Origin of the sequence: Dactylosporangium sp. NPDC051485 (assembly GCF_040682015.1) — a bacterium.
In the GTDB taxonomy this organism is placed as follows: domain Bacteria; phylum Actinomycetota; class Actinomycetes; order Mycobacteriales; family Micromonosporaceae; genus Dactylosporangium.
This window is the reverse complement of record NZ_JBFAZW010000060.1, coordinates 1-56,163: the sequence shown is the minus strand read 5'-3', so window position 1 is coordinate 56,163 and position 56,163 is coordinate 1. Positions and strand designations below refer to the sequence as shown.

The following is a 56,163-nucleotide window of genomic DNA, read 5'->3' as shown; positions in this document are numbered from 1 at the left end:
ACTCCCCGGCGGCTCCCCGGAGTCGAGCCCATACCTGAGGCTCCGACCTCCATACCGCTCACAGTGCAGGTCAACCGGCCTGCCAGCGTCCCCCTCCGAAAGGTGACTGGTCTCCATGACCACAACCAACAGCCCGCACGGGCATCACCCCAACCCCACAGGGCGCCACCCCGGCACCTCCGTGCCCGACGTGGCCAGCGAACTACGGCGGCTCATGCCCCGCGACCGATGGCTCCTCGACCTCCTCCATCAACACCAGGTGTTCACCACCGAACAGGTCGCCGCGCTCGGCTTCGACAACGTCCACACCGCCCGCAACCGCCTCAACCTCCTCGCCAACCGGGCCGTGCTGGCCCGGTTCCGCGACGCGGTGCGGCCCGGCTCGCAGTCCTGGCGGTGGGCGCTCGGCTGGATCGGCGCCGCCTACATCGCCTACCGCGACGGCGGCCCGGTCCCGCGACCCGGCACGGTCGCCGATCGGGTCAACCGCCTCGCCGCCAGTCCGCGGCTGGCGCACCTGCTCGGCATCAACGGCTTCTTCGTAGACCTGGCCGCGCACGCCCGCCACACCCCCGGCGCCCGCCTCGGGGTGTGGTGGTCCGAACGACGCTGCCGCAACGTGTGCGGAGACCTGGCCCACCCGGACGGACACGGCAAGTGGACCGAAGACAGCCACACCGTGTCGTTCTGGCTGGAGTACGACCGCGCCAGCGAACCCGCCCGCCGCGTCGCCGAGAAACTCGACGGGTACCACGCCCTGCACCGCGCGGCCGGGCTCAACCACCCGGTACTCATCCGGATGCAGACCACCCGGCAGGAAACCGAACTCCACAAGCGGCTCCACGTCCACCCGGCCGTGGCCTCCGGCGGGCTGCTCGTCGCCACCATGGCCGGCGAGCACACCACCCACCCCGCCGGACCGGTCTGGCTGCCGGTCGGCCATCCGCACCGGCTCCGCCTCGCCCAACTCCCGGCGGCGCCCGCCGCAGCAACTCGGGCCGCGTGAGCGGCCCGGCAACCCGTGACCGCGCCCGGTCACCGCGTCCTGGAACAGGACGCTATAACTTGCTCCGGCAACCGGACGCTATAACTTGCTCTCGCGCTCACCGGGGGCGAGGCGTGGCGGGTAGGCCGTCCACGTGAGCCCGTAGCGCTGCCGTTGCGGGGCGACGCGTCCCGGACGCAGCCGCACGGGTCAGCATAGCCGTTCGTAGGTCCGGGGCAAGCCGGCGGCGGCCCTGTGCGATGGCCGCCTGGAGCTGGTCAAGTCCGGCATGCGCCCGGGTGAGGGCGGCATCGTCCGCCCCGCATGACGCCACGCACTGCAGAATTGCCCGGGACGCCTGGAGGTATCCCTCCGCCAAGTTCAGTACCGTGGCGATCTCCGCCTGCGTGGTTGCCGAGTCCACACCGTTCACGGTAGGCGGCGCCGCCGCCCCATCACGCCGATTTCCCGATTTGGGTTTCGGCAGCGGCCGGACGCCGTCAACGGTCACGCCAACGCAGCAACACCAAGCGCGGCCGGCGCCGTAGGCCAACCGGACGCAACGGCACGAACGTGCCAACCCTGAACCCCTGTGGTGCGGTCCGTGCGTCGTCGTACGGGCCGCTGCCAGCACGTCCAAATCCTGGCGCGACCCGTAGCGGGTCCGTCAACCGTTCCGACACACCGTCGATTTCCGCGAAGGAGTACCGCGATGGTCACAACCCTCCCGAACCCATTGAACGTCCACAGTGGAGGAACATGGCTACCAGCCACCCCGACACGCCCGGTCGTATCCCTGACCGGCGGCTGACCCGCCGCGGCGCCCGGCGCGCCACCCCGCCGACCGACCCGACCCGGCCGACCGGCAGCGACGGCACGGACCCGGACAACCCGTACCGTGACACCCCCGGCCACCCGGCAGCGCGAGGCACGCTGCCGATGGCGCGGCGCCTGCTCGATCTCGCCACCGAGGACGAGATCCAAGCCCTCGCCGCCGAGGCCGGACCGATGAGCGAAGACCAACGCGCCACCCTCGCCCGGCTCCTACGCCTGAACCGGCCGCGCGACCGTGCTGCGTAAGCCGCATCGCACGTTCCTTGCATCACCGAGGTGACAGGGTTACACCCATCGCCCCGGCGCGGCCACTGGGCGGGCTGCGCCGGGGCGTGACCGGTTGCCCGTGCTGACGGCTGTATCCAGCACGGGCAACCCGCTGCCAGCCCACCACGAGCGCCGCCGCGACCCCTTCACCCTTCAGGGTGAGAAGAGTGACTGGAGTGACAGGTCTACCAATCAATCACTCCACGCGCGGCCACGCGCGCGTAGAGCCAAACCGCAGAACCGTCTCTTGACATGCGCGTGCGCGCGTGCAACGCGCGTGGCAACGAAACCGGGAGAAGCCGCTCCATCTGTCACCCGTCACTGCCGGAGGGGCGGCGTTGGGGAGCGCGCCGGGCGATCCGCAGGGCGGAGCAGGGCGACGGCGGACCCTTCCACCCTACCCCACACCGGCGTACACGGACCCGCACGTTACGCAGATCACAGGCCCGTTTCGCGGTTGAACATCATTGAACATCAGCATTCGCGAACTTCGCGCACTTCGCGGCTTTCGTCGGCTACGCGGGCAGCGGCACTCATCGACGGCGGGTGATGCGTGGGGGTGTCGACATCGTACGCGGAGTGCGCAGTTCGGGGGCGGTTCGCGACTGCGGCAGCGGCGTTGCACGCGAGCGTGAGCGAGCGAAACGCACCGGACGACATTGGTAATGCAAGGTGGTGTGCCAGAAAAAGATGAGTACCGATGGATGCGAGAGGTGTTTTCGCAGGTAGAGCCCCATTTCGATATCCCAGGAGCCCCGCCTACCCAAGAGGGTGGGCCTTTGACCTGCTAGAACGCCTTGGCAGGGTGGGTGCACCTGCCGACCCATCCATTGACATGCGTGATGGCGTTGGAGCCCTGGACGACGCATCGATGAGCGTGATGGGAAGGACGGCACGGGTCGCGGTGTCGGCCGCCGCGACGGTCGGCGGCGCCGGTGTGGCGGTTCGGCCGGCGGCGGGCGGGCTGGCCAACCGGAGTTACGTCCTGGCACCTTCCGGGCGGCGTCACCCCGTGTCACGGTCGAGGCGATCGGCCCTGTCGCGGCGGGGGACGCCAGGGGCCGGTCACCAACCGTCCACGAACGACAGGAGGAGACCCGATGGGCCGGGCCCGACAGGTGCGAGCGCACCCGATCAACGTCACCGGTGAGGTCGAACGGCTGACCGAGCAGGACGAACGGATCGTGCGTCTCGTCGCCGAACACGACGTGTTCAGCACCGAACAACTCGCCGCGCTGTGCTTCGAGCGGGCCGACCGGCCCGCCGACGCGCTCCCGCGGTTGCGCTACCTTGCCACCCGGGCGTTGTTGATCAAGTACGAGCATCCCGGCACCCACCCCGCCGGGTTCCCCGGTGACGACCTGGACGACGCCCCGCCCGCCGGGCTGCCCGACCCGGCCCCGGACGCGTGGCCGGACGGAAAACGGTGGGTGTGGTCCCTCGGGCAGGGCGGCGCCTACTGGGCCGGCGTGGAACACATCCTCAACCGGCACGCCTGGTTCGAGGCGTGGACCCGCTCGTTCAACCCGCACCGCCGCCCGCACATCCGGCGGCGGCTCGCGTTCAACGGGTTCTTCGCCGCGCTGCACCAGCGCAGCCTGACCGTGCCGGACAGTGGCCTGGACCAGTGGTGGGGGCCGCAACGGTGCGCTGAGGTCAGCGGCGGGCAGCTCGCCCCGGACGCGCACGGCCGGTGGCGGCAACGCGGCGCTACCGTGCCGTTCTGGCTCTACAGCGACTACGTGCGCAACCCGATGCGGACCCTCGTCGGCACCGTGGAACAGCACGTGCGCGTGCACCGGGCGACCGCCGAGACCGACGTGATCCTGCTCGTCATGGTCAACGACAACCGCGAAGCGCTGCTCCACCAGCGCTGGGCCAGCTACGCCCCGACCGGCGCACCGGTGCCGCGGGTCGCCACCACCTCCTACAGCAAACTGCGCGCCTGGCCCACCGATGCAATCTGGTGGCCGATCAACCCACCCATCGACGCCCACCCCGGCAGCCCCGCCCGCGCCGAACGGCTGCACCACCTCGACTGGCCCGCCACCCTGCGCCCGCTCGGCGGCCGGACATGACCCCGCCCCGGCCGCGTCGACCCGCTAAGCGGCCCGCTGCCGCCGCTGACGATGCCGAGGCACACACGGACCCCGGACCGCCCGTCCCGGACGCCACCGACGCCGTGACGGGGCCGGACACCGCGCCCGGCACGATGCGGATGGCCCGGCGGCTGCTCGACCCCGCCACCGAGGCCGAGATCCAGGCCCTCGCCGCCGAGGCCGGACCGATGAGCGAAGACCAACGCGCCACCCTCGCCCGGCTGCTGCGCCTACGCCGGCCACGACCCCGCAACCCGACCAACCACCCCGCCGACCCGGGCGGGCAGTAGCGCACCGATCGGTCCCCACGACGGGCCGCAACACCGGGGAAGCCGAGGGCAAGGCGATCCGCGCCCGCAGGCCCGCCAGGGCCGAGGACGCGGATCGGTGCGGCAGCGCGGGGCGTGGGGCGGCGGAGCCCCACTTCGTTGCCGCAGGCGACGAACCGTCATCCAAAACCGGCACCGCACCCAACGGACGCCGGGTCGGCATCCCGCAGCCGACCCGGCGTCCCGACGTTCTGAGTGAACCCTCATCGCTTGGACGTTCGGCGGGCATGTCCAAGCAAGATCGAATGGACTACCACTTGCGGACACCAGGCAGCATTGATGCATGTCTTCATCTGCGTGGTTGACGCTCACCGCCACCGTGCTCAGCTCCATCGTGGCTTTGACGGCTGCGTGGCTTGGAGCACGCCTCCAGCGCGCGACGACTGAGCGCACATTGCGTGCTCAGTTCGAGGAGAACGAACGGGTGAGACACGCGCAGCAGGCCGAGACGGACAAGGCTAGAGAGTCGGCATGGCTGCAAGAGCGTCGCAAGCTGATGCATGACGAGAAGCGGCGAGCCTACGGCGAGTTCATCACACTCGCAGGCGAATACCCGGCCATTCGGGCTTGGGCAGACACCGCTGCCGCCAGGGCCGAACGACGTCAACGAAAGCTGATCGATGAGCGCCGGCGAATCGGATGGCATCGAGACGCCGGCGTATCAATGATGTATGACCTGGCCAGAAAGGATCATGACGCGGCTCAGGCCCGGCTGCGGGAAACGACAAGGAAGATAGAGCTCGTGCTTGCCGACCTCCGGCTCATCACGCCCTTTCATGTGGTGACCGCCGCCGAAGACGCCGCTGATCTGCTGTACGACCAGAAGCCCGCTGATGATCAAACTGCCACATTCATCATGGCGGCACGCCAAGATCTCGGCGCCGACTGACGCACCGCGAGGCGCGCAACCGATCCTTGCGAATCACGTATCCGGACAACACGAGGCGGAACCGCTCAACACCGTCACGACCCGAGTTGCATGCGGCCCGCAGCGCTACGCGGCGGCGGGCTCGCTCACCACGTCGGTCGACGTGCCGAACTTCCACATCCACTCCAGCCGGTGCCGCCCGAACGGCTTCCGCGAGCCCTTCCCGGCCCGCAACAGCCGGACGTCGGCCACCGTGTTGATGATGTCCCGCTTCACCGCCACCTCATCCCCGAGCGCGGCCCACGCGGTCACCGCGTCCTCGCCGATCCGGCCACGCAGCACCGGCGGGATACCCGCCTCCTTCGCCGCCGCCTCATGCGCCTCGATCTGCGCCAGCAACCCCCGCTCACTACGGGCGAAACTGATCGCGGTCACCTCACCTTGCTCGGCGAGCTTGCGCCACTCCTCCAACTCGGCCCGCAACCGCTGCGCCTCCGCACGGGCGTGGGCCACCTGCTCGTCGCTGGTCGCGTCGGCGGTCAGGTCGGCGAACACCTCCGGACGGGCCAGCCACGCCACCACGGCCCGCTGCACGAACTCGTCCAGGACGTCCGCGGTCACCGCCGCGCACCGCTTCTTCAAGCACGAGTACACCTGGCCCTGCCAGCCGTGCCGGTTGACCTTCGTCATCGACAGCGGCCCGTCACAGACCCCGCAGCGGACGACGTAGGACAGCAGATGGACGGCCCGTCCCGCCCGCGTCGTCGTCCGGGACGGGTCCTCCAGCAAGCGGACGGCCGCCCAATACGTCTCCTCGTCCACCAAGCCGTCCCACTGCCCGTCCCCGACCACCGCACCGCGCAGCACCCGCTTGCCGATGTAGGCGGGGTTGAGCGCCATCTTGCGGATCACGCCCCGCCGCCACGTCGAGCCCTCCGGGGACGGCACACCACGGGCGTTGAGCTGCTGCTCGATCGTGATCAACGGCACCCCGGAGGTGATCTTCTTGTAGATGTCCCGCACCACACCCACATGGGTGTACGTCGACTCCGCCTCCGTCTCCGGGGCGGTCGCCGTGCGGGGCTCGTCGTCGGCCTCCTGCCGCAGGAACGCCCGGGTCCGCTGGTCGTAGACCCGCCGGAACCCGTACGTCACCTTGCCGTGCGGGCGGCCGGCCTCGGCGGCGCCGACGATCCCGCGCAACACGTTGTCGCGGATCGAGTCGGCCAGCCACTCCGCCTGCACCGCCTGAAAGCCGAGCATCATCCGGTCGTTCTTGTCCCGCAGGTCGTACAGCACCCCGCCGACCAGCCAGAAGTACATCCCGACCTGCGTGCACAAGTCGCGGATCTGCACATACACGGCGAGGTCGCGCTGGTTGCGGGAGATCTCCCATACGACCAGCACGTCCAGCTTGCCCTCCCGGATCACGTCCATCAGCCGCTCGAAGTCCTCACGGGTCTTCGTCGCGTGCCGGGACGCGGACCGGTGGTTGTCCGTGAACGACATCGACGGCGGGCACGTCCACCCGTACCGCGTGATCTCGGCGGTGTTCAGTACGCCCTGATCGTGGACGCTCTTGCCCTGTTCCTTCTTGTCCTGGCTGGCCCGCTGGTACCGGGCCGCCCGCACGTCCGCGCCGCCCGTCAGCAGTTCGCCTTTCGTGGCGAACCGGGACCGCTGCCCTACCCGCTTGACCTGCCGTACCATCGGTAATGCCCTCCCCATTCATGCGCTGGCCTGCTAATATCGACCTTAGCAGCTAACGCTTCTTAGGAGTGCCGGGGGAGCAGCCCAGGACCGCGGCCGTCTCCTCGACGGACAGGTCGCAGAGGTAGCGCAGCACGACCACCGCCCGCTGCCGCCGCGGCACCTTCTCCAGGGCCGCCCGCAGCGCGAGCCGGTCGTCGATCGCCTCGTGCGGCGCGTGCGGTGGCGGCTCGGGCCCGGCGCTGCCGAACAGCCCGACCCGGCCCCACGGCCGCCGCCGCTCGTCGAGGAACGTCCGGACGAGCATCTGCCTGACGTACTGGTCGGGATGCTCGACCGCGCTGATCCGCGGCCACCGCCGGTAGAGCTTCTCGATCGTGAGCTGCACGATGTCGTCGCCGCGGTGCTCGTCCCCGCACAGCAGGAACGCGAGCTGGCGCAGGGACGCCAGCCGGCCGGTCACGTACTCGACGTACTCCTCTTGCGCCCGCTCGCGCATAGGGCCTCCCCCTCGCTTCGGACTGAAACGAGCCCCCGCCCCGGTGAGGTTGCACGCCGTCGCGAACTCGGGGAAAGCGCCGCCGCGCGGGCCCGTTACATCGAGGCGGGACTTCCACCCCGTCGCACCGCCCACTCGGTCAGCGGGGCCAGCGACGCCATGAGGCCGGCGCCCTCGGCCGACAGCGCGTACTCGACGCTGGGCGGCACGGTCGGGAACACCGTGCGCTCGACCAGCCCGTCGCCCTCCAGCCCGCGCAGCGTGCGGGTCAGCATCCGCTGGCTGATGCCCTCGATGGCCCGGTGCAGCTCGTTGAAGCGGTACGGCCGGCGGGCCAGCAGCGCCAGCACGAGCAGCGTCCAGCGTTCGCCCATGCGGTGCACGATCCCGGTGACCGGGCAGGCGTCGTACTCGGCGACGGGCACACGGGTGTGCGCATCCAACATCGAAGTGCCTCCTTACGCGCTTGCCGTGAGTCTATTTCGATACAAGGCATGAAGACTGTGGTCATCAGCGGGGGCACGGACGGGATGGGGCGGGCCACGGCGCTCGCGCGGCGCGAGCGCGGCGACGACGTGGTGGTGATCGGCAGCAACGCCGAGAAGGGGCGGGCGCTCGGGCCGGGCATCACGTTCGTCCAGGCCGACCTGAGCTCGACCGCGGAGGTCGGGCGGGTGGTCGCGACCCTGCGCGAGCGCCTCGAGTCGATCGACGCGCTCGTGCTGTGCGCCAACCGGCAGAGCCCGCGGCGGCGGGAGACGGCGGAGGGGCTGGAGCACACCTTCGCGTTGTACTTCCTGAGCCGGCACCTGCTCGCCGAGGGGCTGCGCCCGCTGCTGGAGGCCGCTCCCGCGCCCGTCGTCGTCAACGTGGCCGGGGTCGGGGTGACCAAGGGCGCGATCGCCTGGGACGACCTGCAGCTGCGCGAGGGCTACGGCATGGTGCGGGCCCAGCTGCAGGCCGGGCGGCTCAACGACCTGCTCGGCGCGGGGTACCGCGGGAAGGCGCGCTACGTGCTGTACCACCCCGGCTTCACGCGCAGCGGGGACCTGAGCCCGCTGCCGGCGCCGCTGCGCCTGACCCTGCGGCTGCTGGCCCGGGTCGCGGCCCGCCCGGTCGCCGCCTCGGCGGCCCCGATCGTGGAGCTCGTCGACCACCCGCCGGCGGCCCGGCTGACCGCGCTGGACCGCGGCAGGGTGCTCGACCCGTCGCTGCCGACGCTCGACCCGGCCGCCGCCGAGCGCCTGCGCGAGGTCATCGAGCGGGCGGGATGGCGGTGAGCTTCTCCGGGTTGGCGATGAGGTGGATGGTCTCGATCAGCCCGTCGCGCAGGAACAGCGTCATGGCCGACACGACCGCGCCGCCGGCCCGGGCCACGATGCCCGGGCCGCCGTTGAGCTCGACGATCTCGACCGTCATGCCGTCCGGCGTCCGGCCGGCGAAGGTGAGCAGGGCGCGGGCCACCAGCTCGGCACCGAGGATCGGCTTGCGCGGGGCCTGGGCCAGCCCGCCGCCGTCGCTGACCAGGGCCACCCCGGGGGCCAGCACCTCGACCAGCCCGCGCAGGTCGCCCCCGGCGCAGGCGGCCAGGAAGCGCTCGGTGACGGCGGCCCGGGTGGCCTGGTCGGTGTCGTAGCGCACCCGGTGGTCCTCGACGTGGGCCCGGGCGCGGGCGGCGGTCTGACGGACGGACGGCTCCGAGCGCTCGACGATGCCGGCGATCTCGGCGTAGGAGTAGCCGAAGGCCTCGCGCAGCACGAAGACGGCCCGCTCCAGCGGCGACAGCGACTCCAGCACCAGCAGCATGGCGGTCGACACGGACTCGGCCAGGGCCACGCGCTCGGCCACGTCGGGCCCGGTGAGCACCGGCTCGGGCAGCCAGGAGCCCACGTAGGCCTCCCGCCGGGACTGGGCGCTGCGCAGCCGGTCGACGGCCAGCCGGGTGGTCACCCGGACCAGGTAGGCCTCGGGGTCGTCCACCCCGGCCGGGTCGACGGCGCTCCAGCGCAGCCAGGCGTCCTGGACCACGTCCTCGGTGTCGGCGGCGCGCCCCAGCACCCGGTACGCCACGCCCCTCAGCCGCTCGCGATGCGCGTTGAAGACCTCGAGGCCGTTCGCCATGCGGTGATTCTAGGCTCGGCTATCCGCGGTCTGGGCCGGGCTGGGTTGCTTCGGGCTTCGCGTAGAGGACCTCGCGGGCCTGCTCCGCGGCGCGGATGATGCTCTCGGCGACGAAGTCGACGAAGCGGGCGATGTTCTCGAGCCGGACGGCGGCCGGGGACTCGGGGCCGAGGATGACGACGCCCTGCCGCGCGGTCTCGGCCAGCTGGGCGCTGGACCGGGCGCTGGCGATCATCGACTGGTACCAGACGTCGTTGTCGACGATGTAACGCTCGCGGCGGCGCTCGTCACGCTCCCGGCGGATGAGGCCCAGGCCCTCCAGGAGTGCGACCGCCTTGGAGACGGACCCGGGGCTGACCTGGAGGTGCTGGGCCAGTTCGGACGCGGTGAGGCTGCCCGCGTCGCTGATGTAGAGGCAGGTCAGCACCCGCGACACCATCTTGGGCAGGCCCTGCCCCATGAGGAGGGTGGTGAACACCTCCTCGTATTCGTGCACGGCTGCGGCGTCGCGCCCGTAAGCCGTCGAGGTCGCCTGCGGCCCCCGGGGCGCGGCCTGCCGGCGCCGGTGGGCGCGGTGCTCGGTGGCGCGGTGGGCCAGGTCGGCGCGGTAGCCGGTGGGGCCGCCGTTGCGCATCACCTCGCGCGTGACCGTCGAGGTGGGGCGGTCGAGGCCCCTGGCGATCTCCGCGTAGGCGAGCCCGTCGGCCAGCCCCAGCGCGATCTGCTGGCGCTCCTGCTGGGTGAGCCTGCCGCCCGGCATCGCGATCTCCCTTCCCGCTTCCGATGCCCCACCATAGCGTTCGCTCTCGCGCCAATGCAACGACTGGGGTCGCGCATGTTGCATTGAAAGTCGACTCGTTGCAACGAAATGTGTGCTATGAGCTGCATAAACATATGTATGACGCAACGAGTATGTTGCTCAATCCTTGAACGCAACGTAGCTTTTCCGGCATCGGAAACAACGCACGCAAGGAGAGCGCGATGCAGAAGTTCGACACCCCGGCCCCGATCGCCGCCGTCCTCGACATCCCCGCGGGGCGTGTGCAGCTCATCGCCGCCGACCGGGCCGACACCACGGTCGAGGTCCGGCCGGCGGACGCCTCGAAGGGCCGCGACGCGAAGGCGGCGGAGCAGGCCAAGGTCGAGTACGTCGACGGAGTCCTGCGGATCGAGGTCGAGGCGAAGCACCAGATCCTCGGCCCCTCCGGATCCGTCGAGGTGACGGTCCAGCTGCCGGCCGGTTCCCGGGTCGAGGCGAAGGCGGCCAGTGCCGAGTTCCGGGCCGTCGGCCGGTTCGGCGAGGTGGTCTTCGACGGCGCACAGGGCGCGATCAAGGTCGACGAGGCCGAGAGCGCCCGCCTCACCGTCCAGGCCGGCGACGTCTCGGTCGGCCGCCTCAACGGCCCCGCGGAGATCAGCACCGCCAAGGACGACATCCGGATCGCCGAGGCCGTGCGCGGCGCGGTCGTGCTGCGCACCCAGGCCGGCGACGTGCAGGTCGGCGCCGCCCGCGGCGTCTCGGCCGCCCTGGACGCCGGCACGGCACACGGCCGGATCCACAACTCGCTCAAGAATGCCGACGGCGCCCCCGGCCTGCACATCCACGCGACCACCGGCCACGGCGACATCGTCGCCCGCAGCATCTGAGGAGCATCTTCAACAAGGCCTGAAACGTACGGCGGGCCGCCCCCGAGATGGGGGCGGCCCGAAACCCGTCGCGCCGGCGGTCAGTGGTCGAACGCGTCGCGCACGTCGCGCCCGGCGTCCTTCACGTGGTCACCGGCCTGCTTCGCCTTCGCGGCGGTGCGCTCGGCTGCGCCTTCGGCTTCGAGTCGCTCGTTGTCCGTGGCGTCGCCCCACTTCTCCTTGGCGGCGCCCTTGAGCTCCTCGCCCTTGTGCTCGACCTTGTCCGTGAAGCTCATCGCACATCCCTTCCACGTTTCGGGCCTCTCGCCTTGCTACATCAGGGGTGCCCGGCCTTGCGGGTTCGCAAACGCATCCGCTGGGCCGCGGTCGTCACGCCGGTCACGAGCAGGGAGAGGACCACGCCGAGGGCGGCGGCGGCCAGCGGGTTGCCGGTGAAGACGTTGCCGCCGAGGTAGCCGAGGCCCACCGTGTAGAGGCTCCACAGCAGCGCGCCGACGGCGATGGCGGGCAGGAAGCGGCGGCGGGGGAACTGGGCGTACCCGCTGACCAGGGCCACCGTCGTGCGACCCAGCGGGACGAACCGCCCGGCGGCGACGATCGCGCCGCCGCGCCGGTCGAGCAGGCGGGCCACCCACGCGACCGCCCGCCACGAGCGCTCGCCGCGCACGAAGCGCTCCACCAGCCGGCGCCCGCCGCGGCGGGCCGCCTCGTGCATGAGCAGGTCGCCGGCGACCACCGCGGTCGCCGCCGCCGCCAGCACGACGGCCACGTGCAGGTGCCCGCTCGCGGCCAGCGCGCCCCCGGCGATGACGCTGGTCTCCGCGGGCACCGCCGGGATCAGGCAGTCCACCACCAGCAGCACGAAGATCACCAGGTACGCCCATCCGGCCATCGCCTCCATGCCTTCCACGGTGCCGTCGCGGGCCGCTCGGCGCAGCGGGGCCACCATGCCGATCTCCGGTAGGGCTTCCCCTACCCCGCCGCCTCGAACAGCCCGAAGAGCCGCGGGTCGTGGAACGCGACCATGTCCCTGATCAGGCCGCCCTCGATGCGCAGCACGCTGATGGCGAACGGCCGCTCGGCCGTGGTCCCGGGCGGCGTGTGGTAGGCCATCAGCGCCGGGGAGCGGTTGGCCCGCGCCGGCACCGCGCGGACCCGCCCGACGTGGGCGGGGGAGCCGGGCGGGACGCTGCGCGAGAGCGCGCCGACGATGGCGGTCTTGCCGAGGTACCACATGGGCAGCGGCGGCATCGCGGCGCGCGCCTCGTCGGCGATCAGCCGCGCCATCCCGGCCACGTCGGCGCGCTCGAAGGCCTCGACGTAGCGGCGCAGTACCTCCCGCTCGCCGGGCTCCGGCCCCCGCTCCGGCCGCCAGTCCTCGCCCCGCTCGGGCAGCCGCTTGCGCAGCGTGGCGCGGGCCCGCTGCAGCGCGCTGTTGACCGAGGGCTCGCTCGCCCCGACCAGGTCCGCGGTCTGCGCCGCCGACCAGCCGAGCACGTCGCGGGCGATGAGCACGGCCCGCTGCCGCGGCGGCAGGTGCTGCAGCGCGGCCAGGAACGCCAGCTCCACCGTCTCCCGGGCGACCAGGCGGGTCTCCGGGTCCTCGTCGAGCACCCGGTCGGGCAGCGGCTCCAGCCAGGGCACGTCGGCCCGCGGCGGCAGGTCCACGCCGGGCGCCGACGGCGGGGCCAGATCCATCGGCAGCACCCGGCGCTGGGCGCTCTTGAGCGCGTCGAGGCAGGCGTTTGTGGCGATGCGGTACAGCCACGCCCGGACCGACGAGCGCCCCTGGAACTGGTCCCAGCCGCGCCAGGCGCGCAGGAACGTCTCCTGCACCAGGTCCTCGGCCTCGTGGAAGGAGCCCACCATGCGGTAGCAGTGCACCTCGAGCTCCCGCCGGTGCGGCTCCAGCTGTCGGGTCAGGTCCATGGAAGCCCCTTCATCGCGGCGTGCGATGTTAGGACGATGTGGGCGGAGTTTCGTGAGCGCGTGATCCTGGAGGACGACGCGGTCCTGGTGCTGGACAAGCCGGTCGGCGTCTCGGTGATGGGCGAGCGGCACGAGTCGGACCTGGTGCGGATGGCGGCCGAGGCCGGCGAGCAGCTGTATCCCGTGCACCGCATCGACAAGGTCACCTCCGGCATCATCCTCTTCGCCAAGGACCTGGCCGCGCACGGCGGGCTGACCAGGCAGTTCAACAAGCGCACGGTCGACAAGGCGTACCTCGCGCTCACCATCCCGGGCGGCCTGCCCCCGACCGGCCGCATCGACCTGCCGCTGAGCGTCGGGCGCAAGAGCCGGGTGCGGATCGCGGCCCCCCGGGAGAGCATCGTCCACCAGGATGACAGCTGGACGGTCCCGGCCGCGGAGGTCTTCGACACCGTGCCGACGTACCCGTCGGTGACCACCTTCGCGGTGCGCGCCCAGACCGCCGAGCGGGCCCTGCTGGAGGCCGTGCCGCAGACCGGCCGCCGGCACCAGATCCGCGTGCACCTGGCCTGGATCGGGCACCCGATCGTGGGCGACCCGCTCTTCGAGAAGGCCCCGGCCGGGCGCACCTACCTGCACTCCTGGCGGCTGTCCTTCGACCACCGCGGCAAGCGCGTCACGGTGGAGGCCCCCGCCCCGCCGGACTTCACGGTGTAGCCGGCCGCGCGGATCGCCGGCTGACCACCTGATCCGTCCGGCGGTACCCGAACCGGATACGCGATTTCGGTCGGACCCATCTCTCGCCTAGACTCGGGGATCGGAGCAGGGCCTCGTAGCTCAGGGGATAGAGCACCGCTCTCCTAAAGCGGGTGTCGCGCGTTCGATTCGCGCCGGGGCCACCACACACAAGTGGCCCCCGCCTTCCCGGCGGGGGCCGCTCGCTCTGGACTCGATGGGCGTCCGCCTGGGCCTGGCGTTTCGGGCGGTCGGCCGGCGGAGGCCGGTTTCAGTCCCGCTCGGCCGGGCCGAGGGCCGCGCACACCAGGATCAGCAGTCCGACGATGATGTCGTTGGTGGTCGAGGTCGACCAGCCGTACTGCAGCACCAGCGGCGCCACCAGCAGCCACCCCGCCAGCCCGCCGGTCACCCAGCCGAAGGCCGCGGAGCGGGGCACGATCAGGCGGATGGTGGTCACGATCGCGATGGTGATCCCGGTGACCGCGTCGCTCCAGAAGACGTCGTAGCGGCCCGCGCCGATGTAGCCGAACGGCACCGCCGAGACCACGAGCCATACCGCGGCGAGGAAGGTGACGGCGAGCAGGGCCCGCGATCCGGTGCTCTTCAGCTCGGTGTCGGACGGGCGGCGGGGGTCGTCGGGCGGAGCGGCCCGGATGTGCGCGGGCGTGGTGAAGTCCTGGTCGGACAGGAAGCTCGTCGTCACTCCCGAAGCCTCGGCAAGGGCGGGATGAGCGAGGATCACCCGGCGGGAGGGCTTTCGTTCCAGGAGCGGTCGAGCTCGGTGACGCAGTAGGTGCCCTTCGGCCCGGTGTAGTCGCCGTCGCCGCCCCGGCGGGTGGCGACCAGGCGGGCCGTGGTGCCCTCCACGCGGTACACGGCGGAGGAGACGCCCTTGCCGGTCCAGCTCAGCCTGACGTTGTCCCCGTCGGCGGCCGACTTCAGCGCGGGCGCGGCCGGGGCGGTGCCGGGCAGCCACTTCATTACCGGCGGGAGTGCGGGGGTGGAGTAGAAGTGCTTGGCGTACTGCGACACCGAGCCCAGCGCGTCGGCCCGCATGCTCTTGGCGCTGAAGTGGACGCTGCCGGTGACCTGCGGATACGTGCGGTTGAGGGCCAGCTCGCGGTCGAGTTCGCCGGGGTCGGAGAACGGGCCGGACTGCCCGGCGCGATAGTCGGCCTGGCCGATGTACAGCTGGACCCTGGTCGTCTTGACGACGTCGACCCACCAGGGCAGGAGCTTGGCGTAGTCCGCAACGTCGAAGCCGATGTTCCAGTACAGCTGCGGCACGATGTAGTCGAGCCACTGCGCGCGCACCCACAGGCGGGTGTCGGCGTAGATGTCGTCGTAGCTCTGCAGCCCGCGGGTGGGGGAGCCGGCGGGGTCGGTGGAGGAGTTGCGCCAGATGCCGAACGGGCTGATGCCGAACTTCACCCAGGGCTTGAGCTGCTTGATCCGCTGGCTCATCTCCTGGACGAGCTTGTTGACGTTGTCGCGGCGCCAGTCGGCCTTGCCCATGCCGCTGCCGTACTGCCGGTAGGCGGCCTCGTCCGGGTAGTCCTGCTTGCCCACCGGGTACTGGTAGAAGAAGTCGTCGAAGTGGACCCCGTCGACGTCGTACTTCTGCACCGCCTCCAGCATCGAGTCCTCGACGAACTTGCGCGCCTCGGGGATGCCCGGGTTGAAGTGCAGGCGGCTGCCCGTGGTGCCCGCCGACGGGTAGACGATCGCCCACTCCGGGTGCTTGCGCAGCGGGTGGTCGGGGGCGAGCGCGTTGATGTCCGGTCCGGAGCCGGACGGGGCGGGCTGGCTGCCGCGGTACGGGTTGAACCAGGCGTGGAACTCGAGGTTGCGCTTGTGCGTCTCGTCGATCATCCACTGCATCAGGTCGAAGCCGGGGCCCTGGCCGCGCACTCCGGTGATCCACTCGGACCAGGGCGCGTACTGCGAGGGCCACAGCGCGTCGCCGCTGGGCCGGACGTGGACGAAGACCGCGTTGAGGTTGCGCTGGAGCGCGAGGTCGAGCCAGCCGAGGTACTCGGCCTTGATCTGCTCGGCGGGCAGCCCCGGCCGGCTGGGCCAGTCGATGTTGTCGACCGTGGTGATCCAGATCCCGCGCAGCTCGCGGGGGGCGCTCAGGGCCGCGCCGCCGCAGCGCTGGGCCCGCGGGTCGGCCGCGCGGTCGGCCCGGTCGTCGAGCCCGACCCGCTCGACCCGGGTCGGGTCCTCGGCCGATGCGGACAGGGCGTCGGACCACACCGCCCGGACGGCCCCGACGCCCGCCACCAGGGCAAGGACGATGCCGGCGACGATGGACAACGTTGGTGCGCGGCGGGGGAGACGGTGGCGCACCGGGCCAGTCTGCCGAGCCCACCGGCGCAAACGCCAGCGATTCGGGAAACTTCTGTCCTAACGGACCAGTCGGGACTGGTCGTCCAGTTCCGCCATGAGCCGCTCGGTCGCCTTGGCCACCGCGGCGTCCATCAGCCGCCGCTCGGCGACCACCGTGTCCAGGCCGTCGCCGGCGAGTTCCCGGGCCGACTGGGCCATCCGCAGCTCCTGCTCGTGCCGCTTGGTCGCGGACAGCTCCCGGCGGCGGGCCTCGCGGGCCTCGGTGCGCTCGTAGCCGTTGCCGTAGGAGACCAGCTTGAGCCAGACGGCGGCGCAGTCCAGGCAGATCAGCAGCGCGGCCACGCCGAGGTAGAAGAAGCCGAAGCCCCAGAAGTCGCTGGTCACCAGGTGCCACATGGCGGTGGTGCGGGCCCCGAAGCCGGCGCCCGCCTCGACCGCGACCCGGTTGGTGGAGCGCTGCTCGGCGATCTGGCCCATGAGCTCGGCGACCTGGGCGGTGCGGGCCTGCCGCCCGGGCTCCTGCGAGGTGCGCAGGGCGGCCGCCTCGGCGTCGAGCCGGGTGGCCTCGTCCATGAGCGAGCGGGACTGCCGCACGAGCGTGTCGCAGTAGCCGCCGGACGGGCAGCCGGCCCGCTGGGTCACGCCGTTGGCCCGCGAGTCGGCCAGGGCCTGGTCGTACGCCGACGCCGACTCCTTGCGCTTGTCGGCGGCCAGCCTGTGCAGGTCGGCCACGGCCGCGTCGTCGGCGCCGTCCTGGGCCCGCAGCGCGTCGATCTGGCGCTGGAAGGTGGCGATCGCGCCGTCGTGCTCGAGCTGGGTCAGCTGCCGGTTGTGCACGGTGCCGAGGTACGCGTCGACCTCGCCCTTGTAGCGGGCCAGCATCAGCGGCTCGGTGATGACGACGGCGAAGAGCAGGGCGAGCAGCATCCGGCCGGCGTAGAGGCCGAAGGTGCGCCGGCGCAGGAGGTGGTGCGGGTCGGTGGAGTCCAGCCGCTCGTAGTTCACCGCCACCCGGCCGACCACGGCCCGGTCGTAGGCGATCACGGCCGCGGCGACCGGCGGGCCGACCAGCCACTGCCACCAGGGGTGGCGGTAGTTGGAGGAGGCATCGACGAAGCTCGCCGCGCCGATGATCGCGTATACGCCGTACAACAGGATGAAGATCCCGACCGAGCTGTAGAGCGCCCGATCGGTGTGGGTGCGCACGCTCGCGGGGTTGACGTTGGCGACCTTGAGGAGCGCGTCGCGTGCGGCCATGCGCACGACGTTACGCGAGGATAAGTCGCATTTCCGGCTTTCCGGATTGTGAGCGCCAGGTAACTCGCGCGTCATCGAAGCATTGGGATTCGTGAAACGGTCCGTCCATACGGTTCGGTCTCCCATCACCGACTGGACAGGACTGAATATGGCCCCACTGGCTCGACGCGGTCTCTTCGCGCTGGCAACCCTTACGCTCCTGGCCCTGGCGGGCTGCTCCGAGCCCGCCAAGGGCGACAGCGGTTCCTCGAGCGGCGACACGATCAAGGTCGGCATCCTGCACTCGCTGAGCGGCACGATGTCGATCTCCGAGGTCACCGTGCAGAAGTCGGAACTCATGGCCATCGACGAGATCAACGCCGCCGGTGGTGTGCTGGGCAAGAAGCTGGAGCCCGTCGTCGAGGACGGGGCCTCGGACTGGCCGACCTTCGCGGAGAAGGCGCAGAAGCTCATCTCCAAGGACAAGGTGGCCACCGTCTTCGGCGGTTGGACCTCGGCCAGCCGCAAGGCGATGCTGCCGGTGTTCGAGCGCAACAAGGCCCTGCTGTGGTACCCGGTGCAGTACGAGGGGCTGGAGAGCTCGCCGTACATCTTCTACACCGGTGCCACCACGAACCAGCAGATCATCCCGGGCCTGGACTACCTCAAGCAGCAGGGCAAGAAGAAGATCTTCCTGGTCGGCTCCGACTACGTGTTCCCGCGCACCGCCAACAAGGAGATCAAGGCGTACGCGGCGGCCAACGGGATGGAGATCATCGGCGAGGAGTACACGCCGCTGGGCCACACCGAGTACAGCACCCTGGTGAACAAGCTCGCCGCGGCCAAGCCCGACGCGGTCTTCAACACCCTCAACGGCGACTCCAACGTGGCCTTCTTCAAGGAGCTCAAGAACAAGGGCATCAGCGCGGACACCATGCCGACCGTCTCCGTCAGCGTGGCGGAGGAGGAGGTCGTCGGCATCGGCAAGGAGAACATCGCCGGGCACCTGGTCGCGTGGAACTACTACCAGACCACGTCGGGCGCGGCCAACGACAAGTTCGTCGCCGCGTTCAAGGCGAAGTACGGCGCCGACAAGGTCACCTCCGACCCGATGGAGGCCGGCTACAACGCCGTGTACCTCTGGGCCGAGGCGGTCAAGAAGGCCGGCAGCACCGACGTGGAGAAGGTCAAGGCGGCGGCCAAGGGCATCTCGCTCGACCTGCCGGAGGGCAAGGTCACGATCGACGGCGACAACCAGCACGTCTACAAGACCGCCCGGATCGGCATCATCCGGCCCGACGGGCAGATCAAGGAGGTCTGGAACTCCGGCCAGCCGATCAAGCCGGACCCGTACCTCAAGGGCTACGACTGGGCCAAGGGCCTGAGCTGAGGAAGGGGCGTCGGCCATGATCGCCAATCAGTTCGTCACCGGCCTGAGCATCGGCGCCGTGCTGCTGCTCATCGCCCTCGGCCTGACCTTCACGTTCGGTCAGATGGGGGTCATCAACATGGCGCACGGCGAGTTCATCATGGCCGGCGCCTACACCACCTACCTCGTGCAGAGCTTCGCCGGCACCCAGGCGGTCGCCGTGGCGCTGCCCATCGCCTTCGTCGTCGGCGGGGTCATGGGCCTCGTCCTGGAGCGCCTGCTGGTCCGGCGCTTCTACGGCCGTCCGCTGGACACGCTGCTGCTCACCTGGGGCGTCAGCCTCATCCTGCAGCAGGCCGCCATAGACCTCTTCGGCGCGCCGAACGTGCAGGTCAGCGCGCCCGGGTGGCTCCGCGGCGGGTTCCACGCCGCCGGCGTGGACATCGCCTACAACCGGCTGTTCATCATGGCGCTGGCGGCCGCCGGCGTGGCCGGGATCTGGCTGTACCTGACCCGCCTGTCCGCCGGGCGCCGGATGCGCGCGGTGATGCAGAACCGGCAGCTCGCCGCGATCAGCGGGGTGGCCACCGACCGGGTCGACCAGCTCACCTTCTTCATCGGCTCCGGCCTGGCCGGGCTGGCGGGCGTGGCGCTCACGCTCATCGGCCCGGTCGGCCCCCAGATCGGCACGTACTACATCGTCGACGCCTTCCTGGTCGTCGTGGCCGGCGGGCTGGGGCAGCTCAAGGGGGCGGTGGTCGCCGCCGTCGCCCTCGGGCTGCTCAACAGCTACGTCGAGCTGTGGACCAACGCCAGCCTCGCCAAGGTGGTGGCGTTCGCCGTGATCGTCGCCTTCCTGCAGGTTCGCCCCCAGGGCCTGTTCGTCCTGCGCTCCCGGGCGCTGTCGTGAGGCGCTTCGGCGGCCCCGCGCTGTTCGTCGCCGCGCTGCTGGTGATGACGCTGGTCGTGCCCAACGTGCTCGGGCCGTTCCGGCTGCAGCTGCTGGGGAAGTACCTCTGCTTCGCCATCGTCGCCGTGGGCATCGCGATCGCGTGGGGCCGCGGCGGCATGCTGACCCTCGGCCAGGGCGTCTTCTTCGGCCTCGGCGGCTACGCCATGGGGATGTACCTCAAGCTCGCCGACGCCGGCGGCGGCCTGCCCGACTTCATGGTCTGGAGCGGCGTGGACAGCCTGCCGCTGGTGTGGAAGCCCTTCGCCAACCCGGCGTTCGCGCTCGCCATGGTGGTCCTGCTGCCGACCGCGGTGGCCGTGCTCCTGGGCCTGCTGGTGTTCCGCCAGCGGGTGCGCGGAGCGTACTTCGCGGTGCTGTCCCAGGCCCTGGCCGCCGCGTTCGTCATCCTGCTGGTCGGCCAGCAGGGCCTCACCGGCGGGACCAACGGCCTGACCAACATCCAGTTCTTCTTCGGGCTGGACCTCTACGAGGAGTCCGGCCAGCGCCTGGTCTACCTCGTCACGGTCGGCGTGCTGGCCGTCGTGTTCGTGCTCGCCTGGCAGCTCAAGGAGAGCCGCTTCGGCAAGCTGCTGGTGGCCATCCGGGACGGGGAGGACCGGGTGCGGTACCTCGGCTACGACCCCGCCGTCGTGAAGACCGTCGCGTTCGCCTTCTCCGCCGCCCTGGCCGGCATCGCGGGTGCGCTCTTCGTGCCGGTCGTCGGCATCATGTCCCCGGCCGAGCTCGGCATCGTCCCGTCCCTGGCCATGCTCATCGGCGTGGCCATCGGCGGCCGCTACTCCCTCGTCGGCGCGGTGGTGGGCGCGGTCCTCTACAACTACGCCGAGACGTCCCTGTCCGAGGCCTGGCCGTCGGGCTGGAAGTACCTGGTCGGCGCCCTGTTCATCGCCGTCATGGTGTGGGCACCCCGCGGCCTGGCCGGACTCGATCTCAAGAAGATCGAGATCAAGAAGATCGACATCAGGAAGCTCGATCTCAAGAAGGTGGCGCGCCGATGAGCCTCCTGCAAGTGCGCGGCCTCAACGTGGTCTTCGACGGCTTCAAGGCCGTCACCGACCTCGACTTCGACGTGGCCGAGGGCGAGCTGCGCTTCGTGATCGGCCCGAACGGCGCCGGCAAGACCACGCTCGTCGACTGCATCACCGGCCGCACCCGCCCGGCGTCGGGCAGCATCGCCTTCGACGGGCACGAGATCCTCGGCCGCAAGGAGCACCGGATCGTGCGGCTGGGCATCGGCCGTACCTTCCAGACCTCCGTCGTCTTCGAGGAGCTCACGGTCGGCGAGAACCTCGACCTGGCGGCCTCCTTCCGCCGGCCGCTGCCCGCCTTGCTGCGCCGCCGCCGCGCCTACCCCGAGGACGTCGTCCGAGTCCTGGAGACCACCGGCCTGGCCGGCCTCGTCGAGCGCAAGGCCGGCGTGCTGTCCCACGGCCAGCGCCAGTGGCTGGAGATCGGCATGCTGCTGGTCCAGCAGCCCCGCCTCCTGCTGCTCGACGAGCCGGTGGCCGGCATGAGCCGCGACGAGCGCGAGCGCACCGGCCAGCTCCTGGTCGAGGTGGCCAAGACCCACACGGTCGTGGTCATCGAGCACGACATGGAGTTCCTGCGCCGCTTCGCCACCGTCGTGACGGTCCTGCACGAGGGCCGACTGCTGCGCCAGGGCAGCGTGGCCGACGTGCAGGCCGACCCGAGGGTCCAGGAGGTCTATTTGGGACGGGCGCGAAAGGAGCCGGTCGATGCTGGCAATTGAGTCGATCGACGTGGCCTACGGCCGGGCGCAGGTCCTCTTCGGCCTGTCGATGACCGTGCCGCCGGGCTCCCTGACCTGCGTGATGGGGCGCAACGGGGTCGGCAAGACCACCCTGCTCAAGGCCATCATGGGCGTCCTGCCGGTCCGCAAGGGCCGGATCACCTTCGACGGCCACGACGTCACCCGGCTGAGGACCTACGACCGGGTGCGCCTGGGCCTGGGTTACGCCCCGCAGGGCCACGAGACGTTCCCCCAGCTGACCGTGTGGGAGAACCTACAGGTGGTCCTGGAGGCATCGCCGAAGGCCACGAAGTCCTCGCTCGACGAGGCCCTGGACGTGTTCCCGGCCCTGCGCCCCTTCCTGCGCAACAAGGCCGGCTTCCTGTCGGGCGGCCAGCAACAGCAGCTGTCGATGGCCCGGACCCTGATCACCCGCCCGTCGATGCTGCTGCTGGACGAGCCGACCGAGGGCATCCAGCCCTCGGTGATCCTGGAGATCGAGGACTCGATCGAGCGCCTGCACAAGGAGACCGGGGTGGCCGTGCTGCTGGTCGAGCAGTACCTCGACCTGGCCCTTCGCCTGGCGGACAACTTCGTCATCATCGACGCCGGCGAGGTGGTGCGGGCTGGCGACCGCGCCGACCTGCAGGACCCCGCGGTCCGTCAGCTTCTGACCGTCTGAAGCGCGCGGGCGGGTGCCCGTATCGACGGGCACCCGTGACGCAGGAGTAAAAAGCCGCTTCCCGTGGTATGCCAGAGAGCACGGCTCTTCCCGCGTGGAGGTGGCATCCATGGGCAAGGACGTCGGGTCGCACGTGTTCAGCCGGGAACACCGGATGCGGTACCGCGACAAGGTGCGCCGATGCCTCGACGCGTTCGCCCGGATGCTGGCCGAGGCGCCCTTCGACAACGGCGACGGGATGAGCGGGCTCGAGATCGAGCTCAACCTCGTCGACGAGCACTACGACCCGGCGCTGCGCAACCAGCGGGTGCTCGACGCCCTGGCCGACCCCGCGTTCGTGACCGAGCTCGGGCAGTTCAACATCGAGATCAACGTGCCGCCGCAGCGGCTGCTGGGCGACGGGCTCGCGCGGTTCGAGGCGCAGGTGCGGGAGAGCCTCAACGCGGCCGAGGAGCACGCGGCGCGGGTGGGCACCCGGCTGGCGATGATCGGCATCCTGCCCACGCTGCGCCGCGACCAGCTCACGCTGGACGTGTTGTCGGCCAATCCGCGCTTCGCCCTGCTCAACGAGCAGATATTCGCGGCCCGCGGCGAGGACCTGCTCATCGCCATCGACGGCGTCGAGCGCCTGCACGTGCGGTGCGACTCGATCGCGCCCGAGGCGGCGTGCACCAGCGTGCAGTTCCACCTGCAGGTTGCCCCGCAGCGCTTCGCCGCCTACTGGAACGCGGCCCAGGCCATCGCGGCCGTCCAGGTGGCGCTCGGGGCCAACGCGCCCTTCCTCTTCGGGCAGGAGCTGTGGCGGGAGACCCGCATCCCGCTGTTCGAGCAGGCGACCGACACCCGCGCGGAGGAGCTCAAGAGCCAGGGCGTGCGGCCGAGGGTCTGGTTCGGCGAGCGATGGATCACGTCCATCTTCGACCTGTTCGAGGAGAACGTGCGGTACTTCCCGGCGCTCCTGCCCATCTGCGAGGACGAGGACCCGATCGCGACCCTGGACGCCGGCGGCACGCCGCGGCTGGGGGAGCTGCGGCTGCACAACGGCACGATCTACCGCTGGAACCGCCCCATCTACGACGTCGTCGACGGGCGCCCGCACGTGCGGGTGGAGAACCGGGTGCTGCCGGCCGGCCCGACCGTGGTCGACAGCATGGCCAACGCCGCCTTCTTCCTCGGGCTGGTCCACCGGCTGGCCGGCCAGGACCGTCCGGTGTGGACCCAGATGTCCTTCGGCGCCGCCGAGGAGAACTTCCACACGGCCGCCCGGCACGGCATCGACGCCCCGGTCTTCTGGCCCGGGCTGGGCTCGGTCCCGGTGACGGAGCTGGTCCTGCGCCGCCTTCTGCCCCTGGCCCACGAGGGCCTCGACGAGTGGGGCGTCGACCCGGCCCACCGCGACCGGCTGCTCGGCATCGTGGAGCAGCGCTGCCTGGCCCAGCGCAACGGCGCCACCTGGCTGGTCGAGGCCGCGCACGCGATCGAGGGCAACGGCCCGGTGCAGCGGGACGACACGATGCGCAAGCTGCTGCAGGAGTACCTTCCGAGGATGCACTCGAACGTCCCCGTCCACGAATGGTGAGCGGCCAGCTGGTCCTGGCCAAGGACGGCCCGATCGCCACCCTGACGATCGCCAACCCGGCCAAGCGCAACGCGATGACCGCCGCGATGTGGCGCGCCCTGCCGTCGCTGCTGACCCCGCTGGCCGAGGACCCGGCGGTGCGCGTGCTGATCCTGGCCGGCGCCGGCGGCACGTTCTGCGCCGGCGCCGACATCACCGAGGCCGCCGACGTGGCCCGCGCCGGCGACGCCAGCATCGCGGTCGCCGCCGAGGAGGCCCTGGCCGCCTTCCCGAAGCCCACCATCGCCCGCATCGACGGCTTCTGCGTGGGCGGCGGCTGCCAGCTGGCGGTCGCCTGCGACCTGCGCTTCGCCGCCGACGACAGCCGCTTCGGGGTGCCCCCGGCCAAGCTCGGCATCGTCTACCCGCCCTCGACCACCCGCCGTCTGTCCGCCCTCATCGGCCCGGCCCGGGCGAAGCTGCTGCTCTACACCGCGGAGCTGATCGACGCCGCCTCGGCCGAGCGCTTCGGCCTGGTCGACGCGGTGGTGCCCGCCGCCGATCTGGCCGCCGCGGTACATCGAACGGCCACCACGATCGCCGGCCGCTCCCTGCTGACGCAGCGCGCGGCGAAGGCGGTGCTGTCCGGGGCGGCGCCCCCGGCGCAGGACGAGGCGGAGCTGCAGGAGGGCATCACCGCCTTCCTGGAGCGCCGCGAGCCGGTCTTCGGCCCGCTCGCGTAACCGGCCGGGGCGACTGCCCGCCTTTCGCCGTCCGGCCCTCGACCCGGGCCCCTCGAAGGGCTCGATGTGTTCGACAGGCCCGGGCCTAGGCTGGAGAAATGATCTCCCGCTGGGCCGTGGTCGCCGGTGCGCTGGGCAGCGCGGGCCTGGCGGTGGCCGTCGCGGGGGCGCCGCTGTCGGCCTTCGTCTCCGAGTCGGGCGTGCCCGGCGCGCCGCACGCGGGGCTGTACGCGGCGAGCATGGTCCTGCTGGCCCTCTCGCTGGCGTTGCTCACACCGGCGCAACCCTTGAGGGCGGCGGCCGCGTGCTTCGGGCTGGCTGCGCCGCTGGCCGGGGTGGCGGCCGGCGTGCACTGCAGCCCGGGGTGCCCGCTGCCGCCGTACGAGACGCCGTCCGCCCGGGACCTCGTGCACGCGACCGGCGCGGTCGGCGCGCTCGGGCTCTGCGCGCTGGCGATGCTGCTGTGCGCCACGCTGCCCGCCGCCGGGCGCTTCTGGCGGCGGGCCGGCCGGATCGGGATCCTGGTGGCCTACCCGCCGCTGATCCTCTCGGCGGCGGGCATCCTCCTCGTCGGGCGCTCCCTCTTCACCGGGGTCACCGAGCGCCTGGCCCTGGCCGCGGTGTGCGCCTGGGTGGTGTTCAGTTCGGCAGCGGTACCTCGAACCAGTGCGCCTCCGGCCCCGGGTTCGCGGTGAAGTCGTACCGGACCCCGGGCTCGCCGATCGCCACGAGGCTGGCCGACCCGGAGCCGTAGAGCAGGCCGTCGAACTCCTTGCGGATCAGCAGCGGCCGCTCGGCCGCGCCGGTGAACTCGCCGCCGGAGAGCAGGGCGATCCAGTCCCCCCAGGCGGCCGCCGGGGCCAGCCCGGGCTTCGGGTCGGGGGTGCCGGCCGCGCGCAGCGGGGCGAACTCGTTGACGTCGATCCCCTGGTTGACGATCACGTGGTCGCCGGGCGGCAGCACCCGGTGCGTGACCGTCGTGCCGTCCCAGGAGGTGACCGCTACCTCGGTCGGATCGGCCCGCACCAGATGGAACGCGTCGAAGGCGCGCAGCACCTCGTCGTCCGGCGGGTAGGGGGACAGCGGCAGCGACCCGCGGGTGGGGCGATCGCCGGCCGGTGGCAGCGCCGGGGAGCCGTTGAGCAGCGCCGTCACGCTCGGGCGGGCCGGGTCCACGGCCAGCCAGGTGCCGCCGGCGGTGCCGTCGCGGCCGCCGAAGCGGCCCGGCCAGTGCTCGGCGGGGGGCTCCCAGGGGCGGCCCAGGTACTCGTCGCGGACGGCGGCGAGCAGCACGGGCCAGGTGGCGTCGGGGTCGAACCGGAGGAGCACGGTGCACATGGACCGAACGTTATGCCCCTCCCAACTGCGGGATACGCGCGGTCAGCCAATCCGCGAAATCGTCGGCCGGCAGCGGCTTGGAGATGAAGTACCCCTGGACCAGGTTGCACCCCTCCTGCCGCAGGTGGAGCAGGGTCTGCTCGTCCTCGACCCCCTCGGCGACCACCATGAGGTCCAGGGCGTGGCCGAGCTGGACGGCCGAGCGGACCACCGCCCGGTCGCGGTGGTCGACGGCGATGCGCTGCACGAAGGAGCGGTCGATCTTCATCTCGTGGATGGGCAGCTTGCGCAGGCGGCCCAGCGACGAGTACCCGGTGCCGAAGTCGTCGATGGCGAGCTTCACCCCGAGCGCGTGCAGCCGGTCGAGGATGACCAGCGCACCGGTCGGGTCGGCCATGATGCTGCTCTCGGTGATCTCCAGGGTCAGCGCGCTGGCCGGCACGCCCGCCTGGCCGAGGAGCCGGGCCACGATGTCCGGCAGGTCGGACTCCTGCAGGCTGTTGGGCGAGAGGTTGACCGCGACGTGGATGTCGTGGCCCATCCGCCGCCAGGTCGCGCACCGGCGCAGCGACACCTCGAGCACGTGCAGGGTCAGCGGGCGGATCAGCCCGGAGTGCTCGGCCAGCGGGATGAACTCGTCCGGCGGCACGAACCCGTGGGCCGGGTGGTGCCAGCGGGCCAGGGCCTCGGCCCCGACGACCAGGCCGGTGGCGGTCTCGATCTTGGGCTGGAAGACGACCACGATGTCGTGGCGCTGGATCGACTCCCGCAGGTCGGCCACCATGGCCAGGCGGCGCGGGCTGTTGCGGTCGTCGTCGCTGGTGTAGACGCGCACGCCGGCGTGGGTGGTCTTGGCCACGTACATCGCCACGTCGGCCCGCTGGATCAGCGTCTTGGCGTCGTGGCCGTGCTCGGGTGCCAGCGCCACGCCGATGCTGACCCGCGCGTTGAGCCGCAGGTCCCCGATCGGGATGGGCTGCTCCATGGCGGCGTCGAGGTCGTCGCCGACGGCCAGAGCGGCCTCCTGGGTCCGGATGTGCGGCAGCAGTACCGCGAACTCGTCCCCGCCCAGCCGGGCCACGGTGCCCCGGCCGTCCAGCCGCTCCTGCAGCCGCTCGCCGACCTGCCGCAGCAGCTGGTCGCCGACGTCGTGGCCGAGCGCGTCGTTGATCTCCTTGAACCGGTCCAGGTCCATGAGCAGCATTGCCAGCGGGGTGCCGGCGGCCCGCAGCTCGTCGACGAGCGCGGAGAAGCGCTGCCGGTTCGGCAGGCCGGTGAGCGGGTCGTAGCGGGCCAGCCGCTCGTTCTGGGCCACCTCCCGGCGCAGCTCGTCGAGCAGCCGGGCCTTGGCCAGCGACACGCTGGCGTGGTTGGCCAGCGCCTGGAACAGCCGCAGCTGCTGCTCGCCGAAGGTCGGGATGTCGGCGAGGCTGTCGGCCACCAGCAGCACGCCGGCGGCGCCGTCGCTCAGCGGCACCGGGACCGCGATCCCGTCCTCGATCGAGCCGATCATCCGGCTGCCCTTCGGCACGAGCACGGGCACGCCGGTGCGGGCCGGCTGCCACCAGGCGGTCTCGGGCAGCGCGTCGACGGTGCTGACGTCGAGGTGGCGCCGGCCGTGCATGCGCAGCCGCACGTGGGTGCCGTCGGGGTTGGGCACGATCAGCTCGGCCCGCTCGGCCCGCAGCTGGTCGCGGGCCTGCTCCAGGACGATCCGGGCCACGCCGCCGGTGTCGAGCGGCCCGTCGAGCGCCCGGGTGAAGGCGTAGAGCTCCTCGACCTGCTGGTGGCCCTGGCTCTGCTGGACGAAGGCGCGGTAGGCGCGGTACGTCACCGCGGAGACGATCGTCAGCAGCACGACGGCCCGCGGGTCCCGCTCGATGGCCAGCGCGCTGACGATGCCGATGCTCGTGGTGATGGCGACCAGCGGCATGCCGTGCAGGGCGCTGGGCAGGCGCTTCCACTCGCCGGGGTCGTCGTGCAGGGCGATCGCGGCGGTGACCAGGACGGCGGCGATCGCGTCCGACGCCAGCATGACGATCAGGAGGAGGAGCCACCCCTTCGGGCCGCTGGGCGGCGTCGGCCCGGACAGGGCGCGCAGCAGCACGGTCGAGGCCGTGGTCTGCACCCCGAGGAGGGCGACGTTGAAGCCGAGCTTCACGCCGCGCTGACCGCGCAGGCCGGCCAGGCCGATCACGCCGCCGATGAGGCGCACGCAGAGCAGCAGGGTCGGGTCGACGGACAGCAGCCCGAGGACCATCGGGATCTCGCTGAGGCTCATCGCGTGGCCGCCGCGGCGCACGCGCACGTGCACTGCGAAGCCCTCGGTCAGGGCGAACGCCACCAGGAGGATCGCCAGCGGCACCCGATCCGGGTCGGCCGGCAGGCCCACACCGCGGATGCGCAGCGCATGGGCCACGATGGTCGCGACGCCCAGCCAGAGGCTGAGCATCGCGACCCGGGCGTCCGGGCGACTCCACCCACGTGCTTTCGTCATCTTTGCCCTGTTGTGTGCGCGACTCGTCGTGGTTGTACCGCTAGTCCCAGGAGGAGGACGACCAGTAGCTCCCACTCCAAGTTCGGCCGCTCCACGTGGTTCCTGACCAAGTTCGCCCGCTCCATGTGCGGCCGTCCCATGTCGCGCCGCTCCAGGTGCGCCCGCTCCACGTGCGGCCGTCCCAGTTGGTGCCCGACCAGTTCACCGCCGCCCACTGCTTGCCGCCGAGCGACGTCTGGTTCAGGGTCGTGCCGGTCCAGGCCGCGCCGTTCCAGGTGCCGCAGGTCCACGCGGTGCCGGCGGTGGCCGCCTTCGCCCAGGTGGTGCCGTTCCACGCCTTGCCCATGATGTCCTTCTCGCCGGTGAGCATCACGCCGCTGGCCGGGTCGGCCACGTGGGCGGTGCCCCGCGAGGCCTCCAGCGTGCCGGTGCCGGTCGAGGCCGCCCAGGTCTGGGTGTAGGCCGCGGCCGGGGTGGGCGCCTCGATCGCCTTCTTGATGTTCAGCTCGCCCGCGCCCTTGCCGAGGGCGTCGGCCTTGGGCATGGCGTCCGCGGTGCTCGTGAGCAGCTTCTTCACCTGGTCCGGGGTGAGCGACGGGCGTTGCTGCAGCAGCAGCGCGGCCGCGCCGGAGGTGATGGCGGCGGCCTGGGAGCTGCCGCTGCCCCGGAAGTAGCGGCCCGTGGCGTCGCCCGGGACCAGCCCCGTGGGGTAGTTCACGTCGACGTACGAGCCGGGGTCGCGCAGGCCGACGATCGAGCGCCCGGGGGCGGTCAGGTCGACGGGGCGGGTGGCGTTGCCGCGGCTGCTGAAGTCGGCCACGACGTCGTCGTTGCGGGTGTCGGTGCCCTTCGAGTCGGCCGCGCCGACCGCGATGACGTACGGGTTGGCCGCCGGCATCGACAGCGTGCCGCGGGTCGTGCCGTCGTTGCCGCCGGACACCACCACGGTGATGCCCTTCTTCCAGGCCGACTCGACCGCGTGGGAGAGCGGGTCGAGCTTCTCGTCCTGGTCGGAGTCGGTGCCGAAGGACAGGTTCAGCACCTTGATGTTGAGGGCGGCGTCGTTGCGGTGGGTCACCACCCAGTCGATCGCGGCGATCACCTGGGACACGTCGGTCGCCCCGTCCGCGGCGGCCACCTTCACGTTGATCAGCGTGGCGGTCGGGGCCATGCCGGTGAAGTTGCCCGGATCGGAGACGGTGGACAGGTTGGTGCCCGCGTCGCGGCCCGCGATCAGGCCGGCCATGTGCGTGCCGTGGCCGAAGGTGTCGGCGTAGCGCAGGTTGGCCGCCTGCGACTCGAAGGACAGGTCCGGCCCGTTGATGATGCGGGTGGTGTCGTTGAGGCCGGCGACCGGCGCGACGCCGGAGTCGATCAGGGCCACGCCCACGCCCTGGCCGCCGATCGGGCGCCCGAAGGCGTCGGTCTTCTTCCACACGTCCAGCGCGCCGGTCGTGCGCACGACGCTGAACATCGAGTTGGCGTCGCCGTCCGCGCGCCAGCTCGCCGCTTCGAGCCCTACCTTCCCGTCGACGGTCACGCCCCGCACGCCGGGCGCGGCCTTCAGTGCTGCGATCTGGTTGTTCGGCAGCTCTGCCACGAATCCGTCCACGACGGGCAGCGGCGTGCCGACCGTGCCGCCGGCGCGGGTGACCGCGCGGGCGGCGGCGTCAGCGTCGCGGTACTCGACGATGACGCGGGTCGGATCGGCGCTGGTTGCCGCCGGCGTGGCTGCGACCGCCGGCACGCCCGGCACGACCGCGCCGGCCGCGATCGCGACGATCGCGGCCGAGGCGGTGCCCAGTGCGGTCCGGTATCTCCTCGGCATGCGGGCCCCTTCCATGGGTCGATGACTCGCCGTGATCCATGGTTGGGCAGCCGGTAGCGTCGCGTTGTCAACAGGTTGGTCAGTCTTCGCGCACAGTGCTCAAGCTTCTGGGGGTACCGCCGTCTTTGCCCGTTTGATCGCCCCGGGGCCGGGCTGCGGGATCACGTCCCGGGGTGGAAGGTCGGCGTGGCCGTGCGTGCAGGCCAGCACGGCGTGCACCTCGGCGCCGCAGCCGCGGTGCACGGTCTGCAGCGGGGGGCCGCCCGGATCGGCCAGGTACCGGTCGCCCCACTCGCGCACGGCGACGATCAGCGGGTAGAGGTCGAACCCCTTCTCGGTCAGCCGGTACTCGTCCCGGGCCCGGGCGCCGGGCTCGCGGTAGGGGACCCGGCGCAGGATGCCGTTGTCGACCAGCAGGGCGAGCCGGTTGGTGAGCACCTGGCGGGGGATGCCAGTGCGCTCGCGCATGTCGTCGAAGCGGAACACGCCGTTGAAGACCTCGCGCAGCACGACGATCGTCCACCGCTCGCCGAGGATCGCCATCGCCCGGCCGATCGTGCAGTTCTCGACCGACCACTCGAGTGCCCTGGGTCTCATGCTGTCAGGCTAACGCCGTGCTGGGTCTTATTGACAGATTCAGCTCGCGCCGCGAGGCTGGGTCCATGACGCAGACCGAGGCGGACCTCCGCTCCCGCACGTTCACCTGGTCCGACCCGATGCTCAACGCGGCGGAGATCGGCCGGCGGGGCGGGCTGGAACTGCTGCAGGCGATGTCGCGCGGCGAACTGCCGGCCCCGCCGATCATGCACCTGCTCGGCACCGGCCGGCTGGAGGCCGAGGAGGGGAGGGTCGTGGTGACGCTGGAGCCCCAGGAGTACCACTACAACCCCCTCGGCAGCGTGCACGGCGGGGTGCTGTCGACGCTGCTGGACACCGCCACGGGCTGCGCGGTGCACTCGACCCTTCCCGCCGGCGTGGGGTACACCACCCTGGACCTGACCTCGAAGTTCCTGCGCCCGGCCTCGATCGCCTCGGGCATGCTCACCTGCGTCGGCACGATCATCTCCAAGGGCCGCCGGACGGCCCTCGCCCAGGCGCAGATCACCGACGCCCGCGGCGGCCTGGTTGCCCACGCCACCTCCACCTGCATGCTCTTTGAGATGGGCTAAGGGTTCACAGGCGGCGCACAGCCTCGGTTGAACGGGCCGGAAGGGTTGCGGCGCACCTTGATGGTCATGACGACCACGCTGACCCCTCCGGCCGCGCCCCCGGCCGATCCGCAGCAGGCCGAGGCGCGCCGAAGCGGCGGCGATCCGGTCTGGACGCGCCCGGCGCTCGCGCTGCTGCTGCTCGCCACCGGCGTGCTGTACCTGTGGAACCTGAGCGCCTCCGGCTGGGGCAACGCCTTCTACGCGGCGGCCGCCCAGGCCGGCGGCGAGAGCTGGAAGGCGTGGTTCTTCGGCTCCTCGGACGCCTCGAACTTCATCACGGTCGACAAGACGCCGGCCGCGCTGTGGATCACCGGCCTGGCGGTGCGCCTCTTCGGGCTCAGCTCGTGGAGCATCCTCGCCCCGCAGGCGCTGATCGGGGTGGCGACGGTCTGGCTGCTGTACCTCACCGTCAAGCGCTGGCACGGACCGCTGGCCGGCCTGCTCGCCGGGGCCGTGCTCGCCACCACGCCGGTGGCCACGCTGATGTTCCGCTTCAACAACCCCGACGCGCTGCTGATGCTCCTGCTGGTCGCGGGCGCCTTCGGCACGCTGCGCGCCATCGAGCGCGGCAGCACCTGGTGGCTCGTCTTCGCCGGTGGCGCGGTCGGCTTCGGCTTCCTCACCAAGATGCTCCAGGCCCTGCTCGTCGTGCCCGCGTTCGGCCTGGCCTACCTGCTCTTCGCCCCGACCGGCTGGGCGCGCCGGCTGGCGCAGCTGCTCGTCGCCGGGGCCGCGGTGATCGTCTCGGCCGGCTGGTGGGTGGCGATCGTGTCGCTGACCCCGGCGTCCTGGCGGCCCTACGTCGGCGGCTCGCAGGCCAACTCGATCCTCGAGCTGACCCTGGGGTACAACGGCTTCGGCCGGCTGACCGGCAACGAGACCGGCAGCGTGGGCGGGGGCGGCCGCAACGGCGGCGGCTGGGGCGCGACCGGCTGGTCCCGCCTGCTGGACGGGCAGACCGGCGGGCAGGCCTCCTGGCTGCTGCCGGCGGCCCTCATCCTGACCGTGGCCGGGCTGGTCTGGTCCACGCGCCGGGCCGCCTACGTGCTGTGGGGCGGCTGGCTGGTCACCACCGCCGTGGTCTTCAGCTCCATGCAGGGCATCTTCCACGACTACTACACGGTGGCCCTGGCCCCGGCGATCGGCGCGCTGGCCGGCATGGGCGCGGCCACGCTCTGGCGGCGGCGGTCGGACCTCTACGCCCTGCTGGTCCTCGGCGGCAGCGTCGCGATCACGGCGGTGTGGTCGTACATCCTGCTGGACCGGGCCAGCGCCTTGCACCCCTGGCTGAGGGTGGCGGTGCTGGCCACCGGCGGCCTGGGCGCGGCCGGCCTGCTGCTCAGCCAGCAGCTGACCCGCCACCTGCGCCTGGCCGCGGTGGCGCTCGCCCTTTTCGCCGTGCTCGGCGGGCCGGTCGCGTACTCGCTCAACACGGCGGCGACGCCGCACACCGGCTCGATCGTCACCGCCGGCCCGGCGGTCGCGGGCGGCATGGGCGGCGGCGGTCGCTTCGGCGGCGGGATGCCCCCGACCGGCGGCTTCGGCGGCCGCCCGGGCGGTGGCATGGGCGGCCCGGGCATGGGCGGCCTAGGCCTGGGCGGTGGTGGCATGGGCGGCCTGCTCGACGCCACGACGCCGAGCTCCGAGGTGGTCGCGGCGCTGCGGGCGGACAGCTCGAAGTACACCTGGGTGGCCGCGGCGGTCGGGTCCAACAACGCCTCGGGCTACCAGCTGGCCACCGAGCTGCCGGTGATGGCGATCGGCGGGTTCAACGGCAGCGACCCGGCGCCGAGCCTGGCGCGGTTCCAGCAGTACGTCCAGGAAGGCAGGATCCACTACTTCATCGGCGGGTCGGGGCTCGGCGGGCGCAGCAACGGCGGCAGCAGCGTGAGCGCCGAGATCGCGTCCTGGGTGGAGGCCAACTACACGGCCCAGACCGTTGGCAACACCACCCTGTACGACCTGACCGCCTGACGCGCCCCATCCGGATGGGCGGCCCTCTTCGGGGGCCGCCCATCCGCGCATCCGGACTCACAGGCCCGGCACAGGTTGGCCGCAAGGTTCCGGAAGCTCCGGACCCGACCGTTGTGCCCATGAGCATTGGGACGCTTCCTCGCACCAGCGGCGCCGGCAGCCGGAACGCCTGCGCCGTGCTCGACGTCGTCATCCCGGTCCACAACGAGCAGGCCGATCTCGGCCCGTGCGTGCGCCGCCTGTACCGGCACCTGAGCGAGAGCTTCCCGTACCCCTTCCGGATCACCGTCGCCGACAACGCCAGCACCGACGAGACCCCCGCGGTCGCGGCCGCGCTGAGCGTCGAGCTGCCCGGCGTGGAGGTCCTGCGGCTGGCCGAGAAGGGCCGCGGGCGGGCGCTGAAGCGGGCCTGGACGGCGTCGGACGCCCGGGTGCTCGCGTACATGGACGTCGACCTCAGCACCGACCTCAACGCCCTGCTGCCGCTGGTCGCGCCGCTGCTGTCCGGGCACTCCGACGTCTCCATCGGCAGCCGACTGGCCCGCGGCTCCCGGGTGGTCCGCGGCCCCAAGCGCGAGTTCATCTCGCGCAGTTACAACCGCATCCTCCGTACCGCCCTGAGCGCCCGCTTCTCCGACGCCCAGTGCGGCTTCAAGGCGATCCGCCGGGACGTGGCCGAGCAGCTGCTGCCGCTGGTGGAGGACACCGGCTGGTTCTTCGACACCGAGCTGCTCGTCCTGGCCCAGCGGGCCGGCCTGCGCATCCACGAGGTGCCGGTCGACTGGATCGACGACCCCGACAGCCGGGTGGACATCGTGGCGACCGCGGTGGCGGACCTCAAGGGCATCGCCCGCCTGGGCCGCGCCCTGGTCACCGGCAAGCTGCCGCTGGCCGCGCTGCGCAGCCGCCTGGGCCGCGCCCCGCTCGTGGCGGGCGTGCCGGCGGGGATGCTGCCGCAGCTGCTGCGCTTCGCCGGGATCGGGATCCTCTCCACGGTGGCGTTCCTGGCCCTGTACGCCCTGCTGCGCCCGGCCGCCGGGGCCCAGGCGGCCAACTTCATCGCCCTGCTCAGCACGGCGATCGCCAACACGGCGCTCAACCGGCGGCTGACGTTCGCCATCCGCGGTACCGGCGGGGCAGTCAAACACCAGATCCAGGGGCTGCTGCTCTTCGCCCTGGGCCTGGCCCTGAACTCGGCCGCCCTGGGCCTGCTGAACCTCGCGTCCCCGGCCCACACGCACCTGGCCGAGATCGCGGTCCTGCTGGCGGCCAACGCCGTGACGACCCTGCTGCGCTTCGTCCTGATGCGCGCGTGGGTCTTCCGACGGGCTTGATCACGATATGTCGGGCGCTCCGCTAGCCCGACATATCGGATATTTCAACATTTAGCGGGCGCAGCGCGCGCCGGGCTGAGTGCGGACAAAAAGGTCAAGTCTGACGCGCCAGGGTCGCCCGTACGATACCGTCCAAAACGGTGAAAGCGGGATTTCTTCATGAAGTGCGCGACGGCGTCACGCCGCGCGCGGGTGCGCTGGTCCTCGCGGTGCTCGCCCTCCAGCTGGCCTTCATCGCCAGCTACATCGGGGCGTTGCACGAGCCGACCCCGCACCGGATTCCTGTGGCCGTCGCCGCGCCCCCGGAGGCGCTCGACGACCTGATCGGCAAGCTCGACCGGCTGCCGGGCGAGCCGCTGGACGCGCGCCCCGCGTTCAGCGAGGACGCCGCGCGCCGGATGATCGACGAGCGCGAGGTGTACGGGGCGTTCATCGTCTCCAACACCGACGCGACCGACCGGCTGATCATTGCCAGCGCCGCCGGGAGCAGCGTCGCCACGGCGCTGACCCAGATCGTGACGCCGCTGGAAGACGCCCAGGACCGCGCGTTCACGGTCGAGGACGCCAAGCCGGCCCCGCTCGGCGACGCCCGCGGCCTGTCGGGGTTCTACCTCGCGCTCGGGTGGGTCGTCGGCGGCTACCTCGTGGCGATCGCGGTGAGCACCAGCAAGGGCTCCCGGCCGGCCAACCCGCACCGGGCGCTGATCCGGCTGTTGTCCCTGGCCGCATACGCCGCGGTCGCCGGCGTCGGCGGCGCGCTCATCGCGGGCTCGCTCTTCGGCGCGCTGGACGGCCACCTGGTCCGGCTGTGGTGGTTCGGCGCGCTGCTGGTCTTCGCCTCGGGCTGCTGCACCATGGCCCTGCAGGCCGCCTTCGGCTTCGTCGGCACGGGCATGACCATCCTGCTGTTCGTGATCCTGGGCAGCCCGAGCGCGGGTGGTGCCTATCCGGCGCCGCTGCTGCCCGCGTTCTGGCGCGCGATCGGCCAGTGGCTCCCGCCGGGGCTGGGCACGGAGGCGATCCGCGGCATCGTGTACTTCGACGGCGTGGGGGTGCAGCGGGCGGCCATCATCCTCGGCGGGTACTCGCTCTTCGGCCTCGTCGGCACCCTGCTGGTCGCGCAGATCGCGCAGCCCCGGCAGATCGTCATACCGCCGAGCCAGGCGCTCGTGCCGGTGGGATCGTCAGCGACGATCAGCCGGTGAAGGGTTGAGGAAGCGCTCACAACATTCCTTGCCCGGCCAGCTACGCTCGCAGCGTGGACGACGCTGTGGACCGGCGCGGCGCGCTGGTGCAGGAGGCGGCCCGACGCTGGCGATCCCAGCTGATCGACCTCGGCGGGCGCAACACGCTGCTCTACTACCGCGACCTGCGGTCCGGCACGCTCGACCTGAGCGCCGCCGACCCGGTCTCCCTGCAGGCCCTGCTCGGCGGCCGTACCCTGCCGCTCGGCCACCTCTTTGCCGAGCGCGACGCGCACGCCGCCGCCATCAAGCGGGCCCGCACGATCCGCAACAAGGCACGGGAGCTGGCCGAGGAGCGCGGCATCGAGACGTGCTTCGCCGCCATCGGCAGCGCCACCTGGAGCCTGCCGCCCGGCGGCGGGGCCGCCCCGGCCGCGCCGGTGCTGCTGCGCTCGGCCCTGCTGCGGGCCCGCGGCGCGGCCGAGGACGACTTCGACCTCACGCTGCAGGGCGACCTGGAGCTCAACCCGACGCTGCTGCAGCTGCTGGAGGAGGACTTCGGCGTGCGGGTCGACGCCGACGAGCTCGAGGAGCTGGTGAGCTACACCGCCGGCTTCGACGCGCAGCCGCTGTACGACCGCCTGCTCAAGGAGACGTCCGGCCGGGTCCGCGGCTTCGCGATCAGCCCCCGCTTCGTGCTGGGCACCTTCTCCTACGCCAAGCTGCCCATGGTCACCGACCTGCGGGTGGCGGCCCGGGCCCTGGTCGAGCACGACGTCGTCGCGGCCATCGCCGGCGACCGCGACGCCCAAGCGGCGCTGCGCCCGGCCCCCGGCATCGCGCTGCGCGACCCGGACCGGATCCCGCCGGAGGACGAGTTCCTGGTCCTCGACGCCGACTCGTCGCAGCACTACGCGATCAACGCCGTCCTGGCCGGCCAGCACAGCGTGATCAAGGGCCCGCCCGGCACCGGCAAGAGCCAGACCATCGCCAACCTCATCGCCTCCCTGGTCGCCCGGGGCAAGCGGGTGCTCTTCGTGGCCGAGAAGCGGGCCGCGATCACCGCCGTCACCGACCGGCTGGCCCGCCGCGGGCTGGGCAACCTGGTGATGGACGTGCACGACGGCACCACCTCGCGGCGCAAGGTCGCGGCCGACCTCAAGGCCGCCTTCGACTCGGCCGCCCGCATCGCCCAGCCCGAGCTCGGCGTGCTGCACGAGACGCTGGCCGCCCGCCGCGCCGCGCTCAACGACCACGACGAGGCCATGCACCTGCCGCGCGAGCCGTGGGGCATCTCGGCGTTCCAGGCCCAGACCGAGATCATCCGGCTCGCCGGCGCGGTCGCGCCGATGCCCGAGGCGCGGCTGCGCGGCCCGGTGCTCGCCGCGCTCGACGCCGCCACCGCCCGGCGGGTCCGCGAGCAGCTGCGCGACTACGCCACGCTGGGCGGGTTCGCCCTCGACGGGCTGCGGTCGGGTTGGGTCGGCGCCGCCGTGCACTCCCCGGCCGACGCCGAGGCCGCCTTCGACCTGGCCGAGAAGCTGTCGACCCGGGCCCTGCCCGACGCCCGCCCGGCCCTGCGTTACGTGCAGGAGCACACCGGCCTTCGCGCCCCGGCCGACCTCGCCGGCTGGCGCTCCCTCTTCGCGCTGCTCGACGCGGTCGCCGCCACCCTCGCGCACTTCCACGAGGAGGTGTTCCGGACCGACCTCGCCGAGTACATCGCCGCGGCCGCCGACGCCGGCTGGCGCCGCGCGCACGCCGGCCAGCCCGGCACTGAACTCGGCTGGTGGGCCCGGCGGCGCATGCGCAAGCAGGCCGCGCAGCTGTGGCGCGGCCCCGGGACCCCGAGCCGTCCGCAGCTGTTCGCCGGCCTGCAGGGCGCGCTCACCCAGCGCCAGGAGTGGGCCCGGCTCGCGACCGGCGGCGGCACCCCGCGGCTGCCCGCCGAGCTGGCCCGCGCCCGCGCCGCGTTCGACCAGCTCGACGCGCAGGTGCAACAGCTGCAGCGGTACTGCCCCCAGCTCCCGATGGCCGGCATGGACCTCGACCGGCTGGGCCGCCTCGCGACCGCCCTGGCCGCCGACGAGCGCACCCTGCGCCGCATCCCGCGCCTCAACGAGCTGGCCGCCGGGTTCGCCTCCTTCGGCCTCGACCCGCTGCTGGCGGACCTGCGGGCCCGCCGGCCCGACGCCGACGGGGCGGCCGCCGTCTTCGACGCCTGCTGGCACGCCTCGATCCTGCAGCACCTCAACTTCACCGACCCGCGGGTCGGCGCCTTCGACGGCCCGCTGCACGCCCGCAACGTCGCCGAGTTCCGCGACGCCGACCGCCGCCACATCGACGCCACCGCCACCCGGGTGCTGCGCGCGGTGGCCGAGCACATCACGCGGACCCGCGACGAGTACCCCGACGAGAGCCGCCTGGTCGAGCACCAGGCCAACCTCAAGCGCCGCCACCTGCCGATCCGCCAGCTCTTCGCGACCGCCCCGCACATGCTCACCGCCCTGCGCCCGTGCTGGGCGATGAGCCCCCTGGTCGTCTCCCAGCTGCTGCCGCCGCAGGCCGGCCTCTTCGACGTGGTCGTCTTCGACGAGGCGAGCCAGGTCACCCCGGCCGACGCCGTGCCGGCGCTGCTGCGCGGCCGCCAGATCGTCGTGGCCGGCGACGAGCACCAGCTCCCGCCGACGTCGTTCTTCACCGCGGCCGAGGAGGGCACCGGCGCCGACCCGCTCGGCGTCAACGCCGACGGCTCGATCGACCTGTCGCTGACCTCCGGCTACGAGTCGATCCTGGACGTGCTGACCGCGCTGCTGCCCGGCTACCTGCTGCGCTGGCACTACCGCAGCCAGGACGACCGGCTGATCGGCTTCTCCAACGCGCACATCTACGACGGCTCGCTGGTCACCTTCCCGGGCGTGGCCGGCGTCGGCACCGTGCAGCATGTGCATGTCCCGTTCGTCCCCGGCGACGCCGCCGCCGGCGAGGAGGCGACCGACTCGGTCACGGCCGAGGTCCAGCGGGTGGTCGAGCTGATCCTGCGGCACGCCCAGATGCGCCCCAACGAGTCGCTCGGCGTGATCACGATGGGCATCACCCACGCCGAGCGCATCGACCTCGCCCTGCGCAAGGCCCTCGCCGCCCGCCCCGATCTGCACCCGTTCTTCGCCGAGACCACCGCCGCGGCAAAGCACCCGGAGCCGTTCTTCGTCAAGAATCTCGAACGGGTCCAGGGCGACGAGCGCGACGCCGTCATCCTTTCCATCGGGTACGGCAAGAACTCGGCCGGGCGGTTGCTGTACCGCTTCGGTCCATTGCTGCTCCCGGGTGGCGAACGTCGCCTCAACGTCGCCGTGACGCGGGCCCGCCGCCGGATGACCCTGGTCAGCTCGTTCACCGCGGCCGACATGGACCCGGCCCGCACCACGGCCGACGGGGTGCGCCTGCTGCGGGCCTATCTCGAGTACGCCGAATCGGGCGGCACGGCCCTGACCGGCCCCGCCTCCGCGTTCTCCCAGCTCAACCCCTTCGAGCAGGACGTCCGCGACCGCCTGGCGGCCGCCGGCATCCCGGTCCTCCCGCAGTTCGGCACGGCCGGCTACCGCATCGACTTCGCCTGCGCCCACCCGAGCATCCCCGACGAGATGGTCCTGGCCATCGAGACCGACGGCGCCTCGTACCACTCGGCCAGCACCGCCCGCGACCGCGACCGCCTGCGCCAGGAGCAGCTGGAGCGGCTGGGCTGGCGCTTCCACCGCATCTGGTCGACCGACTGGTTCGCCGACCCGGTGGCCGAGACCTCCCGCGCCCGGGCCGCCTACGACGAGGCGGTCGCCTCGGCGGACGCCCGCCGCACCGACGAGCCCACGGTGGTGCTGAACCTGGCCGCGGACGAACCGGAGCCGGTGGACTCCCGCCCGCTGCCCCGCCCGGCGCTGACCCCCGGCCGCCCGATCGGCGAGTACCCGCGCCAGCTCCTCGTCGACCTCATCCGCTGGATCGAGTCCGACACCCTGCTGCGCACGGAGGAGCAGGTCGTCGAGGAGGCGCGCAAGCAGCTGGGCTTCAAGCGCGGCGGCTCCCGCATCAACGCCGCCCTCATGGACGCGCTGCACGAGGCCCGCGACGAACAGCGCCCGGAACCGGCCTAAACGAAGGCGGTCCCCAGCCAGACGGTGACGGCGGCGGCCGCGAGCAGCCCGATGTTGAGCCCGATGAGCCGCCCTTCCCCGCGCGAGAGGTGCACCGCGATCCCGCCCACCTGCACGAGCACCAGCCCGGCGGCCGCCGCGATCGCCAGCCCGGCCGCGATTCCGGTCAGCGGCGGCAGGATGAGCCCGATCGCCCCGAGGATCTCCAGCGTCCCGATGACCCGCACCAGCGGCATCGGCACGGTGTCGACCCACCCCATCATCGGCTGCAACCGCTCCTTGCTCTGCGCGACCTTCTTGCCGCCCGCATAGAGGTAGAACAGTGCCAGCAGCCCGGCCAGAATCCAGAACGCAACCTTCACAGCGCCTCCTACCAGGACCCTTACCTTTCGTAAGGGACCCCATGATGCGTCACTATCGAGGGGCCTACAAAAGGCACACGCGTGTGCCTGACGCACAGGGAGCGCCATGTCGCAGTACGAACACCTCTGCATGATCCGAGGGGACGGCGGCCACACGCTGCGCCAGATCCTGGAGCAGATCTGCAACAAGTGGACCCTGCTGGTGGTCGCCACCCTGGACCAGCAGACGCTGCGCTTCACCGATCTCCACCAGCGGGTCCCGGGCATCTCCCAGCGCATGCTGACCCTGACCCTGCGCAACCTGGAGCGCGACGGCCTGGTCGCCCGTGAGGTCCACGCCGAGGTCCCGCCGAGGGTGGAGTACACCCTGACCCCCACGGGCCGAAGCCTCCTGGGCCCCGCGCTGGCCCTGGCCGGCTGGGCCATGGAGCACGTCCCACATATCGAGGAAAGTCGCGCCGCCTACGAGCGCCGCAGGGCATGATCTCGGCGTGAATCAACGGGGAGCACTGATCGGGTGCCTGGTCTTCGTGGCCGCGAGCACCGGCCTGCTGCTCGCGGACGGCGACCTCTCCGACAAGATCGCCGGCGGGATGGGCATCGCCTTCTTCGGCCCGGGCGCCGTGCTCATCGCCGCCGACATGCGCGGCAAACTCCGCAAGCCACCCCCGGCCGAGGAACGCCGCGACGACTGGTTCCCCTCCGAGGACGACGAGTTCACGGAGTTCGAGGCCGCCATGGTGCAGGGCCTGCGCGAGGGCGCCCGCCACCTCCCGGCCGGCGGCGCGCGCAGCGAGGTCTTCCGCAACGATGAGGACGGCTCGGTGGTGGCGATGGTCTCCCTGCGCGACCAGGCCGAGCTCCTGTGCGTCGGCCTGCACCTGCTCAACGGCCGCCTGCGCGGCGACGAGCTGGACAGCCACACCAACCTCCCATCGGCGGAGCCGACCCCGCTGGCCATGCCCGAGCCCCCCGTCCACGACGAGATCGGCTCCCCGCTGGCCTGGCTGGAGTCCCTGCTCCGCCGCCCGGTCGAGCTGCTGGTGTGGCGGCACAACGGCATCCCGTACGCCGCCCGCTACCAGTTCACCGACACGACCGAGGGCCTGGTCGAGGCCTTCGCCGAGGACTGGGCCCCGCCGGGCCTGTTCGACCGCCTGCGGCGCGAAGGCGGAACCCGCGGCAAGGGCCTGAGCTGGGTCCGCACCGCCGCCCTGCCCGCCCCCGACGTGGTGCTCCCCGTGCGGGTCGACGGCAGCGCGTACGAGACCCGGCGGCTGCCGAACTTCCTGTGGTACCAGTGCCCGTTCGAGCGTCGCCGCCCAGCCTGGAGAGGGTGACCGGGGCGGCGGCCGCCGCGCTCCCTCGTCCGGTCATGAAACGTTTCATGCGTGCAACTTGCGCTCAGTACGGCGGGACGGGCGTCAATGTGCGACGGGCGGCCGCCCGGGCCAAAACCGGCAAACGCCGTACGGCGGGCCCCGGCGGTTTGCAAGATGGGCTCTGGAGGTGGAATGCCCGGAATGCTGCTTGTCATCGGCGGCGCGGAGAGCCATGACCCCGGCGATGACGAGATCCTCGAGCGCTTCGTGCTGCTCGCCGGCGGGGCCGATGCGCACCTCGTCGTCATCGCCACGGCCAGCCTCAGCCCGGCCGATCGGGAGAAGGAGTACGCCGAGGTCTTCCACCGGCTCGGCGCCGGCCGGGTCACGCCCCTGCGGCTCGAGTCGCGCGAGGACGCCAACAGCGACCTCGCCATGGCCGCCATCGAGCGGGCCACCGGCGTCTTCTTCACCGGCGGCGACCAGCTGCGGATCACCACCGTGGTCGGCGGCTCCCGGGTGGACTCGGCGCTGCACGCGCGGCTGGCCGAGGGCATGATCCTGGCCGGTACCAGCGCGGGCGCCACGATGATGTCGAGCACCATGATCCTCGGCGGCAGCCTCGCCTCGGTGAGCACCACCAGCGTGCACACCGGGCCGGGCATGGAGTTCCTGCCCAGCGTGCTCATCGACATGCACTTCGCCGAGCGCGGGCGGCTCAACCGGCTGCTCAGCGCCGTCGCGATGTTCCCCCACGAGTTGGGCCTCGGCATCGACGAGAACACCGCGATCCTCGTCAAGGGTGACGTCTTCGAGGTGCTCGGGCGGGGCACCGTCACCGTGATCGACGCCGGGAAGGCCATCGACATCAGCTGCGCCTCGGCCGAGGCGGGCGGCCCGATCGCCCTGTGGGGCGCCCAACTGCACGTCCTGCCGGCCGGGCACCGGTTCAACCTGACCGACCGGTCGCCGATGAGGAGAGCGGAAGAGGATCATGCGGATTGAGAGCAGCCGGCGGTTGCGGGGACCCAACCGGTACCTCGCGCGCCCCGTCCAGGTCACCCAGGTCCGGCTGGACGGGTTGACCGGCCGCGAGACCTGCGACTTCCCGGGCCTGCCGGAGCGGCTGCTGGGCCTGCTGCCGGGCCTGGCCGAGCACCACTGCGCGGCCGGGGCGCCCGGTGGCTTCGTCAAGCGGCTGTACGGCGGCACCTACTTCGGCCACACCGCCGAGCACATCGCGATCGAGCTGTCCAACCTGATCGGCCGCACGGTCAGCTTCGGCCGCACGGTCGGCACCTCCGACCCGTCGGTCTTCGACGTGATCATGGAGTGCCCGCTCGACGAGCCGTACGACTCGGAGATGTCCGAACTGCTGCTGAGGGCGGCGATCGAGTTGGTGCTGCCGCTCACCCGCGACGAGCCGTCCTCGGTGCCCGACCTGACCGGGGTGCGGCGGCAGTACGAGCGGGAGAAGCCCGGGCCGAGCACCGAGGCGATCGCCCGGGCGGCCCGCGAGCGGGGCATTCCGGTCGAGCGGATCAGCGACCTCAGCCTGCTGCGCCTCGGCTACGGCCGGCACCGGCGCCTGGTCTGGGCCGCCCTCACCGACCAGACCTCGGCGATCGGCGTGGACATCGCCGGCGACAAGGAGCTGACCCGCGGCCTGCTGGGGGAGGCCGGCATCCCGGTGGCCGACGGCGGCGCGGCCGACTCGGTGGAGGAGGCCCTCGCGCTCTTCGACGAGCTCGGCCCGCCCGTCGTGGTGAAGCCCCGCGGCGGCCGTCAGGGTAGGCACGTGTACCTCGGCCTCGACACCGAGGACGCGGTGCGCGCCGCCTACGCGGCGGCGGCCGCCGACGGCGGCGGGGTGGTCGTCGAGCGCCAGCTCGACGGGTGCGACTACCGCGTGCTGACCGTCGGCGGCGAGATCGTGGCCGCCGCCGAGCGGGTCGCCGCGCATGTGATCGGCGATGGCCGCACCGACGTCGCCGGCCTGGTCGAGCGGGCCAACGAGGACCCGCGCCGGGGCGCCGGGCACGACCGGGCGCTCACCCGGCTGGCGGTCGACGCGGTCGCCGAGACGCTGCTGCGCCGGCAGGGGCTGACCCTGCGCGACGTGCCCGAACCCGGCCGCACGGTCTGGCTGCGCGACAACGCCAACCTCTCCACCGGCGGCACCAGCGTCGACGTCACCCGGCGGGTGCACCCGTCGGTGGCCGACCTGTGCCGGCGGGTGGCCGGCCTGGTCGGGCTGGACATCGCCGGCATCGACCTGCGCCTGCCCGACATTGCCGCCGAGCTGCCGCTGGGCCGCGGCGGCGTGATCGAGGTCAACGCCGCCCCCGGCCTGCGCATGCACCTGGAGCAGCACGACGTCGGCGCGGCCATCGTCGACGCGCTGTACCCGGCCGGCGCACCGTCACGGATCCCGGTCGTGGCCATCACCGGCACCAACGGCAAGACCACGGTGGCCCGGCTGACCACCCACCTGCTCGCCGGGGCCGGCCTGCGGGTCGGCGTGACCACCACCGACGGGGTCGTGGTCGGCGGGCGGCTGGTGCAGCGGGCCGACGCCACCGGCCCGCGCTCGGCCCAGATCGTGCTCGGCGACCCGACGATCGACGCGGCCGTGCTGGAGACCGCGCGCGGCGGCCTGCTGCGCCAGGGCCTGGGGTACGACTGGAGCGACGTCGGCGTCATCACCAACCTCTCCAGCGATCATCTCGGCCAGGACGGCATCGAGAGCATCGAGGACCTCGTCGACGTCAAGTCGGTCGTGGCCGAGCGGGTCCGGGAGGGCGGCGCGGTCGTGCTCAACGCCGACGACCCGCGCAGCCGCGAGCTCGACTTCCCCGGACGCGAGATCATCTGGTGCTCCCTCGACCCGCGCAACCCGCTGGTCCGCCGGCACTGGGACTCCGGCGGCCGGGCCTACCTGCTGGCCGACGGCTGGCTGGTCGAGCTGGCCGGCCGCCGCTGGGTGCCGCTGCTGGCCGCGCACGAGCTCGGCGGCGGCTTCGGCGGTGCGGCCCGGCACCTGGTGGCCAACGCCCTGGCCGCCACCGCGGCCGCCCGGGTGCTCGGGGTGACCACTGCCGGGGTCGCCGAGCGGCTGCGCACCTTCACCGACAACCTGGGCCGGGGCACGCTCATGCGCTGCGGCGAGGTGCACGTGCTGATCGACTACGCGCACAACCCGGCCGCCATCGCCGCCGTGAGCGACCTGGTCGAGCGGGTCTGGGGCTGCGAGCGCGCGGTCGCGGCGGTGACCCTGCCCGGCGACCGCCGCGACGACCTGCTGCGCGAGTCCGCGGCCATGGTCGGGGCCCGCTTCGGCCGGGTGGTGCTCTACGAGGACGCCGACCGCCGCGGCAGGGCCGTCGGCGAGGTGCCCGGCATGCTGCGGGCCGAGCTCGCCCGGGTCGCCCCGCAGGCCTCCTGCGTCGAGGTGCGCACGGTCGAGGAGGCCATCCCGGCCGCCCTCGCCATGGCCCGCCCCGGCGACGTGGTGCTGCTGATCTACGAGAAGATCGAGCCCGTCCTCGCGCTGCTCGGGGCACTGGGCGCGCGTCCTACCGGTGAGGTCGGCGTGGCTGACGTGCTGCTGGGCAAAACCATGGCGTGGACCGGTACCGTCTGATCGAACCCCTCGGCACAGCCGACGACGGCGCAGCCGGCCGCAGGCGCCTCGACGGGCCCTCGAAATCGTCCTCCGTGGAGGACGGCTGACCGTTTCGTAAGTTGATCGTCGTTTTGTAGGTTATGGCGGACAACCTTCCTGACTGGTAGACAAGTCTGATCCTGTGGCGTCCCGCTCACGCGGGGGCGCCTCGCCTTAGGGTGTTGGGGTCGAAGGAGGACGCCGTGCGGTTCGAGATCAGCCGGGTCATGGACACGATCGAGCAGCGGCTGACCACGGACGTCACGTTGGCGCAGGCCGTGGTCGACCTGGGCGAGGTCGCCCGGTTCATGTCGCTGGACGGCGGCCGCCCGATCAACCTGCTGCGGCTGGGCATGGTGGTCGACGCGCTGAGCCGCTACCTCATCGACGCGGGCGCCATGCTGTACCCCGTGGCCGGGCGCGAGGTGCTCTCCGAGGCCGCGCTGACCTCCAAGGAGCGGATGGTCCTGGGCCGCTGGGCCGACGACGGGCTGATCGAGGTCACGCCGGTGGTCGCCGACCGGCCGGTGGAGATCGCCGACTTCACCGGCCTTCCGCTGATCGTGGTGCGGGACGTGCCGCAGTACGCCGCCCGCTTCCCCTGGCTCACCGACAGCCCCGAGCGGATCCTCCGGCTGACCCCGCGGGCCGGCGGCGCGGTGCTCACCCCCGGCGGCGAGCCCTCCCCGCCCAAGGACGGCAAGGAGCGCCTGGTGGTGGTGGGCAAGGCGACGCTGCCGATCGTCCCGCCGGACCCCGACGACCCGGCCACCGAGAAGCCCATGGCCGAGCCGGTGACCGCCGCCGATGAGACTTCCGCTGATTCCGCTTTGGAAGAGCCAGCGGGGGAGACCGCTGCGGAGCCCTCCGCGAAGCCGGACCAGGACAAGGGCGGGCGGCCCGACGGGTTGCAGTCGTTCACGGCCCGTGGGGCGCAGCGCTTCGGCCGCACGAGGGTGGTGCGGCGGCGGTTCACCCGGTCCGAGCCCAGCGGTGTGGGTGCGTCGCTGATGGCCCGGCAGTGGCGGTGCAAGGAGCCCGACTGCCCGGCCTTCGGGGAGTACCGGCGCATCGGCCAGCCCGTGCCCCGGATGCGCGGCGGCGTGCCCGCCTGCCCGCGCCACGGCGAGGCGGTCAAGGACGCCGGCCCCCGCCCGGCGGCGTTCGCCGTCGCGGTCGTCGTCGAGGACCTGGCCCGCCGCCGCTTCGTCGTCGATGCCGCCCGCCCGGTGGTCGTCGGCCGCGAGCCGTCCGACCCCGACGACATCTCGGTCGGCGCCTGGCTGCACGAGGCGGCCGCCGCCTGGATCGCCAAGGAGCACGTCCGGCTCTCGGTCGAGGCCGGCCGCCTGGTCGTGACCGACCTCGCCGACAACGGCACGCTCATCTGGAAGCGCTCGAGCCCCGACATCAAGGAGGAGACCGAGCGCATCTACCGCAAGTCGTACCGCCTGGACGGCTGGGACTCGATCGAGCTCTACACGGGCGTCGAACTGGTCGTCGGCGACCACCGGCTGCAGACCGTCGTCGGTTCCGAGCCGGCGTCGGTACTGCTGGACGCCCCCACCGTCGCCATGCGACTGGTCGATTGACGGCGGGACCAGCCCAGCTCGTAGTCGGCCTACGAGCTGGGCTGGTCCGTCCGGGTTGGTGCTGCTGATTACGCCTTGACGACCTGCACCTTCGCCGAGCCGGTGTTGTCGAGGGTCGGGTAGGCGCCGCCGTTGTCGGTGACCGGCGCGGCGACTACGTTGAGGTCAACCGTCTGCGGGTCGATCGTCGTGGTGAGCTTGATCGTGAACACCTTGGTGCCGCCCGCCGGGATACTGCCGCTCAGGCAGGGCGACGGCTGCGCGTCCGGCCTGATCTGGCAGTCCGTCGACTGGACCGTCGACCCCTGTGGGAGGTTGAACGAGATCTCGACCTTGCCGGGCGACGCGAAGCTCGCGGCATTATGGACGGTCACCTTGATGGTGCCCTCCCAGGTCGACGGCCCGGTAGCGACCATCGTCAGCTTGCCGGCGCTGACGCTGAGGTTGCCGACCTTCGGGTTGGGCCCGAAGGTGGTCGGCCCCGCGGTCTGGGTGAACGCGGTGCCGTTCCAGCCGTACGTGCGCCACTGGTGCTGCGAGGCCTGCACGTACGCGCAGCAGGGCCGGTACTCCCCGACGTCGACCCGGACCTGCCCGTTGTCGCCGGCCTCGGTCTTCCAGATCGTCTCGATGTCCTTACCCTCCTTGCCCGGGGTCCCGGCGCTGCCGACCACCTGGCCCAGGGTGACGATCTTGCCCTGCGCGTCCCGGTCGAGCGCGAGCACCTTGTAGTCCGTCCCCTGAGTGCCGCACGACACGATGACGATCGTTTCCTGCGCGCCGTCGTGGTCGACGTCGACGTACACCGGGTCGCCCTCGATCTGGGTGCTGGGGTTGCCCGACGCCTCGCTCGCGGTGAACTTCACCATCCCCTTCGCGCACCTGTCGTCGAACCCCTTCGGCCAGGCGGGGACGTTGAAGGTCGCGTTGCTGAGGTCCGCCTTGGTGATCCGCCCGTCCGGTGCCGCGGGCGTGGTGCTGGCATCCGGGCTCGGCGCGGCCGGCGACGTGCTCGTCACGACCACGCTGGGCGAGTCGGCCGGCAGGGCCGGCGGCCCGTTGGACTCGCCGCCGCCGGCTGCGTACGCCACCATCGGCACGGCGATCGCTAGTGCGGCCAGCCCGCTCGCGGCGACGGCTCGCACCTTGTTGCGGTGCCGCAGCGTGGCGTGTGCCGCGGCCGTACCGGCGGGCTTGACGTAGGGAGTGACTTCGTTGCGGAACCCTGCGAAGGCGTTGGCGAGCAGCTCGTCGTCGTTGTCGAAGTCAGGCACGGTGGTTCTCCTTGTCGGTGAGGCGGGCGGCGAGGGCGGTGCGCCCTCGGTGCAGCCAGGACTTGACGGTGCCTTCGGCGACACCCTCCTGGCGCGCGATATCACTGATGGGCAGGTCCGCGAGGTAGTGCAGGATCACCGCGCGCCGCTGCTGCTCCGGCAGCGTGGCCAGCGCCTGGGCCAGCGCGACCCGATCGGGGCTCGGCGCGGCGACGTGCTCCTCGCGATGCCGGCGCGCGAAGGCCATCGCGGTCCGGGCCCGCCGCCACCGGCTGGTGGCCAGATTCCAAGCGACCCGGCGCACCCAGGCGGCGGGGTCGTCCATATCGGCGACCCGCTTCCACCGGGCCAGCGCCCGGCAGAACGCTTCCTGCACCACGTCCTGGGCCGCGGCCATGTCGCCGGTGTAGGCGAACAGCTGGACCGTGAGCTGCTGGAAGTGCACCGCGTAGAACTCGTCGAACTCTCTGCCGCGAGCGGGGGGCCCGCTGTCGGACAGACTCCCCACGCTGCCCCCGTCAAGCAAGGTACTCACACTGCCCTTCCTCCCCAGTACCGACCGGCGATCCGGTCGTTCGGCTTGTTTGCTTGTTCGGCGACAACACGCCGCACCGGGAAAAGAGGTTGCAGTGAATCCTTTGTCGCCCAGCTGACAGTCCCCGGGTCCGCCCGGCCGACCACCGGGGCTCCCCGGCGAGCGCGTGCCATGCCTGCCGCAGTGTGAAGACCGGCCGCGAGGGTACGGGGAACCGTGCCCGACATCTACACAGCGCTGCCGGCGGACGCGTGCGCCGCCACCGTCCTTGGCGGCCCGACCGTCGTCCTCGCCCTCGGCGGCCTGCGCATCGTCAGCGACCCCACGTTCGACCCGATCGGCCAGCACGGGTACCTCACCAAGACCATCGCACCCGTCGCGACCGAGGAGCAGGTCGGCGCGGTCGACGTCGTCCTGGTCAGCCACCAGGAGCACCCGGACAACCTCGACGATCGCGGCCGGGCATTCGCGCTGGCCGCACCGCTGGTCCTGGCCGGTCCCCGGTCGGCGGAGAAGCTCGGCTCACCGGCCGTCGGGCTGGCCCCCTGGACCGAGCACTCGCTGCCCCGCCCGGACGGTCGCGGCGAGCTGACGGTGCTCGCGGTCCCGGCCGTCCACGGCCCCGAGGACGGCGAACGCGACCCCTTCGGCAACGTCAACTGCGAGGTCACCGGGTTCGTCCTGTCGGGCCAGGACCTGCCCACCGTCTACATCAGCGGCGACAACGCCTCGATCCGCACCGTGGCCGAGATCGCCCGCCGCGCGCCGGCCGTCGACGCCGCCGTGCTGCACGCCGGGGCGGCCCGGGTGCCGGCGAAGTTCGGCGGACGCCCCCTCACCTTGGACAGCCGCCGCGCCGCGGCCGCCGCCGCCGTGCTCGGCGCCGACGTTGTCATCCCGGCCCACTACGACGGCTGGGCCCACTTCTCCGAGGGGCGCGACGACCTCGAGGTGGCCTTCGAGGAGGCCGGCCTCTCTTCGCTGCTGTTCACCCCCGAGCACGGCTCCTGGACCCCGCTGCGCCGAGGCTGAGCCGCCCACGGACTACTCCTAAAGTCCTGCGGGTTCTCGTTTTCCGCGCCGGCCCACCGACACTTGCCAAAGCACGGCATAGACCAGCACCCCCACACCGACGCCGGACATCGCGCCGGTCACCACCAGACGCAGCACAGCCATCGAGTGAATAGCGTCGAGCACGCCGTAGCCCTGCCGCGCCAACTGCAGGACGGCTGCGATGACGCCGGCCACCACCATCGCCGCGAGCGTCCACCAGCGCGCGGCCGGGCTGAGCGTCACCCGCGGCCCGACCGGCCCACCGGCCTGCCGGCGCCACCATCGGTAGATCCAGCTGACCAGGGCCAGCGCCCCGACGAGGGTGCTCGCCCACCACAGCCCCTCGGTCACCTTCTGTGTGTCCGGCAGCGGCGACCACGAACCGGAGCCGTTCTCGTGGACCAGCGCGTCCCAGACCAAGTGACTGAGCACTCCGATCACCGCCGACAGGACGATCCAGCCGACCTGCCGCACCCCCGACCAGCGAAACTGCGCCGCAGGCCCGGTCAGTCGCCCCGCCGTAGCAGCCGGGAGCAGTGCGATCAGCGGGCGCTTGAGCACCTGGTGGAACAGCGCGACCAGGAGCAGCGCTCCGATCGTCCCGGCGACCATCCCGGTGCCGAACTCGTGCGTGTAGGTGAGGTTGTAGTCGCTGTACGGCCCCCACGCTGCCGAGGTGGCTTGCGGGAGGACGTAGGGCAGATCCGGGGCGACCGCACCGGCGACCAGGGCCGAGGCAACGAGCGGGCGCCGGCTCAGCGGCAGGATCAAAGCCGGGTGGCTCAGCGTGAAGGGCATCAAACTCCTCCTCAGGAGCTCATCGCCCCGTCCTTGTCGATCAAGGTCAGGGTACGTGCATCACGCCAAGGGCTGCCAAGTACGAGCCGGCAACGGGCGCGTGCTCGTCACGCGCAAGGGGCCGGGCGGGGCGCTACGTCCCGACGGCAGGTCAGCCGGTTGCAGATCGAGGACGACACCGGCCCGCCATGGATGCCCCGAAAGCTGCGCGCTGTCCGCCCGCAGCACGTCGCCGTCGTCGGGCACCGACCCGGAACCCGGACGCACACCGGGCCGTCAAGCCAAAGTCGACACGCTAGTTGTCAGCGTCGACCCACGGCCGAGGACGCTCGGCGAAGTTCTTGAGCACCGCGATGACCGAGGTACGCCGTAGCCTCGGTCATCGCGCCGTCATCGTCGGTGTCCGCCACGACCAGATCGGGGATGACGATCCGGCCGGTGTGCAGCCGGACGTTGACCGCCTCCCAGACCTCCAGGCCGGCCTCTGAAGCGGGCTCGTCGAGGGCGTTGGCGATCCGCCGGGACAGACGCTGATGGCGCTTCGTCGGGGCGGGGCTCACCAGCAGGCTCCCATCGAGCAGCTCGATCCGATCCACCGCCTCGCCGAGCGCGAGGTAATCCGCCTCACTCCACGGACCGACGTGCTCCAGCACGGCGACGCTCCTCTCGGACCACCTCCCGGCCAGCACCTGGCTCAAGCTTTTCATGACCGAAGCCGCAACTCCACGCGGCGCGGACAAGATCGACCTGCCCACGATCCGCCCACAACCAGCAGTGGCCAGCCGGATTCGGCCGGCCCGGGCCAGGTATTTGAAGAAGGCCCCCGTCCAGAGTTTCCCCTGGTCGAGGGCCTTACTGTCTGCCTGGTGGCGGGTAGAGGATTCGAACCTCTGTAGCTTTCGCGACGGATTTACAGTCCTAGCTGAGCAGGTCCTGCTACCTGCGCAAACGCCGCCGGATGACCCCTTGGTGTCGCGCCCAGGTCGCGGGCCGCCGAGTCGGCCGACTGGACGCGGTCACGGTGCTGGCGCGCCGCTGGGGCTGGCGGGGGTCGCCGGATCGTGGCCGGAGGGGGCCACGGGCCATCTGAGACGGCCAGGCCCTGGCTAAACATGTAGTTACATCAATTTTGGCGAGCAAGCGCCGAACTCTGTAACTATTCCAGAAAAGCTTTCTTCGCAACGCTAATTAGATGCTCGACGATGCCTCCGAACGTGCGTCGTACTCATGTACGAGGGTTGCTGCAGCAGGAGCCCGTCATTGATCACGTCCATCGTAGGCGAGTATCGATGCATGCGGCCGGGCCGCTCGTCCAGAATTCGGGCTCAAGATCCGCTCCGATCCCACATGCCGGAATGAGTGGGTCCTGAGTTACAGTCGTGTAATTCGCGCCAAGATCGCTGGCACTCGGTGGCCTAGACTGCTAGCCACGCACGCACAGGCCCCAGCTCGGACGGTCCGGGCTAGATAGCCTGGACGCCGAACCGGGGCTCGTTCTCATTGGCGTGAGACGATCACCGTAGCAGTTGATGGTCGGGATGGCTCGACCTCAACGGCAAGAACCTTCCGGCGTCGCGTGCGGGAAGGGGCATGCATGAGTTACCGGAACAAGACCTACGCGGCGTTTGCCAGCGAGGACATCAACTACTACTACCTGATGAAAGCCTGGCGGGACAACGACCACATCGAGTTCAACTTCTACAACGCCCACGACCTTCTCCAAGCCCGCGACACCAGCAAGCCGGAGACGATCAAGCGCAGTCTGCGCGAGCGCCTCAAGAACGCGAAGCAGGTCGTGCTTGTGGGCAGCCCCAACGCCAGGCGGAAGGGCAGCGACGGCACGTCGTTCCTCGCCTACGAGATCGACGTGATCATGGAGTTCGATCTGCCTGTAGTGGTTGCCAACCACGATGGCGACAGGAGGGTCGACACGTCGTTCATCCCTCAGCCGCTCCTGGACGCCGGGTACTACACGGTGTCCGTTTCGTTCCAGCCGGCCATCATCATGCACGCGCTGAACGATTATGCTCCGAACTTCGCGGTCAGCGGCAAGGTCGGACCTCACCAGTACCCCTCGTCCGCGTACACCAGCCTGGGAATATGACTCTCACCATTCTGCGCGATTTCAAGACGCAGCGGTTCTGGCGCATCCTGTTCGTCCAAACCTTCGCCTTTGTGGGTGTGGTTGCAGCGTTGGCCGGACTGATCGATGTCTTGAAGCCGAACGCAATCTCTAAGGTCCACCTACCGCTCGGCTGGGCGGTAGGTGGGCTTGCCCTGATTTATGGCCTTTATCGAGCTTGGCCCCGCCCCGTCGAACAGCGCTACTCGAAACCAAACACCCAGATCCGCATCGTTGAAGGCGACCTTTTCAAACAAGATGCGAATCTAGTAATCGGTATGTGTGACACGTTCGACACGGCGGTTCCTCACATTATTCAGGCGGGAGGTGTTCAAGGGCAGTTTTTGTCCCAGGTGTACAAGTCGGACGTCGCAACGTTGGATGCCGACATTACGGTAGCGCTCGCCGGAAAAGAGCCTGTAGGCAAGCTCGACAAAGCGGGAAAGCAAGACGTCTACCCTATTGGCACTGTGGCCGTAATCCGCATGCTCCGCCGCCACTATTTCTGCGTCGCTTACTCACGGATGAGTGCCAAGAATCAGGCACAGGCAACAGCGGACGGGATCTGGAAAAGCCTGGCCGCACTATGGGATGAGGTTCGCGAGCACGCGAATGGTGACCCTCTCGCCATGCCCGTCATTGGCGGGGGACTGTCAAGGATATCGCAGGTACTTCCTGCGCAAGACTCAATCAGGCTGACCGCCCTGTCGTTCATTTTCGCTTCACGCGATAGCAGAGTCTGCGACCGGCTGGACATTGTCGTACGCAAAGAAGACGTCAAAAACCTGGACATGCTCGAACTCCAGGCTTTCCTCCGATCCCTTCAGGAGTTCTAAAGAATGTCGAGTGCCATAGAAGTTCCGGACGTAGACCGTTGCGCCTTCTGCGACTACCTTGATGGGCTTCGTCCGTACACAATCCTTCGTCGCTCCGATCTAGTGGCCACGCTTGTCACGCGGGAGCAGCGAGGAGTGGCACATCTGCTAGTGATTCCTACGAGACACTGTCGAACGATCTTGGACATTAGCCCTGGCGAGTCCGCGGCTCTCATGCAAGAGATAGTCGCAGCGGCGAAAACTATCGAAGCGGTCTTTACGCCTGCGGGAATAGCCGTTTGGCAGAACAACGGGATTCCTGCCAACCAAACCATTCCCCACGTCCACTTCCATGTCGCTGGAACGCTAGAGGAGGGCGGCACGAATTGGGGCGACGTCGACGAGCTGGCGGTGGCCGAAACAGACGCGATCGCAGCGCGCCTTCTTCCGGTTGTGAAAACTTTTGAGTGATCCGCGGACGTGAGAGTGGCGCGGAGTCGGAACGCGGGATAATGCGTCCAACGGCTGCACGTCCGCCTGAGCGGAAAAGCCTAGCTAGCGGCTGCCGAGGTCATGCAGCGCCGCGGCTATTTCGCCCATGTTCGTGAGGGTGACATCCGCTCCGGCGCCTGTGAAGCGCTGAATCTTCGGGCGCTTATTGGCGTACGCGATCACCGGCACGCCGGCCGCCTGGGCGCCCTCGATGTCAAACAGCGAATCACCGATCAGCACACACACACACACACACCTCTGGCGCGACCTTGAGAGCCGTCGCCGCGCGCCACAGCGGCTCTGGGTGGGGCTTCATGCGGTCCGGCTGGGCATAGGCGCGGCCGGAAACGAACGCAATGCGGTCGGTGAGTCGGTGGGCTCCTAGGTACGCCTCGATCGCGCTGGCGGAGTTGTTACTCACAATCGCCACCGGCCGCCCTGAGTCGCGCGCGGCCGGGCAGCGGGTGCACGACCCCGAACCCGGTCAGCCCCCCCAGGCCGACCCAGCCCGACCAGATGGCAACGGGAAGCGGCGGATGGCACCTGTTACTACCTCCACCCCGAAACGCCCGTCCAGTGCAGTCACGGCCGCCTCGGCACGGGCGTGGACGTCCGCGGCGACGGTGGCTACGTCGTGGCGCCGCCGTCGATCCACCCGCGCGCCGGACGCCCGTACCGGTGGACCGGCGGTCGCTCCTTGGTTGAGATGCCCCCGGCGCTGGTGGAGGCATGCCGGCCGAACCTGCCGACTGCCGTTAGCGTGCCGACCGGCCCGGTGCCGGTGCGCAGCTGCTGCTGGACGTCTACGCGAAGTGCCTGGACGGGGGAACGGGGGCCGCGCTGTACCGCATCGGGCTCGCGCTAGGGCTCGACCGGGGCGCAGAGGGCGACGACCAAGGCGACACCGCCGCGTGACCTGGCCCGATGCCACGCCAGCGTGGTCGCGTATTGATCGCGACGGGTGAGATCCGCCTGGTTCGAGTGAGACCGAGCGGGACCGACGAGAGAGGCCCGCGACCGGGGGTTTCCCCTGTTCGCGGGCCTCTCTGTCCTACTTCGGTGCGGCGCGGCACCCTAGTCGCTTGCGCGATGTTCGACGCTGTGCCCTCGAGTGGCTATCGACGACTCGACCAGAGCAACTCCGCGATCCTGCTGGCCACCTGCAGTGCAGAGGCGCACGCAGCCAGCGCTGTGAGCGTTCGGGTGATGCGCTGGTGTTGGTTGCAGGTTGCGCACCGGCCAGTGACCAGCCGCCTACCTCGCGTCTTGCGCTTTACCATTCCTTTTGTCCCTTCTGGGTCCGCGACGGGCACTGCATGGGGCACAGGGCGGGCGCCGCTGGAACGGCGCCCGCCCGTCTGGACGCCCCGCGGGGGAGGCCATCCCACTCGAGCCGAAGTTGATGCGGCGGGCGAGCGACTCCCAGAGTTCCAGAGGTAAAAGACCAGGTCAAAGCAGGTGATCCCGCCTTTGCGGCGGGTAATGGGGGATAAGCTCTGCGGGGTAGGTGCGAAGTACCAGCAGATTAGCCAAGCGGTTGCAGCGGAGCCAGTATCACGCTTGCGGCGGAAAGGTATATAGGGTAGTACGGCTGGTACGCCTAGTACCCCGTTCACCCCTACACCCCCGGTTTCTCCGCTGCAAAGGCATAGGGATGTCAAGATCTTTTACGAGTGCGCCCACCGTCGAGGGGCAACGCCTACTCCAGCGTGCCGTGGATCGGTCTCGGCGCGTTCGGGTTCAGTTCCCGCCGGCGTTCTATCGGACAGACGATCCGGCGAAGCCGCCACCGCTGGCCCGGATGCTTCGAGGTGGGCATGGGGGCGAGGTGCGGCTGAAGCTGTACATCACGATGACCATGCTCGCGGCGCGTCCTCCTTACGACATCCAGAACGTACCGTCGAGGAGATGGGCCGAGTTGCTTGCGCTTC

At 71.3% G+C, this 56,163-nt stretch carries 52 protein-coding genes, 1 tRNA gene and 1 pseudogene; 32 read left to right on the top strand and 22 right to left on the bottom strand.

Features of this window, described 5'->3' with window-relative positions; all coding sequences use genetic code 11:
• Positions 1 to 190: 190 nt before the first annotated feature.
• From AB0M46_RS30075 to AB0M46_RS30055, 5 genes are all read left to right on the top strand, one after another.
• The gene (locus tag AB0M46_RS30075; protein WP_363341410.1) at positions 191 to 1,006 is read left to right on the top strand and encodes a replication-relaxation family protein; all 816 of its coding nucleotides are present in this window, start codon (positions 191 to 193) and stop codon (positions 1,004 to 1,006) included.
• Positions 1,007 to 1,744: 738 nt separating this feature from the next.
• Complete coding sequence (locus AB0M46_RS30070; protein ID WP_363341377.1) at positions 1,745 to 2,065, top strand: hypothetical protein; 321 nt, start codon at positions 1,745 to 1,747, stop codon at positions 2,063 to 2,065.
• A 1,121-nt stretch (positions 2,066 to 3,186) separates the two neighbouring features.
• Positions 3,187 to 4,164, top strand: a complete 978-nt coding sequence (locus AB0M46_RS30065; RefSeq protein ID WP_363341375.1) for a replication-relaxation family protein — start codon at positions 3,187 to 3,189, stop codon at positions 4,162 to 4,164.
• A gap of 104 nt (positions 4,165 to 4,268) precedes the next feature.
• Entirely contained in the window at positions 4,269 to 4,475 is a 207-nt protein-coding gene (locus AB0M46_RS30060) for a hypothetical protein (RefSeq protein ID WP_363341373.1), read from the top strand.
• A 322-nt stretch (positions 4,476 to 4,797) separates the two neighbouring features.
• On the top strand, positions 4,798 to 5,403 hold the full coding sequence (locus tag AB0M46_RS30055; RefSeq protein ID WP_363341371.1) for a hypothetical protein: 606 nt from the start codon (positions 4,798 to 4,800) through the stop codon (positions 5,401 to 5,403).
• A 105-nt stretch (positions 5,404 to 5,508) separates the two neighbouring features.
• Here the strand turns inward: AB0M46_RS30055 and AB0M46_RS30050 are convergent, their stop codons facing one another.
• The 3 genes from AB0M46_RS30050 to AB0M46_RS30040 all read right to left on the bottom strand — a co-directional run bounded on the left by AB0M46_RS30050 (position 5,509) and on the right by AB0M46_RS30040 (position 8,037).
• On the bottom strand, positions 5,509 to 7,092 hold the full coding sequence (locus tag AB0M46_RS30050) for a recombinase family protein (RefSeq protein ID WP_363341370.1): 1,584 nt from the start codon (positions 7,090 to 7,092) through the stop codon (positions 5,509 to 5,511).
• 52 nt (positions 7,093 to 7,144) lie between these two features.
• Positions 7,145 to 7,591, bottom strand: a complete 447-nt coding sequence (locus AB0M46_RS30045; RefSeq protein WP_363341368.1) for a SigE family RNA polymerase sigma factor — start codon at positions 7,589 to 7,591, stop codon at positions 7,145 to 7,147.
• Positions 7,592 to 7,686: 95 nt separating this feature from the next.
• Positions 7,687 to 8,037, bottom strand: a complete 351-nt coding sequence (locus AB0M46_RS30040; RefSeq protein ID WP_363341366.1) for a helix-turn-helix domain-containing protein — start codon at positions 8,035 to 8,037, stop codon at positions 7,687 to 7,689.
• A 48-nt stretch (positions 8,038 to 8,085) separates the two neighbouring features.
• Here AB0M46_RS30040 and AB0M46_RS30035 point away from each other — a divergent pair, with 48 nt between their 5' ends.
• A complete protein-coding gene (locus AB0M46_RS30035) occupies positions 8,086 to 8,871 on the top strand; it encodes an SDR family NAD(P)-dependent oxidoreductase (protein WP_363341364.1) in 786 nt (261 codons plus the stop codon).
• Here the strand turns inward: AB0M46_RS30035 and AB0M46_RS30030 are convergent.
• Both AB0M46_RS30030 and AB0M46_RS30025 read right to left on the bottom strand, forming a co-directional pair.
• A complete protein-coding gene (locus AB0M46_RS30030) occupies positions 8,846 to 9,712 on the bottom strand; it encodes an RNA polymerase sigma-70 factor (RefSeq protein ID WP_363341363.1) in 867 nt (288 codons plus the stop codon). The two genes, AB0M46_RS30035 and AB0M46_RS30030, sit on opposite strands and share 26 nt — an antisense overlap.
• Before the next feature lie 19 nt (positions 9,713 to 9,731).
• Positions 9,732 to 10,472, bottom strand: a complete 741-nt coding sequence (locus AB0M46_RS30025; RefSeq protein WP_363341361.1) for a helix-turn-helix domain-containing protein — start codon at positions 10,470 to 10,472, stop codon at positions 9,732 to 9,734.
• Between the two features lie 221 nt (positions 10,473 to 10,693).
• On the opposite strand from AB0M46_RS30025, the gene AB0M46_RS30020 reads away from it, so the two are divergent.
• Positions 10,694 to 11,359 carry a DUF4097 family beta strand repeat-containing protein gene (locus AB0M46_RS30020; protein ID WP_363341359.1) on the top strand — a complete coding sequence of 222 codons (666 nt, stop codon included), beginning with the start codon at positions 10,694 to 10,696 and terminating at the stop codon, positions 11,357 to 11,359.
• An 80-nt stretch (positions 11,360 to 11,439) separates the two neighbouring features.
• Here the strand turns inward: AB0M46_RS30020 and AB0M46_RS30015 are convergent, their stop codons facing one another.
• Genes AB0M46_RS30015 through AB0M46_RS30005 form a run of 3 tightly spaced genes read right to left on the bottom strand, consistent with a single transcriptional unit; the run spans position 11,440 to position 13,420 of the window.
• A complete protein-coding gene (locus AB0M46_RS30015; protein WP_363341358.1) occupies positions 11,440 to 11,634 on the bottom strand; it encodes a CsbD family protein in 195 nt (64 codons plus the stop codon).
• Between the two features lie 41 nt (positions 11,635 to 11,675).
• Positions 11,676 to 12,308 (bottom strand): DedA family protein, encoded by a 633-nt coding sequence (locus AB0M46_RS30010; RefSeq protein WP_363341356.1) that lies wholly within the window; start codon positions 12,306 to 12,308, stop codon positions 11,676 to 11,678.
• Positions 12,309 to 12,331: 23 nt separating this feature from the next.
• A complete protein-coding gene (locus tag AB0M46_RS30005) occupies positions 12,332 to 13,420 on the bottom strand; it encodes a sigma-70 family RNA polymerase sigma factor (RefSeq protein ID WP_363341354.1) in 1,089 nt (362 codons plus the stop codon).
• Here AB0M46_RS30005 and AB0M46_RS30000 point away from each other — a divergent pair.
• On the top strand, positions 13,349 to 14,005 hold the full coding sequence (locus tag AB0M46_RS30000; RefSeq protein ID WP_363341352.1) for an RluA family pseudouridine synthase: 657 nt from the start codon (positions 13,349 to 13,351) through the stop codon (positions 14,003 to 14,005). The two genes, AB0M46_RS30005 and AB0M46_RS30000, sit on opposite strands and share 72 nt — an antisense overlap.
• Before the next feature lie 109 nt (positions 14,006 to 14,114).
• Positions 14,115 to 14,190 (top strand) — tRNA-Arg (locus AB0M46_RS29995).
• 104 nt (positions 14,191 to 14,294) lie between these two features.
• Here AB0M46_RS29995 and AB0M46_RS29990 read toward each other — a convergent pair.
• From AB0M46_RS29990 to AB0M46_RS29980, 3 genes are read right to left on the bottom strand one after another with little or no spacing between them, the layout of a single operon-like run.
• Complete coding sequence (locus AB0M46_RS29990; protein ID WP_363341350.1) at positions 14,295 to 14,729, bottom strand: hypothetical protein; 435 nt, start codon at positions 14,727 to 14,729, stop codon at positions 14,295 to 14,297.
• A 35-nt stretch (positions 14,730 to 14,764) separates the two neighbouring features.
• Positions 14,765 to 16,375 (bottom strand): family 10 glycosylhydrolase, encoded by a 1,611-nt coding sequence (locus AB0M46_RS29985; RefSeq protein WP_363341348.1) that lies wholly within the window; start codon positions 16,373 to 16,375, stop codon positions 14,765 to 14,767.
• A 57-nt stretch (positions 16,376 to 16,432) separates the two neighbouring features.
• Entirely contained in the window at positions 16,433 to 17,632 is a 1,200-nt protein-coding gene (locus tag AB0M46_RS29980) for a DUF4407 domain-containing protein (RefSeq protein ID WP_363341346.1), read from the bottom strand.
• A 148-nt stretch (positions 17,633 to 17,780) separates the two neighbouring features.
• Here AB0M46_RS29980 and urtA point away from each other — a divergent pair, with 148 nt between their 5' ends.
• The 8 genes from urtA (at position 17,781) to AB0M46_RS29940 (ending at position 25,381) form a co-directional block, all read left to right on the top strand.
• Positions 17,781 to 19,001, top strand: a complete 1,221-nt coding sequence (gene urtA, locus AB0M46_RS29975) for an urea ABC transporter substrate-binding protein (RefSeq protein WP_363341344.1) — start codon at positions 17,781 to 17,783, stop codon at positions 18,999 to 19,001.
• Between the two features lie 16 nt (positions 19,002 to 19,017).
• The gene (gene urtB, locus AB0M46_RS29970; RefSeq protein ID WP_363341342.1) at positions 19,018 to 19,890 is read left to right on the top strand and encodes an urea ABC transporter permease subunit UrtB; all 873 of its coding nucleotides are present in this window, start codon (positions 19,018 to 19,020) and stop codon (positions 19,888 to 19,890) included.
• Positions 19,887 to 20,951, top strand: coding sequence for an urea ABC transporter permease subunit UrtC (urtC, locus tag AB0M46_RS29965; protein WP_363341340.1), 1,065 nt, complete (start codon positions 19,887 to 19,889; stop codon positions 20,949 to 20,951). Before urtB ends, urtC begins: the two co-directional genes overlap by 4 nt.
• Positions 20,948 to 21,703 carry an urea ABC transporter ATP-binding protein UrtD gene (urtD, locus tag AB0M46_RS29960; protein WP_363341339.1) on the top strand — a complete coding sequence of 252 codons (756 nt, stop codon included), beginning with the start codon at positions 20,948 to 20,950 and terminating at the stop codon, positions 21,701 to 21,703. The genes urtC and urtD overlap by 4 nt, the downstream gene beginning before the upstream one ends.
• The gene (gene urtE / locus AB0M46_RS29955) at positions 21,690 to 22,385 is read left to right on the top strand and encodes an urea ABC transporter ATP-binding subunit UrtE (RefSeq protein ID WP_363341337.1); all 696 of its coding nucleotides are present in this window, start codon (positions 21,690 to 21,692) and stop codon (positions 22,383 to 22,385) included. Before urtD ends, urtE begins: the two co-directional genes overlap by 14 nt.
• Before the next feature lie 109 nt (positions 22,386 to 22,494).
• On the top strand, positions 22,495 to 23,964 hold the full coding sequence (locus tag AB0M46_RS29950) for a glutamate-cysteine ligase family protein (RefSeq protein ID WP_363341335.1): 1,470 nt from the start codon (positions 22,495 to 22,497) through the stop codon (positions 23,962 to 23,964).
• The gene (locus tag AB0M46_RS29945; RefSeq protein WP_363341333.1) at positions 23,958 to 24,686 is read left to right on the top strand and encodes an enoyl-CoA hydratase-related protein; all 729 of its coding nucleotides are present in this window, start codon (positions 23,958 to 23,960) and stop codon (positions 24,684 to 24,686) included. The genes AB0M46_RS29950 and AB0M46_RS29945 overlap by 7 nt, the downstream gene beginning before the upstream one ends.
• A gap of 98 nt (positions 24,687 to 24,784) precedes the next feature.
• Positions 24,785 to 25,381, top strand: a complete 597-nt coding sequence (locus tag AB0M46_RS29940) for a DUF998 domain-containing protein (protein WP_363341331.1) — start codon at positions 24,785 to 24,787, stop codon at positions 25,379 to 25,381.
• On the opposite strand, the gene AB0M46_RS29935 is transcribed toward AB0M46_RS29940, so the two are convergent.
• The 4 genes from AB0M46_RS29935 to AB0M46_RS29920 form a co-directional block, all read right to left on the bottom strand.
• Complete coding sequence (locus tag AB0M46_RS29935; protein ID WP_363341329.1) at positions 25,326 to 26,024, bottom strand: NRDE family protein; 699 nt, start codon at positions 26,022 to 26,024, stop codon at positions 25,326 to 25,328. The genes AB0M46_RS29940 and AB0M46_RS29935 overlap by 56 nt on opposite strands.
• Positions 26,025 to 26,034: 10 nt before the next feature.
• Entirely contained in the window at positions 26,035 to 28,521 is a 2,487-nt protein-coding gene (locus AB0M46_RS29930; RefSeq protein ID WP_363341327.1) for an EAL domain-containing protein, read from the bottom strand.
• A 40-nt stretch (positions 28,522 to 28,561) separates the two neighbouring features.
• The gene (locus AB0M46_RS29925; protein WP_363341325.1) at positions 28,562 to 30,349 is read right to left on the bottom strand and encodes a S8 family serine peptidase; all 1,788 of its coding nucleotides are present in this window, start codon (positions 30,347 to 30,349) and stop codon (positions 28,562 to 28,564) included.
• Positions 30,350 to 30,448: 99 nt separating this feature from the next.
• On the bottom strand, positions 30,449 to 30,946 hold the full coding sequence (locus tag AB0M46_RS29920) for a helix-turn-helix domain-containing protein (RefSeq protein WP_363341323.1): 498 nt from the start codon (positions 30,944 to 30,946) through the stop codon (positions 30,449 to 30,451).
• Positions 30,947 to 31,011: 65 nt separating this feature from the next.
• Between AB0M46_RS29920 and AB0M46_RS29915 the strand changes: the two genes are divergently transcribed.
• The 5 genes from AB0M46_RS29915 to AB0M46_RS29895 all read left to right on the top strand — a co-directional run bounded on the left by AB0M46_RS29915 (position 31,012) and on the right by AB0M46_RS29895 (position 40,203).
• Positions 31,012 to 31,518 carry a PaaI family thioesterase gene (locus AB0M46_RS29915; RefSeq protein WP_363341321.1) on the top strand — a complete coding sequence of 169 codons (507 nt, stop codon included), beginning with the start codon at positions 31,012 to 31,014 and terminating at the stop codon, positions 31,516 to 31,518.
• A gap of 66 nt (positions 31,519 to 31,584) precedes the next feature.
• Positions 31,585 to 33,534: a glycosyltransferase family 39 protein gene (locus AB0M46_RS29910; RefSeq protein WP_363341319.1), complete on the top strand. Its 1,950-nt coding sequence runs from the start codon at positions 31,585 to 31,587 to the stop codon at positions 33,532 to 33,534.
• A 119-nt stretch (positions 33,535 to 33,653) separates the two neighbouring features.
• Positions 33,654 to 34,868: a bifunctional glycosyltransferase family 2/GtrA family protein gene (locus AB0M46_RS29905; protein WP_363341317.1), complete on the top strand. Its 1,215-nt coding sequence runs from the start codon at positions 33,654 to 33,656 to the stop codon at positions 34,866 to 34,868.
• Positions 34,869 to 35,032: 164 nt separating this feature from the next.
• The gene (locus AB0M46_RS29900; protein ID WP_363341315.1) at positions 35,033 to 36,073 is read left to right on the top strand and encodes a hypothetical protein; all 1,041 of its coding nucleotides are present in this window, start codon (positions 35,033 to 35,035) and stop codon (positions 36,071 to 36,073) included.
• A 53-nt stretch (positions 36,074 to 36,126) separates the two neighbouring features.
• Positions 36,127 to 40,203, top strand: coding sequence for an AAA domain-containing protein (locus AB0M46_RS29895; RefSeq protein ID WP_363341313.1), 4,077 nt, complete (start codon positions 36,127 to 36,129; stop codon positions 40,201 to 40,203).
• Here the strand turns inward: AB0M46_RS29895 and AB0M46_RS29890 are convergent.
• Positions 40,200 to 40,565 carry a DoxX family protein gene (locus AB0M46_RS29890; protein WP_363341311.1) on the bottom strand — a complete coding sequence of 122 codons (366 nt, stop codon included), beginning with the start codon at positions 40,563 to 40,565 and terminating at the stop codon, positions 40,200 to 40,202. The genes AB0M46_RS29895 and AB0M46_RS29890 overlap by 4 nt on opposite strands.
• A 106-nt stretch (positions 40,566 to 40,671) precedes the next feature.
• On the opposite strand from AB0M46_RS29890, the gene AB0M46_RS29885 reads away from it, so the two are divergent.
• The 5 genes from AB0M46_RS29885 to AB0M46_RS29865 all read left to right on the top strand — a co-directional run bounded on the left by AB0M46_RS29885 (position 40,672) and on the right by AB0M46_RS29865 (position 47,143).
• A complete protein-coding gene (locus AB0M46_RS29885; protein ID WP_363341309.1) occupies positions 40,672 to 41,049 on the top strand; it encodes a helix-turn-helix domain-containing protein in 378 nt (125 codons plus the stop codon).
• Between the two features lie 7 nt (positions 41,050 to 41,056).
• Positions 41,057 to 41,905: a hypothetical protein gene (locus tag AB0M46_RS29880; RefSeq protein WP_363341307.1), complete on the top strand. Its 849-nt coding sequence runs from the start codon at positions 41,057 to 41,059 to the stop codon at positions 41,903 to 41,905.
• A 183-nt stretch (positions 41,906 to 42,088) separates the two neighbouring features.
• Positions 42,089 to 42,892, top strand: coding sequence for a cyanophycinase (locus tag AB0M46_RS29875; RefSeq protein WP_363341305.1), 804 nt, complete (start codon positions 42,089 to 42,091; stop codon positions 42,890 to 42,892).
• Entirely contained in the window at positions 42,882 to 45,530 is a 2,649-nt protein-coding gene (cphA, locus tag AB0M46_RS29870; protein ID WP_363341303.1) for a cyanophycin synthetase, read from the top strand. The genes AB0M46_RS29875 and cphA overlap by 11 nt, the downstream gene beginning before the upstream one ends.
• 224 nt (positions 45,531 to 45,754) lie before the next feature.
• Positions 45,755 to 47,143, top strand: coding sequence for an FHA domain-containing protein (locus AB0M46_RS29865; RefSeq protein WP_363341301.1), 1,389 nt, complete (start codon positions 45,755 to 45,757; stop codon positions 47,141 to 47,143).
• A 68-nt stretch (positions 47,144 to 47,211) separates the two neighbouring features.
• Here AB0M46_RS29865 and AB0M46_RS29860 read toward each other — a convergent pair whose 3' ends face one another.
• Complete coding sequence (locus tag AB0M46_RS29860) at positions 47,212 to 48,417, bottom strand: hypothetical protein (RefSeq protein ID WP_363341300.1); 1,206 nt, start codon at positions 48,415 to 48,417, stop codon at positions 47,212 to 47,214.
• Complete coding sequence (locus AB0M46_RS29855; RefSeq protein WP_363341408.1) at positions 48,410 to 48,925, bottom strand: SigE family RNA polymerase sigma factor; 516 nt, start codon at positions 48,923 to 48,925, stop codon at positions 48,410 to 48,412. The genes AB0M46_RS29860 and AB0M46_RS29855 overlap by 8 nt, the downstream gene beginning before the upstream one ends.
• Before the next feature lie 243 nt (positions 48,926 to 49,168).
• Between AB0M46_RS29855 and AB0M46_RS29850 the strand changes: the two genes are divergently transcribed.
• Complete coding sequence (locus tag AB0M46_RS29850; protein ID WP_363341298.1) at positions 49,169 to 49,984, top strand: MBL fold metallo-hydrolase; 816 nt, start codon at positions 49,169 to 49,171, stop codon at positions 49,982 to 49,984.
• A gap of 18 nt (positions 49,985 to 50,002) precedes the next feature.
• On the opposite strand, the gene AB0M46_RS29845 is transcribed toward AB0M46_RS29850, so the two are convergent.
• Complete coding sequence (locus AB0M46_RS29845; protein ID WP_363341296.1) at positions 50,003 to 50,803, bottom strand: DUF4184 family protein; 801 nt, start codon at positions 50,801 to 50,803, stop codon at positions 50,003 to 50,005.
• Positions 50,804 to 51,105: 302 nt separating this feature from the next.
• Positions 51,106 to 51,456: a Uma2 family endonuclease gene (locus AB0M46_RS29840; RefSeq protein WP_363341294.1), complete on the bottom strand. Its 351-nt coding sequence runs from the start codon at positions 51,454 to 51,456 to the stop codon at positions 51,106 to 51,108.
• Between the two features lie 941 nt (positions 51,457 to 52,397).
• Here AB0M46_RS29840 and AB0M46_RS29835 point away from each other — a divergent pair.
• The 3 genes from AB0M46_RS29835 to AB0M46_RS29825 are packed head-to-tail and all read left to right on the top strand — an operon-like array spanning position 52,398 to position 54,211.
• Entirely contained in the window at positions 52,398 to 52,907 is a 510-nt protein-coding gene (locus AB0M46_RS29835; protein WP_363341292.1) for a TIR domain-containing protein, read from the top strand.
• Positions 52,904 to 53,761, top strand: a complete 858-nt coding sequence (locus AB0M46_RS29830; protein WP_363341290.1) for a macro domain-containing protein — start codon at positions 52,904 to 52,906, stop codon at positions 53,759 to 53,761. The genes AB0M46_RS29835 and AB0M46_RS29830 overlap by 4 nt, the downstream gene beginning before the upstream one ends.
• A 3-nt stretch (positions 53,762 to 53,764) precedes the next feature.
• Positions 53,765 to 54,211, top strand: a complete 447-nt coding sequence (locus AB0M46_RS29825) for an HIT family protein (protein ID WP_363341288.1) — start codon at positions 53,765 to 53,767, stop codon at positions 54,209 to 54,211.
• Between the two features lie 84 nt (positions 54,212 to 54,295).
• On the opposite strand, the gene AB0M46_RS29820 is transcribed toward AB0M46_RS29825, so the two are convergent.
• Together AB0M46_RS29820 and AB0M46_RS29815 are read right to left on the bottom strand one after the other, a co-directional pair.
• Positions 54,296 to 54,478 carry an HAD hydrolase-like protein gene (locus AB0M46_RS29820; RefSeq protein WP_363341286.1) on the bottom strand — a complete coding sequence of 61 codons (183 nt, stop codon included), beginning with the start codon at positions 54,476 to 54,478 and terminating at the stop codon, positions 54,296 to 54,298.
• Positions 54,459 to 54,653: a hypothetical protein gene (locus AB0M46_RS29815; RefSeq protein ID WP_363341284.1), complete on the bottom strand. Its 195-nt coding sequence runs from the start codon at positions 54,651 to 54,653 to the stop codon at positions 54,459 to 54,461. The genes AB0M46_RS29820 and AB0M46_RS29815 overlap by 20 nt, the downstream gene beginning before the upstream one ends.
• Positions 54,654 to 54,803: 150 nt before the next feature.
• Here AB0M46_RS29815 and AB0M46_RS29810 point away from each other — a divergent pair.
• Positions 54,804 to 55,097, top strand: a pseudogene (locus AB0M46_RS29810) (bifunctional DNA primase/polymerase); the annotation flags it as partial.
• Positions 55,098 to 56,163: the final 1,066 nt, after the last annotated feature.

Coding starts and splice junctions, on each gene's coding strand:
- AB0M46_RS29875 (WP_363341305.1), top strand. CDS start 42,089: ATGCTGCTTGTCATCGGCGGCGCGGAGAGCCATGACCCCGGCGATGAC.
- AB0M46_RS30035 (WP_363341364.1), top strand. CDS start 8,086: ATGAAGACTGTGGTCATCAGCGGGGGCACGGACGGGATGGGGCGGGCC.
- AB0M46_RS29885 (WP_363341309.1), top strand. CDS start 40,672: ATGTCGCAGTACGAACACCTCTGCATGATCCGAGGGGACGGCGGCCAC.
- urtE (WP_363341337.1), top strand. CDS start 21,690: ATGCTGGCAATTGAGTCGATCGACGTGGCCTACGGCCGGGCGCAGGTC.
- AB0M46_RS29910 (WP_363341319.1), top strand. CDS start 31,585: ATGACGACCACGCTGACCCCTCCGGCCGCGCCCCCGGCCGATCCGCAG.
- cphA (WP_363341303.1), top strand. CDS start 42,882: ATGCGGATTGAGAGCAGCCGGCGGTTGCGGGGACCCAACCGGTACCTC.
- AB0M46_RS29825 (WP_363341288.1), top strand. CDS start 53,765: ATGTCGAGTGCCATAGAAGTTCCGGACGTAGACCGTTGCGCCTTCTGC.
- AB0M46_RS29950 (WP_363341335.1), top strand. CDS start 22,495: ATGGGCAAGGACGTCGGGTCGCACGTGTTCAGCCGGGAACACCGGATG.
- AB0M46_RS29835 (WP_363341292.1), top strand. CDS start 52,398: ATGAGTTACCGGAACAAGACCTACGCGGCGTTTGCCAGCGAGGACATC.
- AB0M46_RS30040 (WP_363341366.1), bottom strand. CDS start 8,037: ATGTTGGATGCGCACACCCGTGTGCCCGTCGCCGAGTACGACGCCTGC.
- urtB (WP_363341342.1), top strand. CDS start 19,018: ATGATCGCCAATCAGTTCGTCACCGGCCTGAGCATCGGCGCCGTGCTG.
- AB0M46_RS29845 (WP_363341296.1), bottom strand. CDS start 50,803: ATGCCCTTCACGCTGAGCCACCCGGCTTTGATCCTGCCGCTGAGCCGG.
- AB0M46_RS29935 (WP_363341329.1), bottom strand. CDS start 26,024: ATGTGCACCGTGCTCCTCCGGTTCGACCCCGACGCCACCTGGCCCGTG.
- AB0M46_RS29830 (WP_363341290.1), top strand. CDS start 52,904: ATGACTCTCACCATTCTGCGCGATTTCAAGACGCAGCGGTTCTGGCGC.
- AB0M46_RS30030 (WP_363341363.1), bottom strand. CDS start 9,712: ATGGCGAACGGCCTCGAGGTCTTCAACGCGCATCGCGAGCGGCTGAGG.
- AB0M46_RS30065 (WP_363341375.1), top strand. CDS start 3,187: ATGGGCCGGGCCCGACAGGTGCGAGCGCACCCGATCAACGTCACCGGT.
- AB0M46_RS29925 (WP_363341325.1), bottom strand. CDS start 30,349: ATGCCGAGGAGATACCGGACCGCACTGGGCACCGCCTCGGCCGCGATC.
- AB0M46_RS30015 (WP_363341358.1), bottom strand. CDS start 11,634: ATGAGCTTCACGGACAAGGTCGAGCACAAGGGCGAGGAGCTCAAGGGC.
- AB0M46_RS29920 (WP_363341323.1), bottom strand. CDS start 30,946: ATGAGACCCAGGGCACTCGAGTGGTCGGTCGAGAACTGCACGATCGGC.
- AB0M46_RS30010 (WP_363341356.1), bottom strand. CDS start 12,308: ATGGTGGCCCCGCTGCGCCGAGCGGCCCGCGACGGCACCGTGGAAGGC.
- AB0M46_RS29980 (WP_363341346.1), bottom strand. CDS start 17,632: ATGGCCGCACGCGACGCGCTCCTCAAGGTCGCCAACGTCAACCCCGCG.
- AB0M46_RS30055 (WP_363341371.1), top strand. CDS start 4,798: ATGTCTTCATCTGCGTGGTTGACGCTCACCGCCACCGTGCTCAGCTCC.
- AB0M46_RS30050 (WP_363341370.1), bottom strand. CDS start 7,092: ATGGTACGGCAGGTCAAGCGGGTAGGGCAGCGGTCCCGGTTCGCCACG.
- AB0M46_RS30025 (WP_363341361.1), bottom strand. CDS start 10,472: ATGCCGGGCGGCAGGCTCACCCAGCAGGAGCGCCAGCAGATCGCGCTG.
- AB0M46_RS29915 (WP_363341321.1), top strand. CDS start 31,012: ATGACGCAGACCGAGGCGGACCTCCGCTCCCGCACGTTCACCTGGTCC.
- urtD (WP_363341339.1), top strand. CDS start 20,948: ATGAGCCTCCTGCAAGTGCGCGGCCTCAACGTGGTCTTCGACGGCTTC.
- AB0M46_RS30020 (WP_363341359.1), top strand. CDS start 10,694: ATGCAGAAGTTCGACACCCCGGCCCCGATCGCCGCCGTCCTCGACATC.
- AB0M46_RS29905 (WP_363341317.1), top strand. CDS start 33,654: ATGAGCATTGGGACGCTTCCTCGCACCAGCGGCGCCGGCAGCCGGAAC.
- AB0M46_RS30070 (WP_363341377.1), top strand. CDS start 1,745: ATGGCTACCAGCCACCCCGACACGCCCGGTCGTATCCCTGACCGGCGG.
- AB0M46_RS29940 (WP_363341331.1), top strand. CDS start 24,785: ATGATCTCCCGCTGGGCCGTGGTCGCCGGTGCGCTGGGCAGCGCGGGC.
- AB0M46_RS29945 (WP_363341333.1), top strand. CDS start 23,958: ATGGTGAGCGGCCAGCTGGTCCTGGCCAAGGACGGCCCGATCGCCACC.
- urtA (WP_363341344.1), top strand. CDS start 17,781: ATGGCCCCACTGGCTCGACGCGGTCTCTTCGCGCTGGCAACCCTTACG.
- AB0M46_RS30045 (WP_363341368.1), bottom strand. CDS start 7,591: ATGCGCGAGCGGGCGCAAGAGGAGTACGTCGAGTACGTGACCGGCCGG.
- AB0M46_RS29930 (WP_363341327.1), bottom strand. CDS start 28,521: ATGACGAAAGCACGTGGGTGGAGTCGCCCGGACGCCCGGGTCGCGATG.